The organism is Neisseria oralis, assembly GCF_045062685.1.
GTDB classification, from domain to species: Bacteria; Pseudomonadota; Gammaproteobacteria; order Burkholderiales; family Neisseriaceae; genus Neisseria; species Neisseria oralis.
Window position 1 is genome coordinate 1 of the sequence record NZ_JBJGEB010000001.1, and the last position, 56,817, is coordinate 56,817.

58 protein-coding genes, 1 tRNA gene, 3 pseudogenes and 1 riboswitch (1 of these 63 only partly in view) are annotated in these 56,817 nt (G+C 49.7%); of the genes and pseudogenes, 41 read left to right on the forward strand and 21 right to left on the reverse strand.

Annotated elements, in window-relative coordinates; genetic code table 11:
* Positions 1-249 precede the first annotated feature (249 nt).
* Entirely contained in the window at positions 250-1,167 is a 918-nt protein-coding gene (gene thrB / locus ACI43T_RS00005) for a homoserine kinase (RefSeq protein ID WP_405385191.1), read from the forward strand.
* A gap of 78 nt (positions 1,168-1,245) precedes the next feature.
* Here thrB and ACI43T_RS00010 read toward each other — a convergent pair whose 3' ends face one another.
* The 4 genes from ACI43T_RS00010 to ACI43T_RS00025 all read right to left on the reverse strand — a co-directional run bounded on the left by ACI43T_RS00010 (position 1,246) and on the right by ACI43T_RS00025 (position 6,409).
* The gene (locus tag ACI43T_RS00010; RefSeq protein WP_405385192.1) at positions 1,246-2,772 is read right to left on the reverse strand and encodes a DHA2 family efflux MFS transporter permease subunit; all 1,527 of its coding nucleotides are present in this window, start codon (positions 2,770-2,772) and stop codon (positions 1,246-1,248) included.
* Between the two features lie 151 nt (positions 2,773-2,923).
* Complete coding sequence (locus ACI43T_RS00015) at positions 2,924-4,114, reverse strand: HlyD family secretion protein (RefSeq protein WP_405385193.1); 1,191 nt, start codon at positions 4,112-4,114, stop codon at positions 2,924-2,926.
* A 358-nt stretch (positions 4,115-4,472) separates the two neighbouring features.
* Positions 4,473-5,867 carry an efflux transporter outer membrane subunit gene (locus ACI43T_RS00020; protein ID WP_405385194.1) on the reverse strand — a complete coding sequence of 465 codons (1,395 nt, stop codon included), beginning with the start codon at positions 5,865-5,867 and terminating at the stop codon, positions 4,473-4,475.
* A 47-nt stretch (positions 5,868-5,914) separates the two neighbouring features.
* Positions 5,915-6,409, reverse strand: a complete 495-nt coding sequence (locus tag ACI43T_RS00025; protein ID WP_009174146.1) for a MarR family transcriptional regulator — start codon at positions 6,407-6,409, stop codon at positions 5,915-5,917.
* Positions 6,410-6,922: 513 nt separating this feature from the next.
* Positions 6,923-6,967: riboswitch (PreQ1 riboswitch) on the forward strand.
* A gap of 5 nt (positions 6,968-6,972) precedes the next feature.
* Between ACI43T_RS00025 and queF the strand changes: the two genes are divergently transcribed.
* Positions 6,973-7,446, forward strand: a complete 474-nt coding sequence (queF, locus tag ACI43T_RS00030) for a preQ(1) synthase (protein ID WP_293278091.1) — start codon at positions 6,973-6,975, stop codon at positions 7,444-7,446.
* A gap of 92 nt (positions 7,447-7,538) precedes the next feature.
* On the forward strand, positions 7,539-8,225 hold the full coding sequence (locus ACI43T_RS00035) for a 7-cyano-7-deazaguanine/7-aminomethyl-7-deazaguanine transporter (RefSeq protein WP_308023399.1): 687 nt from the start codon (positions 7,539-7,541) through the stop codon (positions 8,223-8,225).
* A gap of 68 nt (positions 8,226-8,293) precedes the next feature.
* Here ACI43T_RS00035 and ubiM read toward each other — a convergent pair whose 3' ends face one another.
* From ubiM to rplU, 3 genes are all read right to left on the reverse strand, one after another.
* Positions 8,294-9,478, reverse strand: a complete 1,185-nt coding sequence (gene ubiM, locus ACI43T_RS00040) for a 5-demethoxyubiquinol-8 5-hydroxylase UbiM (protein WP_405385195.1) — start codon at positions 9,476-9,478, stop codon at positions 8,294-8,296.
* Positions 9,479-9,772: 294 nt separating this feature from the next.
* Positions 9,773-10,045, reverse strand: coding sequence for a 50S ribosomal protein L27 (gene rpmA / locus ACI43T_RS00045; protein WP_009174150.1), 273 nt, complete (start codon positions 10,043-10,045; stop codon positions 9,773-9,775).
* A 28-nt stretch (positions 10,046-10,073) separates the two neighbouring features.
* Positions 10,074-10,382, reverse strand: coding sequence for a 50S ribosomal protein L21 (gene rplU / locus ACI43T_RS00050; protein ID WP_003763980.1), 309 nt, complete (start codon positions 10,380-10,382; stop codon positions 10,074-10,076).
* A gap of 248 nt (positions 10,383-10,630) precedes the next feature.
* Between rplU and ACI43T_RS00055 the strand changes: the two genes are divergently transcribed.
* The 3 genes from ACI43T_RS00055 (at position 10,631) to ACI43T_RS00065 (ending at position 12,158) form a co-directional block, all read left to right on the forward strand.
* Positions 10,631-11,605, forward strand: coding sequence for a polyprenyl synthetase family protein (locus tag ACI43T_RS00055; RefSeq protein ID WP_314107312.1), 975 nt, complete (start codon positions 10,631-10,633; stop codon positions 11,603-11,605).
* A 24-nt stretch (positions 11,606-11,629) separates the two neighbouring features.
* A complete protein-coding gene (locus ACI43T_RS00060; protein WP_405385196.1) occupies positions 11,630-12,076 on the forward strand; it encodes a DUF441 domain-containing protein in 447 nt (148 codons plus the stop codon).
* A 7-nt stretch (positions 12,077-12,083) separates the two neighbouring features.
* Positions 12,084-12,158, forward strand: a tRNA-Arg gene (locus ACI43T_RS00065).
* A gap of 142 nt (positions 12,159-12,300) precedes the next feature.
* Here ACI43T_RS00065 and rpmG read toward each other — a convergent pair.
* From rpmG to ACI43T_RS00085, 4 genes are all read right to left on the reverse strand, one after another.
* Entirely contained in the window at positions 12,301-12,456 is a 156-nt protein-coding gene (gene rpmG / locus ACI43T_RS00070) for a 50S ribosomal protein L33 (protein WP_002212306.1), read from the reverse strand.
* Positions 12,457-12,483: 27 nt separating this feature from the next.
* Positions 12,484-12,717 (reverse strand): 50S ribosomal protein L28, encoded by a 234-nt coding sequence (gene rpmB, locus ACI43T_RS00075; protein ID WP_009174153.1) that lies wholly within the window; start codon positions 12,715-12,717, stop codon positions 12,484-12,486.
* A gap of 62 nt (positions 12,718-12,779) precedes the next feature.
* Positions 12,780-12,962: a hypothetical protein gene (locus ACI43T_RS00080; RefSeq protein WP_405385197.1), complete on the reverse strand. Its 183-nt coding sequence runs from the start codon at positions 12,960-12,962 to the stop codon at positions 12,780-12,782.
* Positions 12,962-14,284 (reverse strand): M23 family metallopeptidase, encoded by a 1,323-nt coding sequence (locus ACI43T_RS00085; protein WP_009174154.1) that lies wholly within the window; start codon positions 14,282-14,284, stop codon positions 12,962-12,964. Before ACI43T_RS00085 ends, ACI43T_RS00080 begins: the two co-directional genes overlap by 1 nt.
* Positions 14,285-14,710: 426 nt before the next feature.
* On the opposite strand from ACI43T_RS00085, the gene ACI43T_RS00090 reads away from it, so the two are divergent.
* Positions 14,711-15,694, forward strand: coding sequence for a hypothetical protein (locus ACI43T_RS00090; RefSeq protein WP_405385380.1), 984 nt, complete (start codon positions 14,711-14,713; stop codon positions 15,692-15,694).
* An 84-nt stretch (positions 15,695-15,778) separates the two neighbouring features.
* Here the strand turns inward: ACI43T_RS00090 and ACI43T_RS00095 are convergent, their stop codons facing one another.
* A complete protein-coding gene (locus tag ACI43T_RS00095; protein WP_405385198.1) occupies positions 15,779-16,453 on the reverse strand; it encodes an OmpA family protein in 675 nt (224 codons plus the stop codon).
* 285 nt (positions 16,454-16,738) lie between these two features.
* Here ACI43T_RS00095 and ACI43T_RS00100 point away from each other — a divergent pair, with 285 nt between their 5' ends.
* The 3 genes from ACI43T_RS00100 to ileS all read left to right on the forward strand — a co-directional run bounded on the left by ACI43T_RS00100 (position 16,739) and on the right by ileS (position 21,124).
* Positions 16,739-17,128 (forward strand): hypothetical protein, encoded by a 390-nt coding sequence (locus ACI43T_RS00100; RefSeq protein ID WP_293278085.1) that lies wholly within the window; start codon positions 16,739-16,741, stop codon positions 17,126-17,128.
* A gap of 127 nt (positions 17,129-17,255) precedes the next feature.
* Positions 17,256-18,182 (forward strand): bifunctional riboflavin kinase/FAD synthetase, encoded by a 927-nt coding sequence (ribF, locus tag ACI43T_RS00105; protein ID WP_405385199.1) that lies wholly within the window; start codon positions 17,256-17,258, stop codon positions 18,180-18,182.
* Between the two features lie 149 nt (positions 18,183-18,331).
* A complete protein-coding gene (ileS, locus tag ACI43T_RS00110; RefSeq protein ID WP_405385200.1) occupies positions 18,332-21,124 on the forward strand; it encodes an isoleucine--tRNA ligase in 2,793 nt (930 codons plus the stop codon).
* 68 nt (positions 21,125-21,192) lie between these two features.
* On the opposite strand, the gene lapB is transcribed toward ileS, so the two are convergent.
* The 4 genes from lapB to putP form a co-directional block, all read right to left on the reverse strand.
* Positions 21,193-22,362 (reverse strand): lipopolysaccharide assembly protein LapB, encoded by a 1,170-nt coding sequence (gene lapB / locus ACI43T_RS00115; protein WP_009174160.1) that lies wholly within the window; start codon positions 22,360-22,362, stop codon positions 21,193-21,195.
* Position 22,363: 1 nt separating this feature from the next.
* Entirely contained in the window at positions 22,364-22,690 is a 327-nt protein-coding gene (locus tag ACI43T_RS00120) for a LapA family protein (protein ID WP_405385201.1), read from the reverse strand.
* A gap of 274 nt (positions 22,691-22,964) precedes the next feature.
* Complete coding sequence (putA, locus tag ACI43T_RS00125) at positions 22,965-26,573, reverse strand: bifunctional proline dehydrogenase/L-glutamate gamma-semialdehyde dehydrogenase PutA (RefSeq protein WP_405385202.1); 3,609 nt, start codon at positions 26,571-26,573, stop codon at positions 22,965-22,967.
* Between the two features lie 136 nt (positions 26,574-26,709).
* Positions 26,710-28,236: a sodium/proline symporter PutP gene (gene putP / locus ACI43T_RS00130; RefSeq protein WP_377079575.1), complete on the reverse strand. Its 1,527-nt coding sequence runs from the start codon at positions 28,234-28,236 to the stop codon at positions 26,710-26,712.
* A 424-nt stretch (positions 28,237-28,660) separates the two neighbouring features.
* Here putP and ACI43T_RS00135 point away from each other — a divergent pair.
* The 18 genes and pseudogenes from ACI43T_RS00135 (at position 28,661) to ACI43T_RS00220 (ending at position 39,348) form a co-directional block, all read left to right on the forward strand.
* Positions 28,661-29,265: pseudogene (locus tag ACI43T_RS00135) on the forward strand (hypothetical protein).
* Between the two features lie 3 nt (positions 29,266-29,268).
* The gene (gene mafB / locus ACI43T_RS00140; RefSeq protein ID WP_405385203.1) at positions 29,269-30,945 is read left to right on the forward strand and encodes a polymorphic toxin MafB class 1; all 1,677 of its coding nucleotides are present in this window, start codon (positions 29,269-29,271) and stop codon (positions 30,943-30,945) included.
* Complete coding sequence (locus ACI43T_RS00145; protein ID WP_293278076.1) at positions 30,926-31,381, forward strand: hypothetical protein; 456 nt, start codon at positions 30,926-30,928, stop codon at positions 31,379-31,381. The genes mafB (ACI43T_RS00140) and ACI43T_RS00145 overlap by 20 nt, the downstream gene beginning before the upstream one ends.
* Positions 31,382-31,574: 193 nt before the next feature.
* On the forward strand, positions 31,575-31,964 hold the full coding sequence (locus ACI43T_RS00150; RefSeq protein ID WP_405385204.1) for a hypothetical protein: 390 nt from the start codon (positions 31,575-31,577) through the stop codon (positions 31,962-31,964).
* A 101-nt stretch (positions 31,965-32,065) separates the two neighbouring features.
* Positions 32,066-32,773, forward strand: a complete 708-nt coding sequence (locus ACI43T_RS00155) for an HINT domain-containing protein (RefSeq protein WP_405385205.1) — start codon at positions 32,066-32,068, stop codon at positions 32,771-32,773.
* Positions 32,774-32,775: 2 nt separating this feature from the next.
* Positions 32,776-33,099 (forward strand): ribonuclease E inhibitor RraB, encoded by a 324-nt coding sequence (locus tag ACI43T_RS00160; RefSeq protein WP_405385206.1) that lies wholly within the window; start codon positions 32,776-32,778, stop codon positions 33,097-33,099.
* Positions 33,100-33,216: 117 nt separating this feature from the next.
* Positions 33,217-33,666: pseudogene (gene mafB, locus ACI43T_RS00165) on the forward strand (polymorphic toxin MafB class 1); the annotation flags it as partial.
* A 196-nt stretch (positions 33,667-33,862) separates the two neighbouring features.
* Positions 33,863-33,952, forward strand: a complete 90-nt coding sequence (locus ACI43T_RS00170; protein ID WP_220270192.1) for a hypothetical protein — start codon at positions 33,863-33,865, stop codon at positions 33,950-33,952.
* 8 nt (positions 33,953-33,960) lie between these two features.
* Entirely contained in the window at positions 33,961-34,233 is a 273-nt protein-coding gene (locus ACI43T_RS00175) for a hypothetical protein (protein WP_002231818.1), read from the forward strand.
* Positions 34,234-34,405: 172 nt separating this feature from the next.
* Complete coding sequence (locus ACI43T_RS00180) at positions 34,406-34,942, forward strand: suppressor of fused domain protein (protein ID WP_405385207.1); 537 nt, start codon at positions 34,406-34,408, stop codon at positions 34,940-34,942.
* Positions 34,943-35,106: 164 nt separating this feature from the next.
* On the forward strand, positions 35,107-35,388 hold the full coding sequence (locus tag ACI43T_RS00185) for a hypothetical protein (protein WP_405385208.1): 282 nt from the start codon (positions 35,107-35,109) through the stop codon (positions 35,386-35,388).
* 133 nt (positions 35,389-35,521) lie between these two features.
* Positions 35,522-36,067, forward strand: a complete 546-nt coding sequence (locus ACI43T_RS00190) for a suppressor of fused domain protein (protein ID WP_405385209.1) — start codon at positions 35,522-35,524, stop codon at positions 36,065-36,067.
* A gap of 134 nt (positions 36,068-36,201) precedes the next feature.
* Positions 36,202-36,282: pseudogene (locus ACI43T_RS00195) on the forward strand (polymorphic toxin-type HINT domain-containing protein); the annotation flags it as partial.
* A 140-nt stretch (positions 36,283-36,422) separates the two neighbouring features.
* Positions 36,423-36,557, forward strand: coding sequence for an HNH endonuclease (locus ACI43T_RS00200; protein WP_405385381.1), 135 nt, complete (start codon positions 36,423-36,425; stop codon positions 36,555-36,557).
* Positions 36,554-36,973 carry a DUF4265 domain-containing protein gene (locus tag ACI43T_RS00205; RefSeq protein WP_405385210.1) on the forward strand — a complete coding sequence of 140 codons (420 nt, stop codon included), beginning with the start codon at positions 36,554-36,556 and terminating at the stop codon, positions 36,971-36,973. Before ACI43T_RS00200 ends, ACI43T_RS00205 begins: the two co-directional genes overlap by 4 nt.
* A 213-nt stretch (positions 36,974-37,186) precedes the next feature.
* Complete coding sequence (locus ACI43T_RS00210) at positions 37,187-37,414, forward strand: hypothetical protein (protein WP_045073857.1); 228 nt, start codon at positions 37,187-37,189, stop codon at positions 37,412-37,414.
* Positions 37,415-37,545: 131 nt separating this feature from the next.
* A complete protein-coding gene (locus tag ACI43T_RS00215; protein ID WP_405385211.1) occupies positions 37,546-38,088 on the forward strand; it encodes a suppressor of fused domain protein in 543 nt (180 codons plus the stop codon).
* 99 nt (positions 38,089-38,187) lie between these two features.
* Positions 38,188-39,348 (forward strand): hypothetical protein, encoded by a 1,161-nt coding sequence (locus ACI43T_RS00220; RefSeq protein ID WP_377081191.1) that lies wholly within the window; start codon positions 38,188-38,190, stop codon positions 39,346-39,348.
* Between the two features lie 83 nt (positions 39,349-39,431).
* On the opposite strand, the gene glgA is transcribed toward ACI43T_RS00220, so the two are convergent.
* The 5 genes from glgA to pnuC form a co-directional block, all read right to left on the reverse strand.
* Complete coding sequence (glgA, locus tag ACI43T_RS00225; protein WP_405385212.1) at positions 39,432-40,871, reverse strand: glycogen synthase GlgA; 1,440 nt, start codon at positions 40,869-40,871, stop codon at positions 39,432-39,434.
* A 138-nt stretch (positions 40,872-41,009) separates the two neighbouring features.
* Positions 41,010-42,320 (reverse strand): glucose-1-phosphate adenylyltransferase, encoded by a 1,311-nt coding sequence (gene glgC / locus ACI43T_RS00230; RefSeq protein ID WP_009174180.1) that lies wholly within the window; start codon positions 42,318-42,320, stop codon positions 41,010-41,012.
* A 403-nt stretch (positions 42,321-42,723) separates the two neighbouring features.
* Complete coding sequence (dacB, locus tag ACI43T_RS00235) at positions 42,724-44,136, reverse strand: D-alanyl-D-alanine carboxypeptidase/D-alanyl-D-alanine endopeptidase (protein ID WP_009174181.1); 1,413 nt, start codon at positions 44,134-44,136, stop codon at positions 42,724-42,726.
* Between the two features lie 99 nt (positions 44,137-44,235).
* Positions 44,236-45,657 (reverse strand): MFS transporter, encoded by a 1,422-nt coding sequence (locus ACI43T_RS00240; RefSeq protein WP_405385213.1) that lies wholly within the window; start codon positions 45,655-45,657, stop codon positions 44,236-44,238.
* 161 nt (positions 45,658-45,818) lie between these two features.
* The gene (pnuC, locus tag ACI43T_RS00245; RefSeq protein ID WP_405385214.1) at positions 45,819-46,541 is read right to left on the reverse strand and encodes a nicotinamide riboside transporter PnuC; all 723 of its coding nucleotides are present in this window, start codon (positions 46,539-46,541) and stop codon (positions 45,819-45,821) included.
* Between the two features lie 180 nt (positions 46,542-46,721).
* Between pnuC and ACI43T_RS00250 the strand changes: the two genes are divergently transcribed.
* The 13 genes from ACI43T_RS00250 to ACI43T_RS00310 all read left to right on the forward strand — a co-directional run.
* A complete protein-coding gene (locus ACI43T_RS00250) occupies positions 46,722-47,288 on the forward strand; it encodes an NADPH-dependent FMN reductase (RefSeq protein WP_293278061.1) in 567 nt (188 codons plus the stop codon).
* 164 nt (positions 47,289-47,452) lie between these two features.
* Positions 47,453-48,193 (forward strand): beta-ketoacyl synthase chain length factor, encoded by a 741-nt coding sequence (locus ACI43T_RS00255; RefSeq protein ID WP_405385215.1) that lies wholly within the window; start codon positions 47,453-47,455, stop codon positions 48,191-48,193.
* The gene (locus ACI43T_RS00260; RefSeq protein ID WP_405385216.1) at positions 48,190-48,948 is read left to right on the forward strand and encodes a lysophospholipid acyltransferase family protein; all 759 of its coding nucleotides are present in this window, start codon (positions 48,190-48,192) and stop codon (positions 48,946-48,948) included. Before ACI43T_RS00255 ends, ACI43T_RS00260 begins: the two co-directional genes overlap by 4 nt.
* The gene (locus tag ACI43T_RS00265) at positions 48,945-49,205 is read left to right on the forward strand and encodes a phosphopantetheine-binding protein (RefSeq protein ID WP_003779133.1); all 261 of its coding nucleotides are present in this window, start codon (positions 48,945-48,947) and stop codon (positions 49,203-49,205) included. The genes ACI43T_RS00260 and ACI43T_RS00265 overlap by 4 nt, the downstream gene beginning before the upstream one ends.
* A gap of 12 nt (positions 49,206-49,217) precedes the next feature.
* Positions 49,218-49,469, forward strand: coding sequence for an acyl carrier protein (locus tag ACI43T_RS00270; RefSeq protein WP_003685738.1), 252 nt, complete (start codon positions 49,218-49,220; stop codon positions 49,467-49,469).
* A 111-nt stretch (positions 49,470-49,580) separates the two neighbouring features.
* Positions 49,581-50,021: a hypothetical protein gene (locus ACI43T_RS00275; RefSeq protein ID WP_311152649.1), complete on the forward strand. Its 441-nt coding sequence runs from the start codon at positions 49,581-49,583 to the stop codon at positions 50,019-50,021.
* A 302-nt stretch (positions 50,022-50,323) separates the two neighbouring features.
* A complete protein-coding gene (locus tag ACI43T_RS00280; protein WP_242926008.1) occupies positions 50,324-51,076 on the forward strand; it encodes a lysine exporter LysO family protein in 753 nt (250 codons plus the stop codon).
* Between the two features lie 79 nt (positions 51,077-51,155).
* The gene (locus ACI43T_RS00285; protein ID WP_405385217.1) at positions 51,156-51,695 is read left to right on the forward strand and encodes a COG4648 family protein; all 540 of its coding nucleotides are present in this window, start codon (positions 51,156-51,158) and stop codon (positions 51,693-51,695) included.
* 155 nt (positions 51,696-51,850) lie between these two features.
* The gene (locus ACI43T_RS00290; protein WP_405385218.1) at positions 51,851-52,846 is read left to right on the forward strand and encodes a DUF4917 family protein; all 996 of its coding nucleotides are present in this window, start codon (positions 51,851-51,853) and stop codon (positions 52,844-52,846) included.
* The gene (locus tag ACI43T_RS00295; protein ID WP_405385219.1) at positions 52,843-54,597 is read left to right on the forward strand and encodes an AMP-binding protein; all 1,755 of its coding nucleotides are present in this window, start codon (positions 52,843-52,845) and stop codon (positions 54,595-54,597) included. The genes ACI43T_RS00290 and ACI43T_RS00295 overlap by 4 nt, the downstream gene beginning before the upstream one ends.
* Positions 54,598-54,750: 153 nt before the next feature.
* Entirely contained in the window at positions 54,751-55,839 is a 1,089-nt protein-coding gene (locus ACI43T_RS00300; RefSeq protein WP_003757529.1) for a class I SAM-dependent methyltransferase, read from the forward strand.
* Positions 55,840-55,853: 14 nt separating this feature from the next.
* Complete coding sequence (locus tag ACI43T_RS00305; RefSeq protein ID WP_405385220.1) at positions 55,854-56,579, forward strand: glycosyltransferase family 2 protein; 726 nt, start codon at positions 55,854-55,856, stop codon at positions 56,577-56,579.
* Between the two features lie 4 nt (positions 56,580-56,583).
* Positions 56,584-56,817, forward strand: partial view of an LpxL/LpxP family acyltransferase gene (locus tag ACI43T_RS00310; RefSeq protein WP_405385221.1) — the beginning only. The gene runs 696 nt beyond the window's last position; only the first 234 of its 930 coding nucleotides appear in the window; the start codon lies at positions 56,584-56,586; its stop codon lies off the right edge, out of view.

Sequence of the window (56,817 nt, forward strand, 5' to 3'; positions counted from 1 at the left end):
CACACCCCACCAGTCAAGTCAAACAACCGCAAAAATTTACCCCACCCCGCAAATAACTGTTATTCAAAGAAATATTTCGATAAAATTTTTATTTTATGTTATGGCAAATACCTCAGCCCAGAGATTTTCTTTAAAAAAGAATCGCTATACTTTAGTAAAATGAATTTTTGATATGATTAAGCGGTTGAGAACTTTTTACTTACCAAGATACTAAGAGAAATAGTATCTAAACTTTAGGCTTTGCAAACCATGTCTGTTTACACCAGCGTTTCTGAAGACGAAATTCACCAATTTCTCAGACAATACGATTTGGGAGAATTTATCTCACTCCAAGGTATTGCTCAAGGGATTACAAACAGTAATTATTTTCTAACCACATCTTCTGGACGTTATGTCCTTACAATATTTGAGACTCTAAAACAAGAAGAATTGCCTTTTTTTCTACGCTTGAACAGACACTTAAGCAACAATGGCGTTGCATGCCCTTCTCCTATTTCCCGCAAAGACGGCAAGTTGGATTCTTCATTATCCGGGAAGCCTGCCTGTTTAGTGACTTGCCTGAAAGGATCAGACACAAGCTGGCCAACTCCCACCCAATGTTTTCATACCGGAGCCATGCTGGCAAAAATGCATATTGCAGGACAGGATTTCCCTTGGAAAATGAAAAATCCTCGTTATGATATTTGGTGGCATGACTCATATAAACGATTATTACCGGTATTAAGCAAGGAAGATGCTGACTTGCTGCAAACTGAAATTTCCCATTTGGACAATAACCTTGGTAATCATTTGCCATCTGGCATTATTCATGCTGATCTATTTAAAGACAACGTCTTGCTTGACGGTAAAAATGTAGCTGGTTTTATTGATTTTTATTATGCATGTAACGGTAATTTTATGTATGATTTGGCAATTGCCGTCAACGACTGGGCACGTTCTTCGAACAACAAGTTGGATATATCCTTAAAGGACGCCTTCATCAGCGGTTACGAGAGTATCCGCCCTTTATCTATAGAAGAAAAAATCTACTTCCCCATTGCACAACGTGCCGGCTGTATCCGTTTCTGGGTATCACGACTTATTGATTTCCACTTCCCACAATCCGGAGAAATTACCTTTATCAAAGATCCAAATGTTTTTAGAGATTTACTATTGAACTTGGAATAAAAAAACATCTCTTTTAAAAAATGAAGAGGCCGTCTGAAAACTTTTTCAGACGGCCTCTTCTCTAACTCATAAAGACAATTAATGTCTTCCGTCACTGACTCCTCCAAATGGTGGTTTGGCACCCCAAATAATAACTATCATTACAATAAACAAAATACTACCTGCTAAGAAAATCTCATTTGAACCGATAATAAATCCTTGTTGTGTAATGATATTGTTAATAGATCTTAATGTTTGCTCCTCGCCTAATCCTAACTGTGCCATTCCATCGACAGTTTGACGGACTATTTCCGAATACGGTGTAATTTGTTCAGTTAACTGGGTATGATGCAAAGCTTCTCTACGTTCCCACATCGTACTAACGATTGAAACTCCGACGCCACCCATAAATACCCGCAAAAAATTCGATAAGCTACTGGCGGAAGCAATTTGTTCTCCCTTCATATGCGACAATGTAATGGTCGTTAGTGGCAAAAAGAACATGGCCACTCCCAGTCCCTGCCAAAATTGCGGCCAAACCACATTCTTCATATCCATACCCGCATAAAAATCGGTACGCCAATAAAAAGTGAAGGCAAACACAAGGAAACTAGTCATAACCAGTATCCGCATATCCACCCTATTGCCGAACCGGCCAATAACCGGAGACAGCAAGATTGGCAACAATCCCACCGGCGCAGCTGCTAACCCCGCCCATGTTGCGGTGTAACCCAAATTCGACTGCAATACTAAAGGCAATAGGGTTAGTGTACCCATGTACACCATAAAACCCAGCGAAGTCGTCAAAACTCCAATAGTAAAATTCCTATCTTTAAACAAAGACAAATCTACAACAGGATGCTTTTCCCCCAATTCCCATACGATAAAATAAATTAAGCAGACTGTTGCTGTAATTCCCCAAATAATAATTTCATTGGATTCAAACCAATCCAGTTCCTTGCCCCTGTCAAGCATCATCTGTAATGCACCCACACCAACTATCATCAATACCAAGCCGATGTAATCAATGGGTGTTTTGAAAATTTCTGTTTCCCGGTTTCCTAACTGTTTCCACGCAATAACAGCAGAAACGATACCGATGGGAACATTAATAAAGAAAATCCAGCCCCAATGCCAATTATTCGAAATCCAACCGCCCAAAATCGGTCCGAGCACAGGTGCGACCACGACTGTCATTGCCCAAAGTGCCAGTGCCAATGTTCTTTTTTCAAGCGGGTAAGAAGCCATCAACAGACTTTGAGATAAGGGAATTAACGGTCCGGCAATGAATCCCTGCAATATCCGGAACAAGACCAGTAATTGCAAATTAGGTGCAATTCCGCATAGCCATGACATAATGACAAACCCGATTACCGAACCGATAAACAGCCTCACCTCACCGAAACGTTTAGCCAAAAAGCCCGTCAGGGGGACTGAAATCGCATTAGCAACGGCAAACGAAGTAATCACCCATGTTCCTTGAGTAAGTGCCGCGCCCAAATCACCGGCAATTACAGGCACCGCCACATTTGCAATCGTCGTATCCAGCACTTCCATAAACACAGCAAGACTTAATGAAAACGTCACCCATACTAGCCTGAATCCCTGCAAAGGAGGATAAGCCATTTTTATACTACCATTTCCCGGACACGCCTTTAAAACATATCCGATTCTACTCAAATAATGTATGGTTTGCTGTCGGTGCAAACCATACATTATTCGACAACCACCTATAAAAATTCAGACGGCCTTTTTATTCCGAAGGCCGTCTGAAACGTTATTTTGAATATTTCTCAAATATTTTCTCAATTAAAGCATCAGCCACAGCCCAATCTACTTTGTCTGTTTCCGGAAGTACCGTGCCTTTTTCCGCCGTAGAAGCCATTCCTTTTCCCGTGCCAGATTCAGAAATATCAACTTTTACCGTCATTGACAGCCCCATCCGTAACGGATTAGCGCGCAACTCCCTTGGATCAAGACTGATACGAACTGGAACACGTTGTACCACTTTAATCCAATTACCCGTTGCATTTTGTGCCGGCAATAGTGAAAACGCACTGCCCGTTCCTGCCGACAGGCCCATCACTTTACCGTGATAAACTACTTTACTGCCATAAAGGTCGGACACCATTTCAACCGATTGACCAATGCGCATTTTACGCAATTGAGATTCTTTAAAATTGGCATCCACCCATAAATTATCGAGCGGGACCACTGCCATCAAGGGAACCCCTTGTGTAATGCGTTGTCCGACCTGAACATTACGCTTGGCAACCTGCCCCGCTATCGGAGCATGGATTTGTGTACGTTGCAAATTAAGCCACGCATCTTTTATGCGGCTGACGGCCGTCTGAACAGCAGGTTGCTGGCGCAACGGAATATTATTTCCAATAGCGGCCTGAGCAGAAGTTTCTGCCGCTTCAACGGCTTTCAACGCAGCCTGAGCCTGCACTACGGCGGCACGGGCATGACTCAATTCTTCTCCCGAAATCGCGTCTGTTCCCGAAAGTAACTCTCTACGCCTTAAATCAGCTTGCGCGCGCGCCAAATCAGCCTTTCTCAACAAGACTTGTGCCTTTGCTTGCGAATTGGTGGCCGTTTGCTGTTTATTCTGACGAATGGCCTGAATCAGCTCATTTTGAGCGCGGTCATAGGCCAACTGAAAATCACTGTCGTCCAACGTAATCAACACATCGCCTTTTTTGACCAGCTCGGTGTCGTCAAACATTACTTTGCGTACCGTTCCAGTAATTTGCGGCGTAATCTGCACCAAATGTCCCGCTACATAGGCATCTTCCGTTTCCTCTTCATGCTGCCAAAATAAAAAATAAGCTAGCGTGACACCTAACGCAATAATAATAAACAGCAAAGTAACTAACGTCAGGTTGCGTTTGCGGCGATATGGAAAATCGGTTCTCAATGCCTCCGTTCCACTCTTGACGGAAGCATTTTCCTGCTTGTTGCTCATGAGTTTACAATCCCGATTACAAGTTCAATTGATTATAATTTTCTATTATGAAACAATATATTACCTAAAAATATTTTAATCATACCGATTTACGGACAAAAATTTATGCCAAAAGAAATTTTATATAGTTAATTTAAACACTTAATAAAGAACGGCGCATTCTATAATTGCTTTACTATTTAATCAAGCAATAATATCAATATATATTTACAGTAACACAAGTAATTTTACCTAGACTACATCAGATTCCAGATAATTCTTTCAACATTCCCTTCAAGTAATCGTCCCTGTAAAAAATCAAAGTAGAAATTGAATTTTCGCGATACAACAATCTAGGCCGTCTGAAAATCGCTGACAGTTATTTGACACCACCACCCAACTGAGCATGTAAGTTACTCCATGCCGTCAGGTATTCCGCTTGATATTGGACTGCCTGCATTTGGAGTTGAAACCTTTCTTCCTGTTTTTGCAACACACCCAATCCGTTTTCCAAACCAACTTTTACACGGTTTTGAACCGCCTGTACTGATTTTCCGGAAGTATTCAACATTTTATCCCATACAAGTTTCTTGGCTTGCAAACTTTGGTAATCCACTACTGCATCCGCAGCCGAACGCATAGCGTTTAAGACCGTTCGATCATATATCGCAACTTGTTCGTTATATTCGGCACGCCTACCCCACAATTTAGACTGTAACGCTCCGGAGGTAAAAATTGGAAGATTTAATGCAGGAAGTATGCCAAGCATTGCCGAATTGCGCCCATGTATCACATTAAACGCATCAATATGCGCCATGCCGGCCAATACTTTCAATTCAATATTGGGATAAAACTCGGCCTCAGTTGATTTAATTGCATGATATTTTGATTCCAAAAGCGATTTTTGAACTGCAATATCAGGGCGTGCAGCAAGCAAATCAGCATAAATTCTGTCGACAGGTAAATTTGGTACGTTTGCCATCTCTTCGGGAAACCGAACGGGCAACGTATATGGCGCATTTCCAGTCAAAGCCGACAAGCTGTTACGGACTTTGGCAGTTTGCTGTTCTAATGACAGTCGCTCCAACTGTAAACGATGCTGTAACAATTCTATCTGATAAAGTGATTCAGGCGGCATCAGCTTTGCTTGGACACGCCGCTGTATCAATTGTAGAGTTCTATCAGCCGTTTCAGTACGACGGGCAAGCAATTTTTGCTGTTCCTCTAAAGATTGCCAAGCAAAATACTGTGCAGCCACAGCATTGGCCAACATAATTCTTGTCTGACGGGCCTCATAAAGAATTGCCTGCCGTTTACCTAAAACTGAAGCAATTTGATTCCGGTTTTTACCCCAAAAATCGAACTCCCAGCTTCCTTGCAAGGCAGCATTGGCCAGTAACAGCGTATTATCTGTTTCACCTTGCCGCGAAGTAGGCTTGGGTGAAACATACGCTCCAGCTCCACGCACCGAAAAACCTATTTGGGTTTTGGTTGCTGCCTCCGTAAGACCCAGTTGTGCCTGAGCCTGATCAAAACGAGCTTTCGCTACTCTTAAATCGGGAGATGTTTGAATCGCTTGGGCAATCAGCAAATTAAGTTTTTTATCGTGTAGTTGCAACCACCACGCATCTTTAGCCATTACTGCTGATTTGCCTTCGGATAATGAATACGCCGTTGGTTCTTCCAACGGCGCCTGTTTGCCGAATTGGGCACAGGCACTTAACGTACATACGGTTAAAACGCCTATGCTCCATTTGGCAATATTGAATTTCATGACAGACTCCGTGTTAATCCTACGCCTGCCATATTTATTGTCTGCAATCAGCCTTCCAAACGGTTCAGCAACTTGCTCAATAGATATTGCAACTGGGCGTAATCTTCATTGGTGAAATCCTGCCAAGCTTCACCGCTTTTACTGGATACCTGCGGCCACACTTTTTGGATAAACGCTTCACCTTCGGGAGTCAATTTTAACACAATCTGACGGCGGTCTTGCTGATTGATATGCCGTTCCACCCATCCTCGTTCCACCATTTCATCAGACAGACGCGTCGCACTGGTACGGGTCAAATCCATCATATCGCTCAGGCGCGAAGGCAGTATCTCGCTGTTCGGGCTGACATACACTGCCATCATAGCGAACCACAAATTCTCATTGATACCTAATACTTTCAGGTTTTCATTCAAATGGTCGCTCAGACGCTCGGTTACAATTCGCAGTAATCTGCCCACTTGGGTTTGTTGTTCCGAAAATTCAGGCAAGCGTCCAGATAACAAACGCAGCGCGTTGACTAATTCAGCTTGTGAAAAACTCATTGTATATTCTCTTCGTTAATAAAATTAGATTTGCCTTAGAGGCCGCGGAACAGACTAAGATACCGCCCGCCCGCTTAAATAATGTGTACTGAGTACTGACTGTGTAGCGGTATACTAATTCAGCTTATTATTTTTATAATAAAAATCTGACAATCGGTTTCTACAAACAACAAACGGGTGTTATTATGCATATAAGATATTATTATTTGAGGTTAAGTGACTGATATATCTTTTATAATACATGATTATTACATAATATACTTTTTGATTTGCGCCTTATCCATGATGAATTAGCATTAGAGATTACCTCTCTGAACTTAGTTCAACTCTTATCATGCCGATACTATTTCTCAGTACAAAATTACTGAAAATTTACCTCAAATTTCAATCAACTAAATGCCAGTTACTTACAGTCGGCTTCATTGTTCGGATATTCCAAGATAAAAAACACCAACCTCATTTTTCGTATCTGTATCATTTTCCACACTATTTTCCCCATTTATATTAAAATCCCGCATCGTGGTTCGAAATCCTCCCACATTAAAAAACTAAGGAAATCCAAAATGTCTCGTAATACCGAAGAACTGGGCGACATCTCGCTGCTGGGCAATCAGAAGACCCAATACCCGTCCGAATACAATCCATCTATATTGGAAGCATTCGACAATAAACATCCCAACAACGATTATTTCGTCAAATTCATTTGTCCCGAATTTACCAGCCTGTGTCCAATAACAGGACAGCCGGATTTCGCGACCATTCATATCCGCTACATTCCGTCGGTTAAAATGGTAGAAAGCAAATCACTCAAGCTTTATCTGTTCAGCTTTCGTAACCATGGTGATTTTCATGAAGACTGTGTCAATATCATCATGAACGACCTGATTAAACTGATGGATCCGAAATATATCGAAGTATGTGGTGAATTCACACCGCGCGGCGGCATCGCTATCCATCCTTTTGCTAATTACGGCAAACCCAAGACGGAATTTGAAACATTGGCACGTGAGCGTTTGTTTAAATACGACGCCTTGTAACCCGTACTCAACTACCTTTCTTCACTTTCAGACGGCCTCATTTATTCAAAAGGCCGTCTGAAACCATTTTTTTTAAAAGACTAAAACACACTATGTATCATTTCACTCAAGTCCAACAGCAAAAGGCCCTATTTTGGCTCGCGTTATTCCACATCCTGATTATCGCGGCCAGTAATTATCTGGTTCAATTTCCCTTTAGCATTTTCAACATACATACCACATGGGGGGCATTTACTTTTCCTTTTATCTTTTTAGCCACCGATTTAACCGTACGGATTTTCGGCTCGCGGCTGGCGCGTAGAATTATTTTTTGGGTAATGCTTCCCGCCCTATTACTGTCATACGTATTTTCCGTACTGTTCAGCAGCGGCAATTGGACCGGTTGGGCAGCCTTATCCCAATTTAATTCATTCGTCGGGCGCATCGCTCTTGCCAGCTTTTCGGCTTATGTATTCGGCCAGATTTTAGATATTTTTGTATTCACTAGATTGCGCCGTCTGAAAACATGGTGGATTGCACCAGCCGCTTCAACCATATTCGGCAATGCTCTTGATACGCTGATGTTTTTCAGTATCGCCTTTTATTCGGGCAGCGACGAATTTATGGCCGCACACTGGCCGGGTATTGCCTTGGTCGATTATTTGTTCAAATTAATTATCTGTACCTTATTTTTCCTTCCGGCCTATGGTGTGATTTTAAATATTCTGACGAAAAAGCTGACCGCACTGAAACAATCCAATTCAGAAAACAATACTTTAATATTGACCCAAGAATCTTAGCCTCATACTAAAAAAGGCCGTCTGAAACGATTAATCGTTTCAGACGGCCTTCGGTTATCCACACCAAATCAACCGGTCAACTGCTTGGTAATCAATTTTTTCAGTGGCGGGAAATTATTGCTGGCCCGCAAAACCAACCCGCGTAACAATTTAGCCGGAGCAGTCTCATTAGTAAAAAGTTTCAACAACATATTCGTCCCGTGGTAAATCGGCTGGGCATGCAGCATGTGTTTACTGCTGTATTTTTCCAACAAACTGGAAGCGCCAATATCCTGCCCGCGCTGCTCGGCTTCAAGAACCAGTTTGGCCAAAATATCGGCGCTGGACAATCCCAAGTTAAAACCATGAGCCGTAACAGGATGCATACCCACTGCGGCATCTCCTATCAAAGCACTGCGCGTACCGTAAAACCGTTGGGCAATCATACCTACCAATGGGTAATTATGGATGGTACTGACCAATTCCATATCCCCCAAGCGGCCTTTCAACTGTTCTTTCACTGTAGCCGCCAACTCTTCGGGACTAAGATTTCTAATCGTTTCCGCTTTATCGCTGTCTACGGTAATCACCGTATTGGTCAGATATTCTTCCAGCGGTAGCAATGCAATCGTACGGCCGTAGTGGAAACATTCGTATGCCGTGTGTTGGTTGGATAAAGTATGCCTCATACGGCAGACAAACATGGTACGGCTGTAGTCATGCATATCCGATGAAATACCCAACTGGCGACGCGTTTGCGAAAAACGGCTGTCTGCGGCCAAAAGTAATTTGCCTGCCAACACTTCACCGTTTTCCAAAATAACCTGCGCCTTATCAGACGAGGTTTTCACTTCTTTGACACCGGTTCCGGCCAAAATAGTCACATTATCCAATTTAGATACCACTTCGTATGCCGCCTTCCGAATATTGTGGTTTGAAATCAGATAACCTAAACAATCCGCAGGCTCTCCGCGAGCCTCTGTCGGCTGTGGAAAATGAAGCTGGTAATCGGATTGACCGTTTAACACTTTTGCATCGCGCAGCGGATAAATTTCGTTTTCAGGAATCAATCTCCATATTCCCAAGCGCTGCATAATCTCGCGCGTGAAATGGGTTAGTGCGATTTCCCTACCGTCGTAAGGCGGATTCTGCAACACTTCCAGCGGACTTCGCTCAACGAGAGTAACTTTCAGACCACTGCCCGCTAGTTCTGCGGCAAAACTCAAACCGGCCGGTCCCGCGCCGACAACGAGAATATCATTTTGTAAACTCATGAATATATCCTTGTATGAATGGATTAACCGCAGTCCGTTTCAGACGGCCTCGGAATCTGATTACAGCTTGTATAGGTATCCTGCCCTTCCATGCTACAGAGGTACGTTTTACTGAAAATAAATTATAACAAAACCAACAATAGGATAAACCAAAGATTCAAATAATGGGCAACTTTTTATCTCTTTCTTAATTATCAAAAATCAGGATGGGAAACAACCCATTTGAAAACAATAAATAAAAAACTGCACTCCATTAAAGATGAAGTGCAGCCTCTTTAAACTATTATTTTCCGATTACTCATCAGCACCAGTGTAAGGACGGATGCTGACAGTCTTACGGTTTAACGCGCCTTTAGTTTTGAATTCAACGTAACCGTCCACTTTAGCGAACAAAGTATGGTCTTTACCCATACCTACGTTATCACCGGCGTGGAATTTGGTGCCGCGTTGACGAACAATGATAGAGCCTGCAGGAATCAGTTCGTTGCCGTAGGCTTTGACACCTAGACGTTTTGCTTCTGAATCGCGACCGTTGCGGGTGCTACCGCCTGCTTTTTTACTTGCCATGTTTAATACTCCTAAACTTGATTAATAATCAGGCGATTGCCACGATTTCGATTTGGGTGAAATTTTGGCGGTGGCCTTGGCGCTTCTGGTAGTGTTTACGGCGGCGCATTTTGAAAATGCGGACTTTCTCGCCGCGACCATGTGCCACTACCTTAGCTGTTACTTTCGCACCCTCAATGAAGGGGGCGCCTACTTTTACAGATTCGCCGTCAGCAATCATCAAAACTTCGGTCAGTTCGATTTGGCTGTCGAGTTCGGCTGGTATCTGTTCTACTTTCAATTTTTCGCCAACGGCAACTTTATATTGTTTACCGCCGGTTTTTACGACCGCGTACATACTCAACTCCATGTAAGAGAATCAGGTTAATAATGTTCACACATCATTGCGTGAAACAATGCATTTTATCAACTGACCGCATGTTTTGTCAAAAGTCGATTTCCATTTCTTCGCTTTAAAGCCAGCTGAAAGGGTATTTTTGATGGCGGTTTTGCTGCTATAATCCCGCGCTGTGACAAACGTGTTATAAATCTTAAACTACATCAACAGAATCCGTTCTTACCGCAGCCCTTTGAAATTTAACCACCATGCTTGAAAATCTGCCTTATTTCAAACAACACCTCCATGAAGACCTCGACAAAGTCAACGTCGTCATCAATCAGGCCGTAAAATCTGATGTGGCCTTGATTTCCCAAATCGGCACCTACATCATCAGCGCCGGCGGTAAGCGTTTGCGTCCGATTATCACGATTTTAGCGGGTAAGGCGGTCGGATACGATGATGAAAAACTGTATTCGCTGGCAGCCATGGTGGAATTTATCCATACCTCCACCCTGCTACATGACGATGTGGTGGATGAAAGCGACTTACGGCGTGGCCGTGAGACAGCTAACAACCTTTTCGGCAATGCGGCGGCGGTGTTAGTCGGCGACTTTTTATATACCCGTGCATTTCAATTGATGGTTGCTTCGGGCAGCATGAAAATTTTGGAAGTAATGGCGGACGCAACCAACATCATTGCCGAAGGTGAGGTCATGCAGTTGATGAATATCGGCAATACCGACATTACCGAAAAACAATATATACAGGTAATCCAATATAAAACCGCCAAACTTTTTGAAGCCGCAGCCCAAGTAGGAGCTATTTTAGGCGGTGCAAATCCTACTCAAGAACAGGCATTGAAAGATTACGGCATGTATGTCGGCACTGCCTTCCAAATTATCGACGACGTATTGGATTATTCGGGTGAAACAGAGGAAATCGGTAAGAATGTCGGCGATGACTTGGCCGAAGGCAAACCCACCTTGCCGTTAATCTACTTGATGCACAACGGTTCGGAGCAGGCCGCAAAAGATGTCCGGCTCGCATTGGAAAATGCCGACCGCAGCTATTTTGAAAAAATTCACGATTATGTGGTTAATTCAAATGCCCTCCCCTATGCTATCAATGAAGCGCGCAAAGCAGTGGAAAAAGCCGTGGCCTGTCTTGATATTTTACCGGACAATGAAATCACCTTGGCAATGCGGCAGCTTGCGGAAGAGTCGCTGGCGCGTGTATCATAGCTGGCTTTGATTAAGGAATATCCGGTGCATCTGAACGTTATTCCGTTATTTCTGGTTTTGCTGATTTTGCTCGGCGTTTTGAGCAACAACGGTTCAATCACAATTTCGGCAACTGTGTTATTGCTGATGCAGCAGACCGCACTGTCCCAATATCTTCCTTTGGCCGAGAAATATGGCGTAGCCGTCGGCATTATTTTTTTGACCATAGGCGTATTAAGCCCGCTGGTCTCAGGCAAAATACAGATACCCGGCCTGACGGCCTTTATGAACCTCAAAATGTTCGCTGCCGTAGGCATTGGTATTTTGGTCGCATGGATTGCAGGACGCGGAATTCCGTTAATGAGTGCCCAACCGATTCTGGTTACAGGCCTACTTATCGGCACAATCATCGGCGTTGCCTTCTTGGGAGGGGTTCCTGTCGGCCCTCTGATTGCCGCTGGCTTATTGTCGTTTTTCGCAGAGAAAATTTAGTTTATGCCTCGCCGTAGTTCAACGGATAGAACGTATGCCTCCTAAGCGTAAAATACAGGTTCGATTCCTGTCGGCGAGGCCATTTTAAAAGAGACGAGGGCCGTCTGAAAATATTTTCAGACGGCCCTCGTCTCTTTTAAAACCACAGTCTATCGGAAATATTATACATAATAAAAGAAGCCCTGTTTAAATACAGGGCTTCTGTTTTCGATTTACCAAACAGGTTATTTCAATTTGGTTTCTTTGTAAACAACATGTTTGCGGGCTACCGGATCGAATTTTTTAATTTCCAACTTGCCAGGCATAGTACGTTTGTTTTTGGTTGTGGTGTAGAAATGACCTGTACCGGCACTAGATTCTAATTTGATTTTATCGCGCATTGCAGTAATCCTTACAATATCCGTAAATTAAGCTTCGCCGCGAGCACGCAAATCAGCCAATACGGCATCAATGCCTACTTTATCGATAGTGCGCAGTGCTGCGTTGGAAATACGCAGACGCACCCAGCGGTTTTCACTCTCTACCCAAAAACGACGTGATTGCAAGTTAGGCAAAAAACGACGTTTGGTTTTGTTGTTGGCGTGTGATACGTTGTTGCCAGACATCGGGCGTTTACCGGTCACTTTGCAAACTCGTGCCATGGTTAGTCTCCAAACTTCTAAAATAGTAAAACGTGGTTTATACCACAAAAAGCAGTTTTTGTTCAAGCTGATTTTGAATCACGCTTTTGATTTACAGAAAAATTTATCGGATTGTTGTTTAGTAAAAACACTTCTCCGACCGTCTTTTTCTTTCTTCGCCATGCTTTCAGACGGCCTTTATTCCGGCTTTCAGACAAAAAGAAACTTCCTGCTTTAATACAGGAAGCTTCTTGCTTTGAAAGCATTAATCGAGCTGCGCCACCGAAACCGGCAGGCCGCGGACTGCCGCCAAAGTGGCATTGGCTTCCTGTTGCTGCTTGCGGAATGCCGCCATATTGGTCGGCGTCAGTTTCGGCGTCGGCAAGGCCACGGTCGTCGGGTTTACCGGCTGGCCGTTCACCCTGGCTTCGTAGTGCAGATGCGGGCCTGTGGAACGCCCCGTGGTACCGACATAGCCGATAATCTCACCCGCGCTGACCTTACCCTGAGACGGAGAAAACGCGCTCATATGGCCGTATAGGGTTTCTACGCCGTTGGCGTGCTGTATCATCACCGTATTGCCGTAGCCGCCCTTCCAGCCTTTGAAAACCACCACGCCGTCTGCCGCTGCTTTAATCGGCGTACCTTCCGGCGCGGCATAATCGATACCGGTGTGCATACGCACGGTGTGCAAAACAGGATGGACGCGGTAACCGTACGGCGAGGAAATACGCGTGTAGACGACCGGCTGGATATTGAACCCTTCTTTCTGTTGCAGTGATTTGCCGTTTTGGTCGTAGTAGCTGCCGCTTTCTTCGTCGCCTTTACCTTGGCTGTAATAATAAGCCTGATAGGTTTTGCCGCCTTTCACAATTTCGGCGGCCAAAATGTCGCCCGTACCCATTTGCTGGCCGCGGAAGTACATGCTGTTGTAGAGCAGACGTACGGTGTCGCCTTCTTTCAAATCTTCCAAACTGAGCACGTCGGCAAAAATCTCGCTCAGCGATTCGCGGATTTCCACCGGAATCTCGGCCTGAGCCATTGCACCGCGCGCCGAAGTGCGCACGATAACGGAACGCAATGTCGGCATGGTTTTCATGTCGACTTCGGAAGTAGACGCCTGCCATTTGCCGTTTACCTTTTCCAGTGCGACGAGGTTGCGTTCAAGCTCTTCATCGGTAAAAAACTGCACGTCTGTTACCTGTCCGGAAGCGTTGACCCTGATGCTGACCGACTGGCCGGCGCGCAGTTGGTTCATATTCCGTTCGGGGTTGTTTTTCGCCATAATCTGCTTGATTTCCGCTTCCGCCACGCCCATGCGCGTGAGCACATCGGCCAGCGAATCGCCCGTCTGCACGGCTTCCTGAGCCCAGTAGCTCGACTGGAAACTACCCGTTTCGACATACACGGAGGGCAGCTCTTCCAATACTCTTTCGACTTTGAGGCCGGAATCCCTCGGCATCGGCTCGGTAACGGCGTAGGCCGTCATCACGCCGGAAACCGGCAGCAAAATACCCAGCAGCGACCACCGCACCGGTTTGTTGTCCCAGAAACGGTCGAAAAAAGAGGTGTTATTTTTATTGGTCACGCGATCATCCTTTTTGCGGCGCGCGCAAGAACGCGGCACGCCGTTTTGTGTCGTGGTTGGTAACAACCTGAAATCCTGTTCGGTCCGCCGTTTTCAGACGGCCTTTTTATCCATAGATTATACCGCGGCCGCATAAACCGGACGCAGTTACAGCCGTTATTATCGGGGCACTTTCCCCGATTAACAGCATCGTTTTCCGAACTTTACTTCGTAGTATTTTACCACAACGGACCCGACCGGACCAATGATGCCGTCTGAAAAATCAACGGTATAGGCCGCATCCGCAACCATACGGCGGCTAGCTGCCTTTAGGGGTTCCGTTAAAAATACATATCTTGTTTTTAACTTTGGCGGCATATTCGTCAATTTGCATTCGGCGGCCGCGGCTTCTCGCGTAAAATGACCGTTTTAACCGATGCCTATGCCATGAATCTGACCCTCGCCATCCCTTCGCTCAACCGCTGCGGCGACGAAAATCCGCCGCCGCTCGACCTGCCTTCGTTCGACGAAATTTTGCGTTTCGGCATACTGACCCGTGCTGCCGCCGCACCTTCCGAACTCTACCGCCGTTTTCTCTGGCAGGGCAGCCTGTTGGACGCGGCAAAGCAAAAATCCGGTATCGCCACAGAACAGGCGGCCGTTTTCGCCAGTCCGGTCTGGCAACAGATGGGGATGCACCAAGTCAGCGTCATCGACGGAGCATATATCCAGATTCAGACCGATGAAGCCGAACGCCTGTGCGGCGGCCTGACCGAGTTTTACCGGCACGAAGGCTGGCAGTTCCATCCGCTGCGGCCCGATTTGTGGCTGGTAACGCTGCCGCGCCGTCCCGCTTGGCACACTGCCCCCGTTTTCGATATCTGCGGCCCGAACGGCGACGTTTCCCAAGCCGGCGGCGAAGACGCCCTGCAATGGCTCGGCAGGCAGACTGAAATCCAGATGTACCTGCACAACCATCCCGTCAATGCGGAGCGCACGGCGCAAAAAATTCCTGCCGTTAACGGCCTGTGGCTGTGGCAGGATTTGGAAGGAACGCAGTCCGCACGCCCGCTGCTCTCGTCCGACTGCGCATGGGCGGATTTTTATCCGGGCGAACGCACCGGCGCGCCTTACGATTTTGGGGCCTGGCAGGCGATGCTGAACGAAGCAGGCGCAACGTTTTCAGACGGCCTGATTTTTCTGGACGACTTGGTTGTAACCGGCCAAACGGGCGACACATGGGCATACCGCGATATTCTGGAAAGCTGGGAGACACGCTGGTTCGCCCCGTTACGGCAGGCATTGGACTCAGGCCGTCTGAAAAGCCTGACCATCGTTACCGACGGCGAAAACGGCGGCAGACTGCGGATAAGACCGTACTCGAAACGGGCGTTTTGGAAACGGAAACGCAAATTCAACGGTATTTGGTGAGGCCGTCTGAAAACCAAGTGCCAGGCAGACCCAAAGGCCGTCTGAAACGTTTTCAGACAGCCTTTTCTTTCCATCACATCCCGCTTACTGTTGCGCCGCTTTGATGGCGTTTTGGTCGGGGTTAATCAGGATTTCTACGCGACGGTTTTGCGCGCGGCCTTCCGGTGTGGCGTTAGACGCGACCGGCTGGCGCGAGCCGTGGCCGGCGGTGGTCAGGCGCGAACCGGCCACGCCCTGCGATTGCAGGAAAGAAGCGACCGACTGGGCGCGGTTGCGCGACAGAGGGTCGTTTATGGCATCGGAACCGGTGTTGTCGGTATGGCCGTTGATGGTCAGCGTCGTATCCGGATACTGAACCAGCGTTTTCGATGCGGCGGTCAGCGCGTCGCGCGCGTTGGCGCTCAACGTGGCGCTGTTGGTGGCGAAGGTTACGTTTTCAGGCATCACCAGTTTGATTTGGTTGCCCTGCTGCTCGACCTTCACATCGGTATTGGCCAGACTTTCGCGCAGTTTTTTCGCCTGATAATCCATATAGCCGCCTACCCCCGCGCCGATGGCGCCGCAGGCCAGCGCGGAATTGCGCGCGCCCTTGCCGCCGTGGGTCAGCGCGCCGACAATGCCGCACACTGCCGCACCGCCCAAGCCGTAAACGGCGGTTTTGCTGGCACTTTGTTGCCCGGTAACAGGGTCGGTAACGCAGCCGGCCAGTGCCAAGGGGGCGGCCAATACTGCAACGGTCAACTGTTTCAAAATGTTCATGGGAAATCCTTTCGGTAAATGGGAACAAATCCTTGAGGCCGTCTGAAAAACGTCCGGAGAGCTTTGTAATCATAATCAACATTCCGAGGCCCCATCAGCCGTTTAACACTATATTACACGGCACATCGGAAAAATAACCCAATCGAAACAGCAATATCCGTCCGCTCCGAATGCCAATCGCGACGCTACTTGCAAGCCGTTATCAATTTGGCGTACATTAAGCACAGGAGCCGCACAGGCAGCCCCGTTTGCCCGCCAGGCCGTCTGAAACCGAGGAGACGCAACATGAACGTTTTACACACCGTCCTTATCCTTTCCGCCGCAGCCGCACTCACCGCCTGCGCGACCACGCCCGAACAGAAAGCCGCCCGTGCCGCCGCGCAGAAACGTTACGAGCAAAACCTGCAAATTTCCCTGGCTGCACAATGCGACAAGGGCACCGCCGAACTGATGCGCCAGCAGTTCGAGCAGACCGACAATCCCGCCCCGCCAACCGCCAAACAAAAAGAGTTCCGTCTGAAATACGTCGACAAAGTCGCCGACCCGATGTTCCAAGCCTGCTACAAGATGGCGTGGCAGAACTACATCGCCCAGCAGCAGTTGCGCGAGGCACGCTACTATTATGACGACTGGGGCTTCTACCATCCGTTTTACCGGCCGCCGTTTTGGTGGTAAACCCCGGGCCTTTTTCAGAAAGGCCGTCTGAAACCCTTTCAGACGGCCTCATCCCTCCATACGCTTATTTATCCCGCTGCCGAATCCGTTTACAATAGCCGCCGTTTATCACACAAACAGACTACCCATGAAAATCTGTCTCGGTCAGGCCAACGCGCCCGACTTTCCGCAAGGCGCCGCCGTTACCATCGGCAACTTCGACGGCGTACACCTCGGACACAAACACATCCTGCAGAAACTCAAATACGAAGCCGACTTGCGCGGCCTGCCCGTCGCCGTCGTCATTTTCGAGCCGCAACCCAAAGAATTTTTCGCCCGTAAGGCCGGTAAAAAACTGCCCTACCGCATTAGCCCGCTGCGCACCAAACTGCGCCTGTTGCGCGAAACCGGCTGCGTCGACGCCGTCTGGGTTTTGCGTTTCGACCAAAGCTTTGCCGACATGGCCGCCCAAACGTTTATCGACCGGCTGTTGCGCCGAACGCTCAACACCCGCTACCTGCTCATCGGCGACGATTTCCGCTTCGGCGCGGGCCGCGAAGGCTGCTTCGAGCTTTTGTCGCAACAGCCCGACATGCAGACCGAACGCACCCCCTCCGTTATCGTCGAAGACATCCGCACCAGCAGTACCGCCGTGCGTCAGGCACTTTCAGACGGCCTGTTGGAATACGCCAAAAAACTCTTGGGACATGATTACGTTTTGAGCGGCAAAGTCAAACACGGCCAAAAACTCGGCCGCACCATCAACGCCCCCACCGCCAACATCCAGCTTCCGCCCTACCACTACGCCCTCAGCGGCGTGTTCGTCGTCGAAGCGGACGGCGCGTTCGGCACGCGGCGCGGCGTCGCCAGCTTCGGCTTCAACCCCACCGTCAGCAACAACCGTTCGCAAAAACTCGAAGTCCACCTGTTCGATTTCGACGGCGACCTCTACGGCCAACGCATCTTCGTCCGCTTCCTGCACAAACTGCGCGACGAACAAAAATTCAACAGCATCGAAGAGCTGAAAACGCAAATTTTGCAGGATATGGACGATGCAAGACGCTGGCGCCAATAGAAACCCTGCGGCAAACCCTTATAAAATCAACGCAATTGGGCTACAATGATTTCTTTAATTTTTTCAGACGGCCTCGGCCCCGCCTGATTTAATAAAGCCGAAGATAAGGCCGTCTGAAACCGAAATACCGCAACAATAGAGACCAAAACATGACCGATTACAGCAAAACCGTAAACCTGCTCGAAAGCCCGTTTCCGATGCGCGGCAACCTCGCCAAGCGCGAGCCTGCGTGGCTGAAAAGCTGGTACGAGCACAAACGCTATCAAAAACTGCGCGAAATCGCCAAAGGCCGTCCGAAATTCATCCTGCACGACGGCCCGCCATATGCCAACGGCGACATCCACATCGGTCATGCCGTCAACAAAATCCTCAAAGACATCATTATCCGCAGCAAAACCCAAGCCGGTTTCGACGCGCCTTATGTGCCGGGTTGGGACTGCCACGGCCTGCCCATCGAAGTGATGGTGGAAAAGCTGCACGGCAAAGACATGCCCAAAGCGCGCTTCCGCGAATTGTGCCGCGAATACGCCGCCGAACAGATCGCGCGTCAGAAAAAAGACTTCATCCGTCTGGGCGTGTTGGGCGACTGGGACAATCCTTACCTGACCATGGATTTCAAAACCGAAGCGGATACCGTGCGTATGCTCGGCGAAATCTACAAATCGGGCTATCTCTATCGAGGCGCGAAACCGGTTCAATTCTGCTTGGACTGCGGCTCTTCGCTGGCAGAAGCGGAAGTGGAATACAAAGACAAAGTATCGCCTGCGATTGACGTTGCCTATCCGTTTAAAGACACCGCCGCGCTTGCCGCCGCATTCGGTTTGGCAGGCATCGAAGGCAAAGCGTTTGCCGTCATCTGGACGACCACGCCTTGGACGCTGCCCGCGAGCCAAGCCGTGTCTGCGGGTGCGGACGTGGTGTATCAATTAATCGATACGCCCAAAGGCAAATTGGTGCTGGCGAAAGATTTGGCGGAAGACACGCTCAAACGCTACGGCTTTGTTTCAGACGACCTCAGCGTCCTCGCCGAAACCACCGGCGACAAGCTGGAAAACCTGCACATGAATCATCCGTTCCTCGAACGCGATATTCTCATGCTCAACGGCGAACACGTTACCACCGACGCCGGTACGGGCTTGGTGCACACCGCCCCCGCGCACGGTTTGGAAGACTACGCCGTCTGCAACAAATACGGCATCGAGCTTTACAACCCCGTCAATGCCGAAGGCAAATACATCAGCGAAACGCCGCGCGTCGCAGGCATGAGCGTTTGGGAAGCGAATCCCGTCATCCTGCAATGGCTGGAAGAAACCGGCAACCTCTTGGCAAGCAGCAAAATCGAACACAGCTACGCCCACTGCTGGCGCCACAAAACCCCGCTGATTTACCGCGCGACAGGTCAGTGGTTTGTCGGCATGGACAAAGCCGGCAGCGACGGTAAGACCCTGCGCGACAAAGCCATCAAAGCCGTGGACGACACCGAATTCTTCCCGTCATGGGGTCGCGCGCGCCTCGAAGCCATGATCGAAGGCCGCCCCGACTGGGTCGTTTCGCGCCAACGCTACTGGGGCACGCCGATGACCTTCTTCGTCCACAAAGAAACGGGCGAGCTGCATCCGAACTCCGCCGAGCTTTTGGAAAAAATCGCCCTGAAAATCGAAGAAAAAGGCATTGAAGCATGGTTCTCCCTCGATAAAAGCGAATTGTTGAGCGCGGAAGATTGCGAAAACTACGACAAACTTTCCGACACGATGGACGTATGGTTCGACTCCGGCTCGACCCATTATTCCGTCTTGAAACAGCGCGAAGAATTGGACTGGCCTGCCGACCTCTACCTCGAAGGCAGCGACCAACACCGCGGCTGGTTCCAGTCCTCCATGCTGACCGGTTGCGCCTCATCCATGGGCCGCGCTCCGTACAAACAGCTTCTGACCCACGGTTTCGTGGTGGACCAAAACGGCCGCAAAATGTCGAAATCCATCGGCAACGTCGTCGCGCCGCAAGAAGTCTATAACGAGTTCGGCGCCGACATCCTGCGCCTGTGGGCGGCATCCACCGATTACAGCGGCGAATTGGCGATTTCCAAAGAAATCCTCAAACGCGTCACCGAAAGCTACCGCCGCATCCGCAACACCTTGAGCTTCCTGTTTGCCAACCTGAGCGATTTCGACCCGTTCGAACACACCGTACCGCAGGCAGACATGGTCGAAATCGACCGCTACGCCTTAGTGTTGGCGCGTCAGCTGCAAGAGCGTCTGGCGGGCGACTTCTATCCGCGCTATGCCTTCCACTTCGCCGTGAAAGACATCGTCGCCTTCTGCTCGGAAGACTTGGGCGCGTTCTACCTCGACATCCTGAAAGACCGCCTCTACACCACCAAAGCCGACAGCCACGCCCGCCGCAGCGCGCAAACCGCCCTGTACCACATCACGCGCAGCCTGGTTCTCTTGATTGCACCGATTTTGTGCTTCACCGGCGAAGAAGCGTGGGACATCATCGGCGGCGGCGAAGAAGACAGCGTCCTCTTCCACACCTGGCACGAGTTCCCGCCCATCAACGAAAAAGCCGAAGCCGAACTGGTGAAAAAATGGACGGCAGTCCGCGAAGCCCGCGAAGCCGTAACCGCCGCCATCGAGCCTTTGCGCGCCGATAAAACCGTCGGTTCGTCATTGCAGGCAGAAGCCGAAATCACCGCGCCGGAAGCCACCGCCGACTACCTGAACGCCTTGGGCGAAGAATTGCGCTTTGCCCTCTTAGTGTCCAAAGTCAAAGTCAAAACCGGCAGCGAACTCGCCGTAACCGCCAAAGCCAGTGACGGCGAAAAATGCGAACGCTGCTGGCACTACACCCACGACATCGGCTCAGTCGCAGGTCATGAAACCATCTGCAAACGCTGCGCCGAGAATGTGGACGGCAAAGGCGAAGAGCGGCATTACGCTTAAGGCGGATTAACAATAAAGGCCGTCTGAAACCCCAGTTTCAGACGGCCTTGCCTGTTTTTAATACCTGTTCACACCTCAATACGGTTCGGCGTGAAAGTTTCCCACTTATTGCAGGCGGGGCAATGCCAGAAAAATACCTGCGATTTGAAATGGCAGTTGCGGCAGCGGTACATCACGCTTTTTTGCAGTTGGCGGCCGACGACGGCGCGCATCATGTCGGCATCGGCTTTCCACGCCGGATTCATATCGCTCAGTTTCAGGCCGAGCAGCCGGTACACGCCGTTCAAATCCGGTTTGCGCCGTACAAGCTCGACCGCTGTTTCGGCGGCCGGCCCTTCCCCCTTGAGCAACAGCGATTTTTCGTAAATCACGTTAATCAAATCCAAATCGGGAAAGGTCTCCATATAGCCGATAAGCACGTTTAAGCCTTCTTCCTGCTTTTCCTGCGCGGCATAGGCGTCGTAAAGTTTTTCGCCGACCATGCTCAGATAGGCGTGGTTTTGCTGCTCGATGGCGCCGTATGCCGCCACCGCCGCAGGAAAATCGCCCTGTTTGGATTCGATGTCACCCAGAATCATATTGGCACGGGTACATTTCTTATTGGCATCCAGAGCTTTGCGCACATTACCGCGGGCGGTTTCCAAATCGGACTTGAACAGGGCCGCCTGCGCCAGTTCGCAATAAAACTGTGCGATTTCAAACTGGTATGTCTGTTCGTCATGGCTCAGAAGCTGCGCCATTTCGATGGCTTTCACCCAGTCGCGGTCCTGCTGGTAGATGCTCATCAGGTGCTGGCGCGCCTCACGCGCCATATTGCCGCCCAACAGTTCCAGAAAAATCTGCTCCGCCCTGTCGACCAGGCCTGCGCTCTGATAATTCTGCGCCAGTTCGAACAATACCCGCTCCCGTTTGTCGTCCACCGTATCCGGCGAATCAAGCAGCGCGCGGTGCATATTGATGGCTTTGTCGTTTTCCCCGCGCTGGCGGTAGAGTTTGCCCAGCGTCAGGTTCAAATCGTAAGACTGCGGCTGCTGGTCGATCACTTCGGCCAATTCGCGCGCCGCGCGGCCGCTGTTGCGGTCGACCAGCGCGTCAAGGCTTTTATAGAACCCCGTCGGCACGCTTTTGGCCTGTTTCAACACCGTTTTCATATCGATGCGGGCGGCGAACCAGCCCATCGCAAAAAACACGGGCAGCAGGATAATCGGCAGCAGGATGACCCAGATTTCGTTCTCCATATCATTCCTTAGCGGCAGTTCCTGCGGGGGCGGATGCTGCGTTATCAGGCAGTTTGGCCTGCGGCGCGGCGGTAACCATACGGGCGTTTTTCTTCAGTTCGTTGCGCAGGCGGTTGTTTTCGCCGCGCAGTGAAAGCAGCCGTCCGAACAGGGCGAACATGCCGAGCAGCACGCCGATGACGAACGCGCCGAACAGCACGGCCACCAAAGGCATCTGCATTCCTTGTCCGGGCAGGTAGTTAAACTCGACCGTCTGGATATTGCTGACTGCCAAAAGAAGGAACACCAAGAAAATCAAAACTTTGATAATCAGAAAAAAAATCTTCATAAATACTCCGTGTTTGTTTTTGCGCAATATGCCGCCACGCCCGCGCCCGCCGACGGCCGCAGCCCGCACGTTTCATTCCATTGCCGTTTTATTGTCAGTATCGCCGCCATGCCGATAACCGCACGGTATGCCTGCGACGAACGGAGGACAGTTTAAACCATTTGACCTGTTTAGGATACGGCAAACGGTTAAGGGCGGCATCATAACCGCTTTACTTAACCGAAAAGGCCGTCTGAAACTTTTTCAGACGGCCTTTCAGCCTGCCGGCGGCCAATCAGTCGGCCATGGCCATCAGGCTGGCGTTGCCGCCCGCGGCGGTGGTGTTGATGCTGCACGAGATTTCTTCAAACACCTGCAAAATGTCCAAACCGTTTTCAGACGGCAGGATGCGGACAAGCGCGCCGTCGCGGTTTGCCAGCACCTGTTTGCGCGCACTCGGCAGCGGTTCCAGCGCGGCGACATGGCTGATGCCTGCGGCTTCGGGCTTGTCGGTTACGGCCAGCAGTCCGTCCAGTCTGTCGGCATAAGCGGCCAGCGGGTGATCGGGCAGTACGACGGCCTGCACGCCTGCGGAAGCCAGCGACACCAGCGCGGTGAAGGACGCGGCAAGGCTGCCGCCGTAGAGCCAGACGCGTGCGGGGGCGTGCCAACTCAATACGTTACGTTCGCCGGTCGGGCCGGCGAGGACGGATTCGGCTTTACGCAGAGTGCGGACGCGGGACTGACCCAGCGAAGCGGCGGCGGCCATTTTCTCACTCTGCGGCAGCGGCAGGCCGTGCAACAGGGTTTCGAGGCGCTTGAGCGCGGCTTCGTCCACTTGGCCGATTTTGCTCAGGGTCGGCGCAGTCCATTCTTTCAGACGGCTCAGGCGTTGCAGATAGAAGGAACCGCCCGCTTTGGGGCCTGTTCCCGACAAGCCGTGGCCGCCGAAGGGTTGGACGCCGACGACTGCGCCGACGATGTTGCGGTTGACGTAAACATTGCCGGACTCGATGCGGCTGCGGATATGCTCGACCGTGCCGTCTATGCGGCTGTGTACGCCGTGGGTGAGCGCGTAGCCTTTGCCGTTAATCTGGTCGATGAGTTTGTCCAGCCCGTCGGCGGGATAGCGGACGACGTGCAGCACCGGACCGAAAACTTCGCGCTGCAATTCGCCGAGGCCGTTTAATTCAAACATTATCGGGGCAACGAAGGTGGCGTTGTCGGGATTCACGTTTTCAGACGGCCTGATTTCGTGATACGACTTGGCGATGCCCTTCATCCTGTTGATATGGGCGAGCAGGTTTTGCTGCGCTTCGGTGTCAATGACCGGGCCGATGTCGGTATCGAGCGCAATCGGATTGCCGACGACCAGCTCGTCCATCGCGCCTTTAATCATTTTGACCATGTGGTCGGCAACGTCTTCCTGAACGCACAAAATACGCAGGGCGGAGCAGCGTTGGCCGGCGCTGTCGAAGGCGGAATTGAGCACGTCGGCGCAGACTTGTTCCGCCAGCGCGGTGGAATCGACAATCATGGCATTCTGCCCGCCGGTTTCGGCAATCAGTACGGGGCTGTCGTCGCGTTTGGCCAGCGTTTGGTTAATCAGGCGCGCAACTTCGGTCGAACCGGTGAAAATCACGCCGCCGATACGCGGGTCCTGCGTCAGCGCCGCGCCTACGTCGCCTGCGCCGAGAACGAGTTGCAGCGCGGAAGTCGGGATACCGGCTTCGTGCATCAGGGATACGGCATAACCGGCTATCAGGCTGGTCTGTTCGGCGGGTTTGGCGACGACGGTATTGCCCGCAGCCAGCGCGGCGACCACTTCGCCGGTGAAAATCGCCAGCGGGAAGTTCCACGGGCTGATAGCAACAATGGTGCCTACGCCCTGAGAACCCTGCGGCAGGGTGTGTTCGGCTTCGTCGGCATAGTAGCGGCAGAAATCGACGGCTTCGCGCACTTCCGCGATGGCGTTGTTCAGCGTTTTACCGGCTTCGCGCACGGCCAGCATCATGAGTACCGGAGCGTGCCGCTCGAGCAGATCGGCGAAACGGCGCAGGCAGGCGGCGCGTTCGGCGGCGGGCGTACCGTTCCATGCGGCCTGGGCAGCCACGGCGGCGGCTACGGCTTCCTGCGCCAGCGCGGCATCGGCGAAGCTGACCGAACCGACAATGTCGCTGTGATCGGCGGGATTGCGCACCTGCTGTCCGGCTCCGACCGGACGGCTCTTACCGTTGACGACGGAGGCCGTCTGAAACTGCCGCGCGGCGGCTCGGTTCAATTCCTGCTGAAGCTGCTGCAACACGTTTTCGTTGCTCAAATCAAAGCCTTGGGAATTCAGACGGCCTTTGCCGTATAAATCGCGCGGCAGCGGCAGCGCGGCGTGCAGGTGAATGCCCTGTTCGGCAATAGTGTCGAACGGACTGCGGATCAGTTGGTCGATGCTGATTTTTTCGTCGACAATCTGGCTGACGAACGACGAATTCGCACCGTTTTCCAACAGGCGGCGCACCAAATAGGCCAGCAGGGTTTCGTGCGTGCCGACCGGCGCGTAAATGCGCACGCGGCGGCCCAAGTTCTGCGGCCCGACCACTTGGTCGTACAGCGTTTCGCCCATGCCGTGCAGACACTGGTGTTCGAAATCCTTGCCTTTGCCCATCTGGTAAATCGCCGCCAGCGTGTAGGCGTTGTGGGTGGCGAATTGCGGGAACACGGCGTCCTGCGCGGAAAGCAGTTTGCGCGCGCAGGCAAGGTAGGAAATGTCGGTGTGCACTTTGCGGGTGTAGACCGGATAGCCGTTCAAGCCGTCCACCTGCGCCCATTTGATTTCGCTGTCCCAATACGCGCCTTTGACCAAGCGTATCATCAGTTTTTGATTGTTGCGGCGGGCAAGGTCAATCAGGTAGTCGATGACGAACGGGCAACGTTTCTGGTATGCCTGCACCACGAAACCGATGCCGTTGTAACCGGCCAGATCGGGGTCGGACACCAGCGCCTCCATCAAATCCAGCGACAGCTCCAGGCGGTTGGCTTCTTCGGCGTCGATATTGATGCCGATATTGTATTTTTTGCCCAACAGATACAGCTCTTTCAGGCGCGGCAGCAGTTCGCCCATGACGCGTCCGTGTTGGGCGCGGGAATAGCGCGGGTGGATGGCGGAAAGTTTGACGGAAATGCCGTTGCCTTCGTACACGCCCTGCCCCGCGGCGTCTTTGCCGATGGCGTGGATGGCCTGCACATAATCGTTGTAGTAGCGGTCGGCATCGGCTTGGGTGTAGGCGGCTTCGCCCAGCATATCGAACGAATAACGGTAGCCCATTTTTTCGCGTTCCTTGCCGTTTTGCAGGGCTTCTTCGATGGTTTGTCCGGTTACGAACTGCTTGCCCAAGAGGCGCATGGCGTAGTCCACGCCTTTGCGTATCAGCGGCTCGCCGCCTTTACCCAGCAGCCGGTTCAGCGCCGCACCCAGACTCTGCTCGCTGGTTTGGGTGGTCAGTTTGCCGGTAATCAGCAGCCCCCACGCGGCGGCGTTGACAAACAGCGACGGGCTGTTGTTAAGGTGTTTTTTCCAGTTGCCGTCTGAAAGTTTGTCCGCAATCAGTTTGTTGCGCGTGGCTTTGTCGGGAATGCGCAGCAGGGCTTCGGCCAGACACATCAGTGCCACGCCCTCTTCGCTCGACAGGGAAAATTCGTGCATCAGGGCATCGACGCCGCTGGCCTTGGTGCGGCTGGCGCGTACCTGAGTAACCAAGCGGCGCGCCAGCGTATCGGCGGCCTGCCGCTCTTCGTCGCTCATCTGCGCGCGTTGCAGCATGTCCTGCACGGCCTCGGTCTCGTCGCGGCGGTAGGCATCGGTAACGGCTTGGCGTAAGGAGGTTTGTGTCGGTAATGCAAAATCAAACATGATGTTTCTCCGTTTATCTTAGGTTCGTTGTTTGCAAAACAGGAAGACGGTTGCAATCCGCCCGGACTTCATTCATATGATAACATCTACAACTCAGGCCGTCTGAAAACAATAAGTTTTCAGACGGCCTTCCGGTTTATTTCGCCGCTTTGTACTCGGCATCCGCTTTTTCGAAACGCTCGGTAATAACGCTTGAAGGTACTTTGTCTATCAGCGATACCAACACCGTCACCAGCGCACAGGCAATAAATCCGGGAACGATTTCATACAAAGTCAGCAGGCCGGTATCGTGTGCGGCCAAGGCAGGTTTCTTCACCCATTCTGCCCATGCCACCACGGTCAGCGCGCCGGCAATCATGCCCGAAAGCGCGCCGTAGGCGGTAATGCGTTTCCACAAGACCGAAAAAATCACCACTGGTCCGAAAGCCGCGCCGAAACCGGCCCATGCGTAAGACACCAAACCCAGCACTTTGCTTTCGGGGTCGGCCGCAATCAGAATCGCGATGACCGCCACCGCCAGAACCATCACGCGCCCCACCCATACCAATTCTTTCTGTTCCGCATGTTTACGCAAAAAGCCTTTGTAGAAGTCTTCGGTAATCGCGCTGGAACAAACCAGCAACTGGCAGGACAAAGTGGACATCACCGCCGCCAGAATCGCGCTCAAAATAATGCCCGCAATCCAAGGGTTGAACAGCAAGGTGGAAAGCGCGATAAAAATACGCTCGTGGTTGCCGTTCATGGAAGAGACTTGTTCCGGATTCGCACCGAAATACGCAATACCGAAATAGCCGACCGCTACCGCACCCGCCAGACACAACACCATCCAAGTCATACCGATGCGGCGGGCGGATACCAGCGATTTCGCACTTTCGGCCGCCATAAAACGCGCCAAAATGTGCGGCTGCCCGAAATAACCCAGCCCCCATGCGGCGGTGGAAACAATGCCGATAACGGTCGTACCCGCAAACAGGCTGCCGTATTCCTTACCCGTACCCGCGGCGACATGCTGGATGGCCGCGCTCATCTGGTCGGCGCCGCCCAAGCTCAGATACACCATCACTGGCGCCAGAATCAGCGCAAAAATCATCAGCGAAGCCTGCAACGTATCCGTCCAGCTCACCGCCAAGAAGCCGCCTAGGAAAGTATAGGCGATGGTCGCCCCCGCACCGAGCCACATCGCTTGGTTGTAAGACATGCCGTGAAACAGGCTTTGGAACAGGGTCGCACCGGCAACAATACCCGACGCACAATAAATCGTGAAGAAAAACAAAATAATAATAGCGGAAATCACCTTCATCAGATGCCCGCCTGCACCGAAACGGTGGAAGAAATAATCCGGCAGCGTCAGCGCATTATTGGCATATTCGGTATGCACGCGCAGACGGCCCGCCACCAAAAGCCAGTTGAAATACGCACCGACCACCAGGCCGATGGCAATCCAAGCCTCGTTCAAGCCGCTCAGATAAATCGCCCCGGGCAACCCCATCAGCAGCCAGCCAGACATATCCGAAGCCCCCGCCGACATCGCCGTTACAAACGGGCCGAGACTGCGGCCGCCGAGAATATAGTCGCCGAAATCGCGCGTAGAAAAATAAGCGGCCAAACCGATAAGCAGGACCGCTATGAGATAAAGGCCAAACGTAATGTACATCGGATTCATGCAGATACTCCTCAAATTGAACTTACATGACATAAGCAGGCTTCAGCCTGATTTTTTGTTCTGATAAACGGTTTCCGTTTCGCTCGCAACATCCAAACCGCAAAACGAGTTTTTTATTGTTTAACAAAAGGATATGCAAATACGGACGTATCAAATTGTAAACATGTTCATGAGCATACCCGAAAAGCCGGAAATTGCAAAGTGCCATGTAGCATTATGTAGTCGAACTCCCTTGCCTTTTAAAAAAGGCCGTCTGAAAACTAGTAAAGCAGGTTTTTCAGACGGCCTTTACCTTGCAAAACTCCGATTATCAAGAATATACGCCTTTGGTATTTTCATTTACGCAAAATAGATTAATTTATATTAAATTACGGCAAATTTTGTTTTGTTTTATTTTTTAACCCTTGTTTTTAAAGGAACACTTATGAAAATCACTCTGACCACACTCACACTCTCCGCCCTCCTGCTCACCGGCTGCGGCACACTGACCGGTATTCCCTCGCACGGCGGCGGCAAACGCTTTGCCGTCGAACAAGAACTCGTCGCCGCATCGTCCCGCGCCGCCGTCAAAGAAATGGATTTGTCCGCCCTGAAAGGCCGCAAAGTCGCCCTTTACGTCTCCACTATGGGCGACCAAGGTTCGGGCAGCATTACCGGCGGACGCTACTCCATACCGTTGACGTATTCGGCACCATCCGCAGCCGTACCGAACTACACATCTACAACGCCGAAACCCTTAAAGCCCAGACCAAGCTCGAATATTTCGCCGTTGACCGCAACAGCCGAAAACTGCTGATCAAACCCACTTCCGCCGCCTACGAATCCCAATACAAAGAAAAATACGCCCTTTGGACCGGCCCCTACAAAGTCAGCAAAACCGTCAAAGCTTCAGACGGCCTGATGGTCGATTTCTCCGACATCACCCCCTACGGCGACACGACCGCCAAAAACCGTCCCGACTTTAAACAAAACAACGGTAAAAACCTCGACGTCAGCGACGAAGTTATCCGCCGCCGCGAAGGAGAATAAACCGTGAAACCGCTGCGCAGACTGACAAACCTCCTTGCCGCCTGCGCCGTAGCGGCGGCTGCCTTCGGGCAGCCCGCCCTCGCGGCGGAATTGGCGAAAGACCCTTTCATTACCGATAACGCCCAACGGCAGCACTTCGAACCCGGCGGCAAATACCACCTTTTCGGCAACCCGCGCGGCAGCGTCGCCAACCGCACGGGCAAAATCGATGTAACCCAAGCCTATACCCACCAAATGGGCAACCTGCTCATCCAGCAGGCAAATATCAACGGAACAATCGGCTACCACACCCGCTTTTCCGGACACGGACACGAAGTCCACGCCCCCTTTGACAACCATGCCAGCCGCAGCGCAAGCGAAGAAAAAGGCAGCGTCAACGAAGGCTTTACCGTATACCGCCTCAACTGGGAAGGACACGAACATCATCCCGCCGACGGCTATGACGGCCCGCAGGGCGGCAATTACCCCAAACCTACGGGCGCACGCGACGAATACACCTATAACGTTAACGGCGTAGCCCGCAGTATCAAACTCAATCCGACCGACACCCGCGACGTCAGACAACGTATATCCGACAATTACAGCAACCTCGGCAGCAATTTCTCCGACCGCGCCTATGAAGCCAACAGAAAAATGTTCGAGCACAATTCCAAGCTCGACCGCTGGGGCAACAGCATGGAGTTTATCAACGGCGTCGCTGCCGGAGCACTCAACCCCTTTCTCAGCGCAAGCGAAGCCTTGGGCATAGGCGACATACTGTACGGAACGGGCTATGCCATAGATAAAGCAACGATGTACGGCATCTCGCCCCTGTCGGCGGACGGCAAACTGGCCGCCATCGGCGGCTTGGGCGGTGTGGCGGGCTTTGAAAAAAATACGCGCGAAGCTGTTGACCGGTGGATACAGGAAAACCCCAATGCCGCCGAAACCGTCGAAGCCGCCTTCAACGTTGCTGCCGCCGCCAAAGCTGCAAAGTTGGCAAAACCGGGGAAAGCTTTGGTTAGTGGGGATTTCTCAAAATCCTACACCTGCTCCTTCCACGGCAGCACCTTGGTTAAAACGGCAGACGGTTACAAAGCCATCGCCCATATTCGAGTCGGCGACCGCGTCTTTGCCAAGGACGAAGCAAGCGGAGAAACGGGATACAAACCCGTTACCGCTCAATACGGTAATCCGTACCAAGAAACCGTTTACATTGAAGTTTCAGACGGCCTCGGTAAAATACAAACCCTCGTTTCCAACCGCATCCACCCGTTTTATTCGGGCGGCAAATGGATTAAAGCGGAAGATTTGAAAGCGGGAAGCAGGCTGTTTGCCGAAAACGGTGCAGAGCAGACCGTTCAAAGCGTTACCGTCAAACAAGAACCACTGCAAGCCTACAATCTGACCGTTGCCGACTGGCATACTTACTTCGTCAAGGGTGATAAGGCGGAAACGGAAGGAGTTTGGGTTCATAATGCGTGTCCGCCTAAAAGAACAGGAAGCTCCAAGAATGAAAAACATGGAGATGGCGGTCGAAGTCAAATATCAGCGGAATCACAAATTGCTGAATTAAAAAATAAAATTATTCCTGGAATGCCCAAAAATGAACGATTAAAGATTGAGCAAACAATCAAAAATATTACAAAAAATGCCAATCGAAAAGCAAAAGGAGAAGAGCATGGTCGACGTGGTCGTTAAAACTCCCGAATTTTTACCTTTTGCTTCTGTAGGAATATTCCGTTTTGGTACAGATATAACACAGTACAAAAACACACTGGAAACTTTTATGTATGAACCTCCTGATGAGTTTGGAACAGAATATTATGAATCTCCCGACTCAAATTTACTAATTTCCGTCAAAAAAAACAAAATCATTTCTATATTTTGTTATCAGGAGCTATATTTTATGGGCGTTAATATAATAGGTCTAAATTTGGAAAATTTTAAACAACTTTTCCATCACCCTAAATCAAACCGTGTTGATAAATATTATTTATCAAATGAATCTTATCCAACATATGTCTATGATTTTGATGAAATAGGAGTACAAGCATGGGAAGCAAAAGGGAAAGTTGTTACTATCATTGCTGGAGGCAAAGACAATTATTCAACAGAACCTTACTACGATGAATAACATTAATGGCAAGCATAGGTTGGGTTGAAAACTCAACAACAAAAGGTCGTCTGAAACTGTAATCGATTTTTCAGACGACCTTTCTGTCAATCCAAACGTATTGTTGGGTCTTGACCCAATCTACGCTTGCTGAAAAATTGCACCATGATACTGGTCATATTGGTTGGGAAGCAATGAATAAAGGAAGATAATTATGTGGAAAATTATAAAAGATGATAGTGATGATTTAGGATTCGCAATTATATGCTTATTCTCTCAGTCTATTGATTTAAATGAATTCAAGTTATGGATTGAACAAGTAATACGAGATATGCCCATTGAGGACACCCCTTTTTATATTTTTGATTTGGCGGATTTTGATGAAGAAATTGCCAATATTGACAATATTGTAGGTTTTGTTTCGAGTTACAGCCTATCAAAATCGAAAAAAGATGCCTTGACAGGCATTGCCTTCTTAAGAGGTATAGATGTCTATGATCCGCCTATCTCAAAAGAAAAAGCATTAAAAGCCTTAAAAAAACATCCTGAAATTTATCAGAGGTTTCAGCATTTTTTTCCATTTGTAGAACTGCCTCCGCTTTAGAGGGCAATGAGGTCGTCTGAAAAACATCAGACGACCTTGCCTTCATTTGAAACAGGATATTTTTTCAAAAATCCTACACCTGCCCCTTCCACGGCAGCACCTTGGTCAAAACGGCAGACGGCTACAAAGCCATTGCCCGTATCCGAGTCGGCGACCGCGTCTTTGCCAAGGATGAGGTAAGCGGAAAAACGGGATACAAACCCGTTACCGCTCAATACGGTAATCCGTACCAAGAAACCGTTTACATTGAAGTTTCAGACGGCCTCGGTAAAATACAAACCCTCGTTTCCAACCGCATCCACCCGTTTTATTCGGGCGGCAAATGGATTAAAGCGGAAGATTTGAAAGCGGGAAGCAGGCTGTTTGCCGAAAACGGCGCAGGGCAGACCGTTCAAAGCGTTACCGTCAAACCAGAACCGCTGCAAGCCTACAATCTGACCGTTGCCGACTGGCATACCTACTTCGTCAAGGGTGATAAGGCGGAAACGGAAGGAGTTTGGGTTCATAATGAGTGTCCGTATGGAGAAAAATATAGGACAGAAGTTGGTTCTTATACTAATACTCATGAAAGTGGTCGAACTTATTCTGGAAAGGGCACAAGACAACGTTCCCAAATCTCTGGAGCAAGAGAAGCTAGGGTTAATAATGACCCTCATATAGCTACAGATTTTACTCCTGCCAAAAATAATCGAGAGGCATTCAAAGATGAATCTAGAAGAATTGACGCTCACGGTGGTTCCAAAAGTACCAATAATTACAATCGAATTGAAAACCCGGGGAAAAAATATCGAAAACAAGATGGAGATTAAAAATGATTGTTGACGAAAAATCTACTTCAGATGTACTGAAACAATATCAAGAACTAGGGTTTGATTTGACAAAATCAATGATAATAGAGTTTTTTATAGAGGGTTCTCAAAAGAATCTGCAATCAATAGAAAGTCAAATCATTTCTTATCGGCAAGATTTTCAAATCAGTATTGAGCAAAATGAATTCGGAGAAATGTGGACTTGCTATTGTTCCGTCAATATTATCCCTTCTCTTGAAAACATTTTAGCTATTGAAACTACGTTATTTGATATTGCACAAAAAAATGATTGTAGTTACGAAGGTTTTGGTTCGTATGGGAACTAACAGAAAGTGTAGGTTGGGTTGAAAAAACCAACAATCAAAAGGTCGTCTGAAACCGTGTTTAACTTTCAGACGACTTTCCTTCATTTGAAACGGAATATTGAGAACTAAGTTCTTCAAAAATCCTACCCCTGCTCTTTCCACGGCAGCACCTTGGTCAAAACGGCAGACGGCTACAAAGCTATTGCCCGTATCCGAGTCGGCGACCGCGTCTTCGCCAAGGACGAGGCAAGCGGAGAAATGGGATACAAACCCGTTACCGCCCGATACGGCAATCCATACCAAGAAACCGTTTACATTGAAGTTTCAGACGGCCTCGGTAAAATACAAACCCTCGTTTCCAACCGCATCCACCCGTTTTATTCGGACGGCAAATGGATTAAAGCGGAAGATTTGAAAGCGGGAAGCAGGCTGTTTGCCGAAAACGGTGCGGAGCAGACCGTTCAAAGCGTTACCGTCAAACCAGAACCGCTGCAAGCCTACAATCTGACCGTTGCCGACTGGCATACTTACTTCGTCAAGGGTGATAAGGCGGAAACGGAAGGAGTTTGGGTTCATAATGAGTGTCCGTATGGAAATTTATCGGATAATAAATCTGTTGGCGAAGGAAAAAAATTTACACCAGCTCAAAAGAAAGCAATCATCCAAGAAAACATGAATAGAAACGGAGGGGTAGTGAAGTCTGACCAATCTGGAGAAGTTTTGGTTCGTCCTAAAAAGAGCCAAAAAGGTATCCCCCCCATCAAATGAATGGCAGATTGACCATGTGCAAGCAAAAAGTAAAGGAGGTTCAAATAGTTATAAAAATGCACAGGTTTTATCCAGAAGAGAAAATATTAAGAAATCAAATAAATAGGCATCAATATGCAATGGAAATTTGAAGATCCTCAAAATACTGCTGTTATTACCACCAGAAGAATTTTGTCTAAAAAAAACGGAATCTTAGAAGTATGGCATGATGCTGATGATGGAATGTGGCAATTCTTAGATGGCAATGAAATTCATGAAGGAGATGCTGTGATAGTTAGTTTAAAAGAAATTGTCACTATTGATTCCTCAGTCAATCTCTTAAGTAATTTACCTCTTGGTGGTTACGCTTGGAGAAATACTATATCGGAAAAATGGAATTTTGATTAGCAAGCGTAGGTTAGGTTAAAAAAAACCAACAATCAAAAGGTTGTCTGAAACCGTATTTGTTTCAGACAACCTTTCTATCAATGGAAATAGGATGTCGAGTACGCTTGCTTAACATGTCAAAGAAAAGAAGGGGCAAGTATGTCAAAATATTCTCAAGAGCAGGCTAAAAAACATGAGTTATAATCAAAAAGTTTTATCCCACTTGCAAAATTTTTGGATAAATCATGAAATTAAACGGTTTTCTTGGACATTGGGAAGAATTATAGAAGAACTTCCCGATTTCCAAGTTTTCCAAGTGATTCCTAATCATGAAGATGAGCCTTGGGTTTATGTCAGCTCTGGGATAGGTCAATTTTTAGGGCAGGAGTTTTTTATCGTCAGCCCGTTTGAAACACCTGAACATATTGAGACCTTGGCAATGCTGGCATCTGCAAGTATGCATTACCCTGATCAATTTCAATTGGGAAAAACGATAAATATCGGCAGACCGTGGGTCGAGCAATCATCCTTCCAGCATTTTCTGATTTCTCTGCCTTATCCTTATGGGCAAGAGTTGGAATATATGGATAATGTCCGATTTTTTTGGTTATTGCCGATTACCCAGCCAGAAAGACTTTTCTTGAATACTCATTCAGTAGAAGACTTGGAAACGAGATTTGATGAGAGGGGTATTGATTATTTAGATATAAATCGGCCAAGCGTTATTTGATGTTTATGTTGTTTGAAATCTTTCAGCAAGTGTAGGTTGGATTGGAAATCCAACAATTAAAAGGTCGTCTGAAACTGTGTTTGGCTTTTCGGACGACTTACTTGACGGAAGACAGGTAATTCAATTTTAAGAACTCGGAAACCAATACGGCGAAAATTTAAACGATGAAAAACGGACACCCAAATAATCGATTTCTCTTAGAAAAAAGAATTTTTTATCTGGAGCATTCGGGGCAGTATCTGATGATTTGCGCTCTATCAGATTACTTCCAAAATAAACATGCTGTCGTTATGGCAAATTTTCTCTATCCAAATGAAAAAATGGATTGGAGAAATTTAGATGATTTATTCAATGAGTTAGTTTTAGAGGAATTACAGACTTCATTTATGGATTGGCATCCAACTATTGAAGAGGCAATTAACCATCATTTAGAAGACTTTTCGTAACAAGCATAAATTAAAAAGGTCGTCTGAAACTGCTTTTAATTTTCAGACAACCTTTCCGTCAATAAAAATGGCGATATTGGAGCTCAAACCAGCCTACGGCTTGCTGGAATAGGGATGAAAGGTTTAAGAAAAAATGATTGTAGTTGAACATTTAGAGCGTTATTTGAGTGAAATTAAAAGCGGCATAAAATGCTTAGATCGACGTTACCATCTCAGCGTTTCCGTATTTCCATCGCAACCATATGAAGGATTAACTACTTTTTCTACTTTAGGCTTGAATCGATATGACTTGAACTATAAGAGTAGGTTTGAATTAATTTTTACCTGTTCTGAAGAATGGAATAAAGAAAATATTGCAGCTTTTCTATCAGGAGTAGCTGAATATTTGATTGACAATAGAAAACCTATTTTAAGAGGTGAAATTATTCAATTACCCAGGGTAATTATCGAAGGTAGCAAAATGGATGCTCTGTATGTTTCAGCACCATTTTATTTCGATGATGATTTTCAGGTCTGTCATGGCGAACACTACAATATCGTTTTCCCTTTGCTTGTCCCGTTGTATAAACAAGAAGCAAAATTGGTGGAAAAGAAAGGTTGGAATGCTTTTGAGCAGTTCTTGCTCGATAATGAAGTTGACAACCTTTCGGATATGAATCGGAAACCGTTTGCTTGGTAAGGGCTTTCTTAAATTTGATCAAAGGCCGTCTGAAATCAAGTTTGTTTTTCAGACGACCTTTCCTTCATTTGAAACAGAATATTGAGAACTAAGTTCTTCAAAAATCCTACACCTGCTCCTTCCACGGCAGCACCTTGGTCAAAACGGTAGACGGCTACAAAGCCATTGCCCGTATCCGAGTCGGTGACCGCGTCTTTGCCAAGGACGAAGCAAGCTGAAAAACAGGATACAAACCCGTCACCACCCAATACGGCAATCCGTATCAAGAAGCCGTTATTGATTTGAATAGGATTCAAAATAATGCCAAGTTAAGTGCGCCAATTGCGGTATTGAAACAACTCCAGCCAAACAATCTATAAAAAATACCACTCCTACTTCAAATGAAAGACAAGTGGATCATGTCATCCCGAAATCTAAGGGTGGTAAAGGTACTCCTAAAAACGGGCAGGTCTTATGCAGAGGCTGCAACATTAAGAAGAGTAACAAATGAAATCGAAACTTACCGTCGTCTATTACGATTTGGAAAGCAATATTGCGGAAGAAAGACTGTCTGGAAACATAATGCCTGATGGAAATTTCCTTATTCAAGAGATTCCTCTTTTCGCACCGAATTTGGCTTTAAACGACATTGTTGCCATAGAACGTGAGGATAAAATGCTGTTTTTCGACCACTTGATAAAAGCTTCAGGAAATACCACGATAAACATCGTTGTTTTAGACCATTTCCCAAAGAATTTATTGGCAGTCATAGAAGAACACAGTGGTAAAATCAGAAAAAATGGAGAGAACTATTTATCGGTTAATTTCCCGCCTAAAAAGTATGATTTTGATTTAAAAGAAATTTTGAATAGATACGAGAAAGCAAATATCCTCAGCTACAGGGAAGCTTGTTTGGGCTCCTCTTAATTGATCCACAAGTAAGAGTAGATTATGTTTGATTGGAAACCCAACGATCAAAAGGTCATCTGAAGCCGCGTTTGGTCTTTCAGACGACCTTTCCTTAATTGAAAAGGGATGTTGGGTTTTGACCCAATCTACGCTTGCTTGGAAAGGATAGACCCGAATAAGAAAAAAACACTAACAAATAACCATATTCCTATTAAAGATTAGGAGGTGTCTATGGAAATAAAATTCAATATCCTAGGAATTATTCTGAATGGAGCCAATCCTGAAGAAAAATTCATAAAAATTATTGATGATCAGGAAAATACTGGTGGATTTCTTATACTATTATCTTCAAATGACAAATTCTTACCGTTTAATAGTTATGACGATTGGGTTGAAAACTTAGAAATATTAAAAGAATATCTACAAGAATCTAATTGGATTATCAAGTGGTCCCAATAATTGGCAAACATAGGTCGTCTGAAACCGTGTTTGATTTTTCAGACGACCTTTCTCAGTAAAAATGGGATGTTGGGGCTCAATCCAACCTATACTTGCTCAGATCAAGACAATGATAGTAGATTAAGAAAAATATGATTAATCATGTTGAAAAATATATAGGCACTATTTCTCATGGCTCGAAAAGCGATTCGGGAAGTCAGTACAAATTAAATATCGCAGCTATTCCCTCTTCCCCTAACAGGGATTTAAAAACTTATATTACTTTAGGGTTAAGCAAACATGATCTGAATTATAAAAGTAGATTTGAAATACTTTTCATATGTTCTTTAAAATATGATGAAAATCAGATTTTTCCATTCTTAAGATGGTTGGCAGAAACCATCATTGAGAACAAAAAAATTCTTCTTCGAGGGCAGGTTATTTATTTGCCTAGAAGCATTGTTGATTCAACAAAAATGGATGCACTGTATGTTTCCGCCCCATTTTATTTCGACGATGATTTTCAGGTCTGTTATGGTGAACACTACAATATCGTTTTCCCTTTGCTTGTCCCGTTGTATAAACAGGAAGCGGAATTCGTGGAAAAGAAAGGTTGGAATGCTTTTGAGCAGTTCTTGCTGGATAATGAAGTTGACAACCTTTCGGATATGAATAGGAAACCGTTCGTTTGGTAAACATTTTCTTTGGTGTAATCAATAAGCCGCCCGAAAAGGCCGTCTGAAAATATTTTTCAGACGGCCTCACATTCCTAACTCTTTTTATTCAATCTAATCATGCGCATTATTAAAAATATCCTGCTTACTTCTTTCCTCGGACTGTTTGTTTTTTGGCTCGGTTCAGGTATTTTATTTGAAATCAACCCCAAATGGTTTATGAGTGAAACGGCAGTAGAAATTCCGGAAAACCCCAACCGTTTTGTCGGCTCCATCGCTGCTTTTCTGCGAGGAGAAAACAAAAATCCGTCGCTTCAAGCCGCTGCGGCTCTGATGGAATCGTCTATCGGCCATACTGTCGATACGACGGAATTTAAAAGGAAGGGAACGTTATCCATCGAAGACAAACCTTTTACTTCGATCGCCGATTTCCTCTCCGTGTCACGAAAACTTGATTTTCTGAAGGGAAAATCCGATTGGTATACCGATGAAGAAACCGACGGTAGCTACCGTTCCAACACCAACTATTACCTTTTCCAAAACGTACTGATAGAGGCTAAGGATTCGTTTACCAGGATTGGCGACGAAAGAGACAGGTTGGATGTTGTTTTTACTTATCTGAACAACCGCCCGTTGTCAGCAGAAATCGTCCGCTTCCGAGGCGGGCCGGGACGGGCGGAATCTAAAGCCGTATGGAGCATCCGAACTATTTGGCAGCCCGACGGTTCTGTTTTTACGCAGAAAACCGACGGAACAGTCGACATTTCCGGATATAAGGAATGCAGCCGCTGTTATCAAGATGCCCTAGCCTACGCCGATAAGGCCGAATTTGCCGCTTTTAAAACGCAGTATGTGAAACAGGCCAGAGAAAAAAGCAATCGGATTGCGGCAAACAGGACTTCGTCCGTCAATTACCAGAACATGCCCGAAATCATGCCGAAAGGAATGTCTGCAAACAGTTTGGTGGTAGGTTACGACAAACAACACCGGCCGGAAAAAATTTACTGGAGCTACGATAATGGAAAAAGGCGGCAGAGTTTTGAATATTATTTGGAAAACGGCCGCCCCTTTATGGCGCAGTCTTCCTCCGTTCCTTTGACCGAAGACGGCGAAACTGCCGATTTCAATGCCGAACCACGCATTCAAACTTGGTTTATCCATGATGGGAAAATATTAAAAGAAGAACTCAGCAATACGCCGCCGGATCATCCTTTGAAAATAACTTCGTTGAACAGCGATATTCAACGTTATGCCGATGCGGCGGCCAAGCGGCAGAAGTAACACGCAAAAAAGCAGGGACGACAGCCCTGCTTTTTTCAGACGGCCTAAAACCTCCGTCATTCGAACGGAAACAAACTTTCCAGCTACTCAGACAAAATTTTCCGGTATAGCTGCCCGTAGCGGGTTGCCGAAAGCGTCCAACTGAAATCCTGCCTCATCGCGGTAGCGCGGACGTTTGTCCATATATGTTGCTGCTTCCACAAATCAAAGGCCGCCTGCAAGGCTTGGCGCAAGTCGGCTGCCGTTGGCTGGGTAAAGACGAAACCTGTCGCCGTGCCGTTTTGGATATTTTCCGCACAAGCATCGACCACCGTATCCGCCAAGCCGCCTGTTGCGCGTACCAACGGCAGAGTACCGTATTTCAAACCGTATAACTGCGTCAAACCGCAAGGTTCGAACCGGCTGGGGACCAAAATGACGTCGCCGCCGGCAATCATCAGGTGGGATAATGCCTCGTCGTATCCGATTTTAACGGCGATATGCTGCGGGTTGTCTTCCGCCAATTTGCAGATTCCGTCCTCCAGATGCGGCGCACCCGAACCGAGAATCGCGAGTTGCCCGCCCTGTTTGACGATTTCGTCGGCGCTTTCCAACAATAAATCCACGCCTTTTTGTTCCGTCAAACGGGTAATCATGACAAACAGCAAAGCGTCGGCTTGCTGCGGCAGGTTGAAATAGGCTTGTAACTCCGCTTTATTTTTTTCTTTGCCGCCCATGTCTTCCGCTCTATATGCGTGCCGGATGTATTGATCGCCGTCCGGATGCCAGATTTTTTCATCGACGCCGTTCAAAATACCGACCAAACGGCCTTCCCGATACTGTGCCGACAACAATCCTTGCAAGCCGTAGGCAAATTCCGGCGTGGTAATCTCTCCGGCATAGGTCGGGCTGACTGCCGTAACCGCGTCGGAATAATAAACACCGGCTTTCAAATAGGAAATTTGTCCGAACAATTCCAAACCGTGCATACGGAACATGCTTTCAGGCAACCCGATTTCGGTTAAATGGCGGCTATTGAACTGGCCTTGATAGGCCAAGTTGTGGATGGTGAAAACCGATTTCGCCGGCCGGCCTTCATTAAACAGATAGGCCGCCGCCAAACCGGCGTGCCAATCATGTGAATGTACGACTTCCGCGCGCCAAAATCCGTCCAATCCGGCAGCCAACTCCGCACCAACCTTACCGAGCAGGGCAAAACGTTTATAGTTGTCGGCATAATCGGCATAACCGGCATCGTGATAAGGATTTCCTTCGCGGGCATATAGGTGCGGCGCATCTATCAGATAAATGCCGATGCCTTCATATTCGCCGTAGCGCAAAACGATATGTCCGGCAAAGTTATCAAATTCAGCCACGACATCGGTTTGCGGAACCCCCGCCGAAATGGCGGGATAGGTCGGTAATAAGATACGGGCGTCAATACCGATTTCTTTCTGGGCAAAGGGCAACGAACCCATCACGTCGGCCAAGCCGCCGGTTTTCAGCAACGGATATAATTCCGAACAAACATGCAATACTTTCATTTATTTTCCCAACCGTTAAATAATCTATTAATTCATCCGATGCGCCGACGCGCATCCTGAAACCGGCGCATATTTTCCGCAACACGCCCGGCTAATATGCGCCGCCGGCAATTAAAGGTTTCAAAGCTGATTGTGCTTTTAGTCCAAATGTCCTTCTTCGGGTACGTTTCCGCCTTCCAGCCGTTTCAGCATAGCGGGGGTAACGAGGACAACTTTGCCACTTGAGCTTACGCGGAAGCGTTTGCGGTCCGATTCCTTATCGACGCCGATGCGCATACCGTCGGGAATGACGCAATGCCGGTCGATAATGCAATGCCGCAAAATACAGTTTTTGCCGATGACCACTTCAGGCAACACGACGGAATGGTCAATGCTCGAACCTTCGTTGATTCTAATCCGGTCAAACAATACGGAATAACTGATGGACGCATCGGTAATCACGCAACCTCCGCCGATAAGGGAATTGTCGACCGGCTTGATGTTGGCGTTTTTATAGAAGAATTTCGACGGGTAAGACTGCACCGGATTGCCCCGAATCGGCCAGCTCTGATCGTAAATATCCAGTTGCGGATGCTCGGAAACGAGGTCGATGTTGGATTGCCAGAAACTGTCCAACGTGCCGACATCGCGCCAGTAAATATCGCCTTCGGTATTGCGCCCCATACAGGAGCGGCTGAACGGATGGGCATACAGGGTGCCTTCTTCCAAGCATCTGGGCAGCACGTCTTTACCGAAATCATGAGATGTGTAAGGCGTGTTCACTTCCTTATTCAACATTTCATAAAGATAATCCGCGTCAAACACATAAATGCCCATCGATGCCAAGGAAACATCCGGCTTGCCCACCATGGGCGGCGGATCTTTCGGTTTCTCCACGAAATCTTTTACTTTCAGGTTTTCATTTACCGCCATCACCCCGAATTCGCTGGCCTCGGAACGCGGCACTTCGATACAGCCGACGGTACATCTTGCGCCGCTGTTGACGTGGTCCAACAGCATCTGGCCGTAATCCTGTTTATATATATGGTCGCCGGCCAGAATCAGAATATATTTCGGCTTATAGTGATCGCGGATAATCGCCATATTCTGATACACCGCGTCCGCCGTGCCGCGATACCAAGTGGAATCGTCGATTTGCTGGCGGGCCGGCAGCATATCGATAAACTCCCCGCGCTCCTGCGGCAGAAACGACCAGCCTTTTTGCAGATGGCGCAATAAAGAATGGGCGGCATATTGGGTAATGACACCGATATGGTTCAATCCGGAATTGATACAGTTGGACAGTGCAAAGTCGATGATACGGCGGTTACCGCCGAAATAAAGTGCGGGTTTGGCACGTTTATCCGTCAACTCGTGAAGGCGCGAACCCCGGCCTCCCGCCAGGATGAGGACAAGCGTGTCTTTGGCAAGAGTGTATTTGCTGGAAACTTGGGAAAGATTATTATTCATAGCGAACTCCATTCTTTGTTATCACGACTGAGGGCAAATTTGATACCGCGGATACATGCCGAATCTGAAACGTCTTTTGCAGTATCCGCAGCAGCGGTTTGTGTATCATGATGTCTGTGATTGAAGCAGAACCGTTGCTTTCCAAAGGAGGCGCGGAACGGCAAGGCTTGCGGTTCGAAAAATTTACCGAACCCGCCTTTTATTTTTAATCGCTATCATTGGATAGGTTACATTATATTTTGACGGTTTTCCCGCCTGACTCCATTAATTAATATCAAATCACGCTAAATCTTATTTTAATTTGTTTAGTTCCCGCCGAACCAGACAAGCGCACCGACAGCCGCCATACAAAAAAGCGGGGTTCCGCACGAACCCCGCCCTCTTTTTTCCAGACGGCCTGATTTCAGACGGCCTGCCTTTTTTCACAAAGCAATCCGGCCTCCACCCAATCGTCTCCGCCGGGCAAAACGATGCGCGAGACCATTTTGTCCATATCCTTCAGATAACCGTTGGAGCGGCTGCTGTTGATGAGTACGACGACAATTTTCGGGTTTTCACCCAACCAATAGCCCGCGAGGGCGCGCACGTCTTTGAGCGTGCCCGTCTTCAGGCGCAGAGGCAGCCCCGCTTGGCGGAAGCGTTTTTTCAGCGTGCCGTCGGTGCCCGCAATCGGCAAAGTGTTGACGAAGTCTTGTTTGAACGGGCTGAAATAGGCTTTTTCCAGCACCTGCCCCAGCATTCTGGCGGTGGCCCGCTCTTTGCGCGAAAGGCCGGAACCGTTTTCGAGGACAAGCTGCCCTACGTTGTCCACGCCTGCCGCGGCCAATTCGTTTCGGACGGTATTTTTGGCAGCCTGCACGGTAAGGCCGTCTGAACTGTGTTCGCCGAGTTTTAAAAAGACGGTACGGGCAATCAGGTTGTTGGAATGCTTGTTCATTTCGGTCAGCACTTCAGCCAGCGGTTTGGACTGCGAACCGGCGAGGACGGCGGCGCCGGCAGGTGCCGCAGCGGTCTTGAGGCCGTCTGAAATCGTACCGCCCGCCTTACGCCATTGATTGACGAAGCTTTTTTCGGCATAAACCTGCATGGACAGCATATTGACGAACATTTCCTGACCGAGGCAGCTTTCAGGAATTTTGCCGCTGGCGTGCAACACGCCGCCCGTATATCTGGCGCGCATGTAGTTTTGCAGGGCGTTGCAGCCGGCAGCCGAACCGGTAATGCTGACTTGGTTTTTCAAGGCAATCTCCGGCAGCGGCGGATTGGTGGTGATGTCTACGCCGCCGGCAGTGCCGCGTTCGGGTTTGACCCACACGACTTTGTACGCCAGCATATTCGGGTCGGGCGCAGTCATAAACGCCTCGCCCGCGTCGCTGCCGAAATCGTCCGCGCTGCCGGTTTCACCCCACACGCTGCGGTCGAGCACCAGCCGGCCGTTGATATGGACGATTCCTTTGTCGCGCAACTGTTGCTGAAGGGCGACCAGTCCGTCTTGGTCGAGCATGGGGTCGCCGCTGCCTACCCAGTAGATGTCGCCCTCCAGCGTATCGCCGTTCACACGGCCGTCGCTTTTCAATTCGGTCGTCCAGCGGTAATCCCTGCCCAATGCGCGGAACGCGGCAAAGGCGGTTACGAGCTTCATGGTCGAGGCGGGGTTCATAGATTCGTCTGCGCGGTGTTCTTCTATGATCCGGCCGCTTTGCAGGTCTTTGACGTAAACGGATATTTCTTCCGGCGGAATACCGCCGAAATCCAAAGCGCGGGCATTCAGCGATAACGCGCAAAGCAAAAGTGCGGCGGTTGTTCGGAGCTTCATGTTTGGTTTTCCCTGTGTTACGGTGGAACTGATTATTCAAATATTAATTATAAGCCAAGGCCGTCTGAAACAGAAATGTCCGGCCGTTTTCAGACGGCCTTACGGCGCCTTCAGGCGGGTTGCGAAAAACACCATCACCGCACCCAACACCAGCGCGCTGCCCATCGCCAGATGGATGCCGTCGAGCATGGCTTGTTGCGGCGAGGCGGCGGAGGACAGTTTCTCGCCGATATTGGTCGCGCCGACGAAAAATGCCGCGCCGATCGCGCCGGCAATCGGGTTGATGGTGGTCAGAATCGCCGCGCCGTGGGGGTTGAGTTTTTTCGGCAGCGCGTTCAAGCCGTGGGTTTCGCCCGTTACGCAGGCGGAGACGGAAACCGCCATCAGCGTGAACATGGCAGTCAGCATCATGACTTGCGTGTCAATCCGCAAAAACAGCCACAACACCGCCAGCGACACCATCAGCATCACCGTGGCGGGCAACACGACAAACCGTCCGCCCTTTTTGTCCAGCAGTTTGCCGAACAAAGGCGCGGCAACCGCCTGAGCGATGCTCGCGGGCATCAGAATCAGCCCCGTCGCCGTGCCTGTCAGCATCAGCACCTGCTGCGTGTACATCGGCATCATCAGTTCCAAACCCAAAAACAGGAACACAGCGCCCGCCAGAATCACGACGCAGTGGCGGAACTGCCTATACTCAAATGCCCGAAGGTTCAGCAGCGGCGTCGCCAAGCGGGACTGACGGTATGCAAACCAGCCCACCAGCGCGACGGAAGCGGCAAACAGCAGGATAAATTCCGCCAGCGGCAGACGGGCGAAATTACTGCTCGCATACACCAGCCCGCCGAAGCCCGCAATCGACAGCACGGCCGACAAAATATCAATCTTTGGACGGCTGATGTTGCTCAAATTGACCGTCAGATACTTGCCCACCAACCCCATCGCCGCCAGCATAAACGGCGCGGTAAAGCCGAACAGCACGCGCCAATGCGTGTGGTCGATGATGATGCCCGACAGCGTCGGCCCTATCGCGGGCGCGGCGGTAAACATCATGGTAATCACGCCCATCGCCGTCCCGCGTTTGTTCGGCGGGTAAATCGATAAAATGCCGTTAAACAGAAGCGGCACAAAAAACGCGGCGGACACCGCCTGCACCATCCGCCCCGCGACCAAAATCCCGAAAGTCGGTGCAAACGCGCAAATCAGCGAACCCGCCAGAAACGTCGCCTGCGTGAACAACACCATCTTGCGCGTTTCAAACCATTGAATTATGCCTGCCGTAATCGGCGTGAACGCGCCCATCACCAGCAAAAAGCCCGTCGTCAGCCATTGGACGGTGGTCTTATCGACCCCAAAATCCTTCATAATCGGCGTGAGCGCAACATTTAAAAGCGTGTCGTTGAGATAGCCGAAAAACGCGCCGATAAACAGCGTCGCCACAACGGTTTTGGCAGGAAAATCGGGATTGTCGGCGTGGTATTCGTGAACCGTATCGTCTTCTGAAAGATTAGAAGCGTGCATAATTTATTGAAATATTTAAAAAACAAGAATTTTAGCATAATTTAGGAACAGCAAAGGCCGTCTGAAAATACAGTTCCGACCAGGTCAAAACAGTTTTTCAGACGGCCTCTTGTCCGTTTCACGGCAGCACGGCACGCCTGCAAGGCAATACGGCCGCCGTTTTACGCCGCCTGCCCCGCATGATGCCGCACCAGCCGCGTCCAGTTGATATACCCGTAAGTCGAATTACACAGGTACATGCAATACATCAGCAACAGCGGCAGGCTGGTTTCCCCTTGCTTCAGCCACATCACCGCCCACAGCGAAATCGTCAGGATATTGACCAAAATCCACAACACCCACTGCTCGCGGTACCGCAGCAGCATCAGAATCTGCGCCACCAGCGAAATCACTACCGTTACCCCGTCCAATGCCGGCAGCGCGCTGCCGATATAGTGCAGAAATTCGATATACGCCAGCGTACCGGCCACCGTCAATGCGACCACCCACAGCCACTGCCGCACCGTCAGCGCCTTCGCCTTCACCTCTTCCGCATTGCCCAAGCTGACCGTATTTTGGTCGGTCATGTGCCTGCGCCACATCGCAAAACCGATAAACTGCACCGGCACATACACAAACAAATTCAACATCATCTCGCCGTAGAGCTTAAACGTATAAGAAATATAAGCATACAGCGACACCGAAATCAGTCCGAAAAAATAATTGCTGATTTTGCCCTTGCCGACAAACACCACGCACAAAATACCCGTTACCGCGGCAATACTCGCGGCAAGCGAATCGGGCTTGACTGCGAACACCGCAATCTGAATCCCCAAAAACAGCAGCAGCCAAAACGCTTCGAATTTCGTCCAGCCGCCGAAAAGCTCCCGTTTCAACCATTCCATAATGATTTCCCTCTATCCTCGGTTTTTAAAGTAACGGCTCGGATTATGCGCGCATTCTGAAATTTTAAAAAGAGTAACTTTCCGCCCCTTCACATTTGTTGGCCCGCCGCCTTGACTGGCAGGCAGGCTTGGCATATAGTCGGAAGCCGTTTATCCGCACACCACTCATGGAGAAATCATATGGCAAAAAAAGTCAGCATTTTAGTAGGCAGCCTGCGCAAAGGCTCGTTCGCACGCAAAGTGGCGCAAAACGTCATCCCGATGTTCCCCGCCGGTTATGAAGCCCAAATCGTCGAAATCGGCCACCTGCCGCTCTACAACTTCGACTACGACGACCCCAACGAAACCGACTTCCCCACTCCGGAAAGCTATACCCTGTTCCGCGAAACCATCAAGGCTTCGGACGGCATCCTGTTCGTTACGCCCGAAAACAACCGCACCGTGCCCGCCTGCCTGAAAAACGCGGTGGACATCGGTTCCAAACCCAACGCCGACGTCGCATGGAAGAAAACCCCCGCCGGCATCATCAGTCATTCCGTCGGCAAAATGGGCGGCTACAGCTCGCAGAAAAACCTGCGTCTGGCACTGTCTTACTTCGACATGCCGCTGACCGGCCAGCCCGAAGTCTTCCTCGGCAACTCCCCCACCCTGTTTGACGACAGCGGCAAACTCGTCGAGTCCGCCCGCGGCTTTGTACAAGGCTACATCGACCAACTGGTCGCACTGATTGAAAAAAATCCGAAATAACCGTCGGCTGCCAATCGTCAGGCCGTCTGAAAACATATTTTCAGACGGCCTTTTCCATCGGAAACCGCCGCCGCGTCCGCCTGCTTCGAGTAGTGTTTATCAATTCAATCGGTTAAAATGTCGGCGTAATCAACTTTGCAAAATATCACGGAGTGCCGATAACCATGCAGACGGCCTGTTCGTTCTCATTCAATATCGCCGCCTGGAACGCCGTCAGCAGCCGCGTGGCTTCGGCGGAACAATGGCAACAGTGGGCTGCGGGGCGGCTTGACGCCGAGGGCCTGCCCGAATACAAGCCCGCATTGTCCTTCCTGCCCGCCATGCAGCGCCGCCGCCTGGGTGCGTCCGCGCGGCTGGTATGCGAAGCGGCGTGGGAATTGGCAAACGCGTATCCAAACTGCCTGCCGGTATACGTTTCTCACGACGGCGAAATCAACCGCAGCTTCGAGCTTTGGCCGGAATTGCTGCGTTCGGGCACAGTCTCGCCCACCTCGTTCGGCCTGTCGGTGCACAACGCGCAGGCGGGGCAATGGTCTATCCTGCGCGGCGACATGCAGGAAAGTACGGCGCTGGCCACACTTTCAGACGGCATCGAAACCGCACTGGCCGAAGCCTATGCCGTGTTGTGCGACGGCGCGGAACGCATACTGCTGGTCATGGCGGATGACCCGCTGAAAACCGATTATGCCGTTGCCGCCGAACGCGCGCCGTTTCCCTACGCGCTGGCGATGGTGTTGGAAAAAGGAAACGCCTACCGCCTGACGCTCGAACCGACGGACAGGCCGTCTGAAAACACCGAACCCTATTGGGGCGCGCTCGACTGGATACGCTTTATGCTTTCAGACGGCCTCAAACAATCCCGCAACTACACCGACAGAATCTGGCATTGGCAAAAAACCGCATGAAAACCCTAGACTACTGCCGCCGTTTCTTCGCCACCCTGTTCGGCTTCATCCTCTTCGGCGTTGCGGGCGTATTGTTCAAAATCGCGCTTTTGCCCTACACGCTCAAATCCACCAAAGGCGACATCAAACGCCAGCTTGAAGCGCGGCGCATGATAGGGAAAGTCTGGCGCTTTTTCGTCGGCTATCTGCAATGGTCGGGCGTATTGAGCGTCCGTTTCAACGGTTTGGAAAAACTCGGCAGGCCGGGGCAGCTCGTCCTTGCCAACCATCCCTCGTTGCTAGATGTCGTCTTAATGGTCAGCCACTTTCCCGACCCGAACGTGCTGGTCAAAAAAGACCTGTTGAACAACCCCAGCATGAAAAGCCAGATTATCGCTTCCGGCTACATCCCCAACGACGAAAGCATGGAAATGTTGGAAGAAATCGACGCCGTGTTCAAAAGCGGGCAAAGTATGCTGATTTTCCCCGAAGGCACGCGCACAGGCTGGGACGGACAGGTTAAAATGCACCGTGGCGCGGTATCGCTCGGTTTGCGCAGCGCATCGGTCATCACCCCCGTGTGCATCAAAATGACGCCGCCCAATTTCAAAAAAGGCCAGCCTTGGTACAAAATACCGCCGCACAAAATCCATTATGAAATCACCGTCGGCGACGACATCCTGCCCGAAGAATGGCTGGCGGAAAAACCCCTACCCATCGCCGCAAGGCGTTTAAACGAATACCTTCAAAACTATTTCACAAGGAAAACCACATGAATAACTTAGAAAACCAAATCAAAGAATTGATCATCGACAGCTTGGGGCTGGAAGACATCACCGCCGCCGACATCGGCAGCGAAGACCCGCTCTTCGGCGACGAAGGCTTGGGTCTGGATTCAGTCGACGCGCTGGAACTCGGTTTGGCAGTGCAAAAAACCTTCGGCTTCCAGCTCGACGGCGAAAACGACAACCTGCGCGAAAACTTCGCCAACGTCAAAACACTGGCAGAATTCGTCAAAAGCCGTCAGGCATAAAGGAGAAGCGATATGACCGAACAAGAAGTACGCACCCTTCTGACCGATGCACTGGTCAACCTGTTTGAAATCGAACCCGAGCGCATCAAACCTGAGACCAACCTCTACGAAGATTTGGAAATCGACAGCATCGACGCCATCGACCTCATCGACCACATCAAACGCGAAACCGGCCGCAAACTGCAAGCCGAAGACTTCCGCAACGTACGCACCGTAGAAGACGTGGTTCAGGCGGTTTTGAAAGTACAGGCGCAAGATTCCTGATTCTGATCCAAACCGGCATATTTTCAGACGGCCTTGTCAATCGGCAAGGTCGTCTGAACATCAATAACAACATCAACCTTTCTCACTTATCCATAATATACAACTAACACCATGAAAAAATTCATTTCCCTACTGCTCTTACTCCCCGCCTTGTCTGCGCACGCTGAAATTTCCCTCATCAAAAAAATGACACATGCCGAATGTATGCAAGTCATTCGTGATTCATTGGATATGTATAACGATATGGAATTTTGTGAAAAAAACACGAACGAGGAAACTCAACGTAACGGGATGCTGGCATGGCTTATGGTTGGAACGGTCAACAGCAAGTCAGAAATGTCCCCTATCTGCCCAACGGTCAAAAAAATGACCGAACAAGAGCAAACTCAATTCTTTTCCCGCTATCCGAAATCTCATGAACCCAAAGAAGTGGCAAAATTCTGCACCCCGAAAAACCGTAAACGCATTGCCAAGCTTTATCCAACATATTTTAAACTGTTCAAAGAATATGACGACTTTAAAAAAAGCAAAGATGAGGAAGAAAACGAATAATCCAAGACACCATCGACCTTATTGACCACATCAAACGCGAAACCTGCCGCAAACTGCAACCTGCAAACCTGCTCAAAGAACAATGATATTAATTGACTTCTCTCTTACGAAACAAAATATTTAATATCAAATCAATAATTTTCAACTGGAGAGTTATAAATATGGAATCATCTTTATCATCGATCTTTATTATTCTTGCATTGTTATCTACTGGTTTCCTATCTGGTAAATTTCTTGCACCACCCCTTCGACAAGTCCTACTCAAACCCTTGTCCTTTATTGTCCTGCTTCTGCTCTTTTTCATGGGCTACGAGTTTGGCAGCGTCTTTACCGACCCGAATCTGGGCGCGGACATCGTCAAATATGCCCTGCTGTTCGCACTGATTATCAGCGCGTTTACCTTGATTGCGCTTTATCGCAAACCCGAAGCCTCGACTGCTTCCACGCCGTCGGGCAGCTTTATCAAACCCTTTTACGGCTGTTTCAAAGCCTTTGCTTTTTTCGGTTTGGGTGTGGCAGCATTTGCCTTTTTCGGGCGACAGATTGGCAATCTGCCCATCGACAGCACCCATATCCTCTATCTGCTGATTTTCATGGTTGGCATGGACTTGGTTGATTTCCAGCTTGGCGGATTCGGACGTAGGATTTTCCTGCTGCCGCTTCTGACCGTTGCTGCAACCTCCGCCGCGTGTTTCGTTTTTTCGCTATGTTCGCCCTATTCGTTTGCCCAAAGCCTAGTATTGTCGGGCGGTTTCGGCTGGTTCTCCCTTTCGGGTCCTATGGTTGGAAAAGCGGTATCGCCCGAAATGGGTGCGGCAGCGTTTATGACCGATTTTTTCCGCGAAATGATCAGCATCGTCTTCCTGTATTTCTACGGACGAAAGCAGCCTATGGCGGCAATCGGCATTTCCGGCGCAGCGGCAATGGACTCCGCCCTGCCCTTTGTCAAAGAAAACTGCCGCGCCGAATACATCAAATACGCCGTCGTCAGCGGCTTTATCCTGACCCTTGTCGCACCGTTTTTTCTGTCCGCCGCCATTGCCATGCTGAACTGACCCTACTATTTTTCCAAACAACTTTCAGACGACCTTCCTCCCCCTAAAACCCAAAAGTCGTCTGAAACCGAACACCATTATGAAAACACTGGGAAAACTCCTACTGACCCTCGCCAGCCTCGCCTATCCGCTCCTATGGTATTACGGCAGAGAAAACGGCGCATTTTTCTGGCTTGCCGCCGCCATGTGCATCCTGTGGCTGATACGTGCCGCCATGCCGCAAACCACAGCCCAACGCATTACGGCGATTATCCTTGCCGCCTTTTTTGCCGCCGTAATGGTTTTCAGGCGACCCGACTCGATGTATTGGTATCCCGTCGCCGTCAACGCGCTGATGCTTGCCGTTTTCGGCGGCAGCCTGTTTGCCAAACAAACCGTCATCGAACGCCTCGCCCGACTGCAACACCCCGACCTTCCCCCCGAAGGCGTGCGCCACACCCGCCGCGTTACGCAAATCTGGTGCGGCTTCTTCATCCTCAACGGCGCAACCGCCACCATTCTGGCAGGCTTGCAATATTACGACTGGTGGGCTGCTTACACCGGCATCGTGTCGTATGTGTTAATGGGGCTTTTGTTCGCCGGAGAGTGGGTGTATCGGAAAGCCGTATTGAAGGTGTAGGTCGTCTGAAAAGATGTTGTCCACACTGACAAAATAATGCTCTCCATTCACATGCTAACTCCATTCACTCACAAATGGAGAAATGGTTATGATAGGTTTTAAATAAAAGTTTAACTAGTCTTATTTGCTTACAATCAATTGAAGAAAGGGATCATATGTATCAAATAAATGATTGGAACAATATTCGCGCACAGTATAATCGATCAACCTTAATTCTAGGGAATGGGGCAAGTATTGCAGTAAGCCGACAATTTAATTATCAGTCTTTACTAGACCATGCTTTTAACAATAATTTATTAAATAATGAACGTATAAATGAATTATTTAATTTTTTTGAAACCAATGATTTTGAATTAATTCTACGTAGAATTTGGCAAGCCCACAATGTAAATCAAATTTTGCGAATAAATAATACCGATCTCAATCAAGTATATGAAGAAATAAGAAATGGCTTAATAGCAACCGTAAGAAGCATACATCCAAATTATCAGGAAATAGAACCTTTCTTAAAAAACATTTATAACTTTATCAAACAATTTAATACCATTATTTCCCTAAATTACGATTTAATTGTATATTGGGCATTAATGCATGGTTTAAACACTGATGATGGATATTCCTTAAAAGATTGTTTTATAAATAGAAATTTTGATGAAAATTGGAAAAGATTTAGAGAGCCTATCAATAGAAATAGATTTACTTCACTTGTATTCTATCTTCATGGCAATTTAGCTTTGGGAAAAAAATTCTATGGCTCTGAATATAAGATAGAAAATAATGGAATTGGTTTGCTTGATTTAATACTTGACAGCTGGAATCGTGGGGAAACTGTTCCATTATTCATCAGTGAAGGAACAGCAAATCAAAAAATAAATTCTATTCATAATAGCTTTTATTTTTCGACTATTTACAGAGAAGTATTACCAGAACCCAAAGATAGTTTAGTAATCTATGGATGGGGCATAGGTTCACAAGACCTACATTTATTGGAAAAATTAAGAAATTGCGGAATAAGAAATATTGCTGTTTCTGTTTATAAAAATAACCAAGATTATTGTCAGTATATTAATAATATTCTTCAGAGACACTTTAGAAATATTAACATTCAATTTTTTGATAGTAATAGCAGCAACTGCTGGATTCATCCATGAACCTAACCCAAATCCTATCCCCCGACCTGCCCCAACAAGACCTTATCGCCACCCATCCGAATTGGACGCGTGCTGATTTCAACCGTGCGGTTTTCCTGCTGTCAGGTCGTCTGAAAACGGCAAACGTGCAAACTGCCGCGTTGTGGTTTGACGATGCCGCGCTGTTTGCCTGCGCCGTGCTGGCGGTGTGGCATTCGGGCGGGCGGGTGTTGCTGCTGCCGAATCTGGCGCGGGACAATTTGGACTGGGGGCGGACGGCGGATGTATTTTTGACGGATTCCGAAGATTTGCAAAGCAAGTTAGGCAGTCAAACCGAACAACGCGATGAATCCGGACAGCCGTTGGCTGTGCAATCCAACCCACCCGTATGGCACCTGCCCGATTTGCTGACACACACATCACCTGAAAACTCGCCCCCCGCCCCTGAAAACCATCTGATTCCCGACCATGCCGAAGCATGGCTGAAAACGTCGGGTTCCAGCGGCGAGGCGCAGGTTATTGTGAAAACCGCCGCGCAGATGCAGGCGGAAGCCTTGATGTTGGCGGACGCGCTGCCGTTCGGGCGCGGCAGGGAAACGGTTATCGGCAGCGTTATTCCGCAACATCTTTATGGCTTCACTTTCCGTTTCGCGCTTGCGCTGACAATGGGCTGGCCTATGGAGCGGCGGCAGGCGGTTTATCCTGAAAACCTGCTCGCAAGCACGGCGGCGCATGAAAAAGTGGTGTGGATTGCCAGTCCGGCGGTGCTCAACCGCTTGGGCGAAAACCGCAACTGGCAGAGCATCGGCCATAAAATCGCGGGTATCGTGTCGGCGGGCGGCGCGCTGCCCGAGGCTACGGCGGATTTGCTGCAACAGGCTGCCGTCCGCCCGTTTGAAGTGTACGGCAGCACCGAAACCGGCGTGATTGCGTCGCGTCGGGAAAGCCGCGAATGGCGGCCGTTTGCCGGCGTGGAAATCGGGCAGAACGAAGAAGGCGCATTGTGGGCATCTTCGCCGTGGTCGCCCGAACGCCGCCAGACCGCCGACTTAATCGAGCCGCAGCCCGACGGTTTCCTGCTGCTCGGCCGCCAAGACCGCATCATCAAATTCGAGGACAAACGCGTGTCGCTGACCCAAATCGAACACGAACTTTTACGGCATCCGTGGATTGCCGACGCCCATTGCGGTCGCCATCCGCAACATCAGCGCATCGCCATATGGGCGGCGTTGAACGCGGACGGTATCGCCGCCCTGCGCGACCAAGGCCGAGCCGCCGTCGCCGACGCGCTCAAACGCCACCTTGCCGCCACGCAGGATACCATCGCCCTGCCCCGTTACTGGCGTTTCGCCGACAGCCTGCCGCGCAACGCTCAGGCGAAAATCGCCGCCGCCGATTTTCAGACGGCCTTTACCGTCGCCCAAACATCGCCCGTTTGGTTAAAAACATCATCTGAAGAAGAAACCGCCGCCGAAACCTTCATCGGCCGCGTGCCGCTTGATTTGGTCTATTTCGGCGGCCATTTCGCCACCTTCCCGCTCGTACCCGGCGTAGTCGAGCTGCAATGGGTGCGCGATCTGGCGGCGCGGCATCCGTGGGGCAGGCAGCGCGTCGTCCGCGTGGAAAACCTGAAATACCAGCAGTTCGTCCGTCCGCATGACGAAGTGTCGGTGGAACTGAAATACGATGAAGCCAAAAACAAATTGAGCTTTAAAGTCAGCAATGGCGACAATCCCTGTGCATCGGGACGGATTGTGTTCGAGGTCGTCTGAAAACGCTTTTAGGTTCCGCCCTCTCCTGCGGGAAGAGGAAAACCTGCAAATCGGGGATAATCCCGCTCAGAAATACGCGGCCTCGGCATGACCCGTTTTTTAAACGGCCGCAAACCTAATAACAACCCATAATCAAATGAAAAGATAGAAAATATGCAACTTTTTCCAGCACTAGCACAACGTTATTCCGAAGAACACCAGTCCGCGGGCGAAGCGCAGCGTTTGGCACAGGAAATCGCCTTTGCGCCGATTGTGTTCCAAGTATCCCGCCTGATGGTGAAATTCGGCATTTTGGATTTGCTGAACGACCATTCAGACGGCCTTACTCAAGCCGAAATCGCCGAGAAAGCGCAAATCAGCGGTTACGCCGCGCAAGTGCTGCTTGAAGCCTCGCTCTCCATCGGCACGGTGCATACCCGCGACAACCGCTATTTCATCAGCAAAGCCGGCTGGTTCTTACTGAAAGACAAAATGGCGCGCGTGAACATGGATTTCACGCAGGAAATCTGTTACCAAGGCATGTTTGACTTGGAAAAAACCCTGCAAACGGGCAAACCCGAAGGGCTGAAAGTTTTCGGCAGCTGGCCGACGATTTACGAAGGCCTATCCTCGCTGCCGAGCGTCGCGCAGGAAAAATGGTTCGCCTTCGACCACTATTATTCCGACAATTCCTTTGCCGAAGCCTTGAAAACCGTGTTCGCCAAACCGGTTAAAAAGCTGCTCGACGTCGGCGGCAACACCGGCCGCTGGGCGGAACAATGCGTCGGCTACAACGCCGAAGTCGAAGTTACCATCATGGATTTGCCGCAACAAATCGCCCTGATGCGCGAAGCGACCAAAGGCAAAACCGGCGCGGAACGCATCCATGCCCACCCCGCCAACCTGCTCGACCCCGAAGTCCCCTTCCCGACAGGCTTCGACGCGATTTGGATGAGCCAGTTTTTAGACTGTTTCAGCGAGGAACAAGTCACCGGCATCCTGCGCCGCGCCGCCGCTTCCATGAGTGCGCACACCAGCCTCTACATCATGGAACCCTGCTGGGACAGGCAGCAATACGAAACCGCCGCCTACTGCCTGACCATGACCAGCCTGTATTTCACCGCCATGGCCAACGGCAACAGCAAAATCTTCCATTCCGAAGACCTGATACGCTGCGTTGAAAACGCCGGATTGAAAGTGGCGGAAATTTCAGACGGCATCGGACGCGGACACAGCATCTTGCGCTGCGAAAAGGTCGTCTGAAAAACGGTATCCCCATGAAAACCCTAGTGTTAATCCCCCACTACAACCACCCCGCCGCCATCGCCCGCGTCGTACAGACCATGCACGGCTTCGGTTTGGACGTATTGATTGTGGACGACGGTTCGCGCGAAGAATGCAAACCCGTATTGCAGGCATTGGTTTCAGACGGCATCCACGTCCTTTACCGCCCCATCAACGGCGGCAAAGGCGCGGCGGTCAAAACCGGTTTGAAATACGCCGAAGAAAACGGCTACAGCCATGTTTTACAGGTTGATGCCGACGGGCAGCACCATCTGGACGACACGCCCAAACTCTTGGCGGCGGCGGAACAAAACCCCGAAGCCGTCGTCTGCGGCTGGCCGCAATACGGCGGCGACGCGCCCAAAGCGCGGCTGTACGGACGCAAAATTACCGACTTCTGGAACATGCTGCACACTTGGTCTTGCGACATCAAAGACGGCATGTGCGGCTTCCGCCTGTACCCGCTCGCCCCCGCGCTTTCGGTCGTCCGCGAAGAAACCGTGGGCGACCGCATGGATTTCGACACGGAAATCCTCATCCGCCTGTACTGGCGCGGCGTCAAGCCGGTTTGGATTAAAACGCCCGTGCAATACACCGCCGACGGCGTGTCCCACTTCAACGCCTTCGCCGACAACGTGCGCATCAGCAAAATGCACACGCGGCTGTTTTTAGGAATGTTGCGGCGTCGTTTGGGCGCTTTATTCGGAAAGGCCGTCTGAAAACATGACCGACAACACGCAAAACCATTGGGCGGCGCAGCCCGAACGCGGCAACCGCCTGTTTCTCGCCCTGACCACGCTGATGGTGCGCTATCTGCCCGCCTTCCTGATGAGGCCGTGCATCTGGTTTGTGGTGCTGTATTTCTACGCCACCGCGCCCAAACCGCGCCGCCATATCCTGCGGTATCAAACCCGTCTTCAGACGGCCTTTCCCGATACCGTTTTGCCGAAACACGGC

What these genes read in the sequence shown, in the direction of transcription:
- thrB (WP_405385191.1), top strand. Translation starts at nt 250, where the DNA reads ATGTCTGTTTACACCAGCGTTTCTGAAGACGAAATTCACCAATTTCTC.
- ACI43T_RS00010 (WP_405385192.1), bottom strand. Translation starts at nt 2,772, where the DNA reads ATGGCTTATCCTCCTTTGCAGGGATTCAGGCTAGTATGGGTGACGTTT.
- ACI43T_RS00015 (WP_405385193.1), bottom strand. Translation starts at nt 4,114, where the DNA reads ATGAGCAACAAGCAGGAAAATGCTTCCGTCAAGAGTGGAACGGAGGCA.
- ACI43T_RS00020 (WP_405385194.1), bottom strand. Translation starts at nt 5,867, where the DNA reads ATGAAATTCAATATTGCCAAATGGAGCATAGGCGTTTTAACCGTATGT.
- ACI43T_RS00025 (WP_009174146.1), bottom strand. Translation starts at nt 6,409, where the DNA reads ATGAGTTTTTCACAAGCTGAATTAGTCAACGCGCTGCGTTTGTTATCT.
- queF (WP_293278091.1), top strand. Translation starts at nt 6,973, where the DNA reads ATGTCTCGTAATACCGAAGAACTGGGCGACATCTCGCTGCTGGGCAAT.
- ACI43T_RS00035 (WP_308023399.1), top strand. Translation starts at nt 7,539, where the DNA reads ATGTATCATTTCACTCAAGTCCAACAGCAAAAGGCCCTATTTTGGCTC.
- ubiM (WP_405385195.1), bottom strand. Translation starts at nt 9,478, where the DNA reads ATGAGTTTACAAAATGATATTCTCGTTGTCGGCGCGGGACCGGCCGGT.
- rpmA (WP_009174150.1), bottom strand. Translation starts at nt 10,045, where the DNA reads ATGGCAAGTAAAAAAGCAGGCGGTAGCACCCGCAACGGTCGCGATTCA.
- rplU (WP_003763980.1), bottom strand. Translation starts at nt 10,382, where the DNA reads ATGTACGCGGTCGTAAAAACCGGCGGTAAACAATATAAAGTTGCCGTT.
- ACI43T_RS00055 (WP_314107312.1), top strand. Translation starts at nt 10,631, where the DNA reads ATGCTTGAAAATCTGCCTTATTTCAAACAACACCTCCATGAAGACCTC.
- rpmG (WP_002212306.1), bottom strand. Translation starts at nt 12,456, where the DNA reads ATGCGCGATAAAATCAAATTAGAATCTAGTGCCGGTACAGGTCATTTC.
- rpmB (WP_009174153.1), bottom strand. Translation starts at nt 12,717, where the DNA reads ATGGCACGAGTTTGCAAAGTGACCGGTAAACGCCCGATGTCTGGCAAC.
- ACI43T_RS00080 (WP_405385197.1), bottom strand. Translation starts at nt 12,962, where the DNA reads ATGCTTTCAAAGCAAGAAGCTTCCTGTATTAAAGCAGGAAGTTTCTTT.
- ACI43T_RS00090 (WP_405385380.1), top strand. Translation starts at nt 14,711, where the DNA reads ATGAATCTGACCCTCGCCATCCCTTCGCTCAACCGCTGCGGCGACGAA.
- ACI43T_RS00095 (WP_405385198.1), bottom strand. Translation starts at nt 16,453, where the DNA reads ATGAACATTTTGAAACAGTTGACCGTTGCAGTATTGGCCGCCCCCTTG.
- ACI43T_RS00100 (WP_293278085.1), top strand. Translation starts at nt 16,739, where the DNA reads ATGAACGTTTTACACACCGTCCTTATCCTTTCCGCCGCAGCCGCACTC.
- ribF (WP_405385199.1), top strand. Translation starts at nt 17,256, where the DNA reads ATGAAAATCTGTCTCGGTCAGGCCAACGCGCCCGACTTTCCGCAAGGC.
- ileS (WP_405385200.1), top strand. Translation starts at nt 18,332, where the DNA reads ATGACCGATTACAGCAAAACCGTAAACCTGCTCGAAAGCCCGTTTCCG.
- lapB (WP_009174160.1), bottom strand. Translation starts at nt 22,362, where the DNA reads ATGGAGAACGAAATCTGGGTCATCCTGCTGCCGATTATCCTGCTGCCC.
- ACI43T_RS00120 (WP_405385201.1), bottom strand. Translation starts at nt 22,690, where the DNA reads ATGAAGATTTTTTTTCTGATTATCAAAGTTTTGATTTTCTTGGTGTTC.
- putA (WP_405385202.1), bottom strand. Translation starts at nt 26,573, where the DNA reads ATGTTTGATTTTGCATTACCGACACAAACCTCCTTACGCCAAGCCGTT.
- putP (WP_377079575.1), bottom strand. Translation starts at nt 28,236, where the DNA reads ATGAATCCGATGTACATTACGTTTGGCCTTTATCTCATAGCGGTCCTG.
- ACI43T_RS00145 (WP_293278076.1), top strand. Translation starts at nt 30,926, where the DNA reads ATGGTCGACGTGGTCGTTAAAACTCCCGAATTTTTACCTTTTGCTTCT.
- ACI43T_RS00150 (WP_405385204.1), top strand. Translation starts at nt 31,575, where the DNA reads ATGTGGAAAATTATAAAAGATGATAGTGATGATTTAGGATTCGCAATT.
- ACI43T_RS00160 (WP_405385206.1), top strand. Translation starts at nt 32,776, where the DNA reads ATGATTGTTGACGAAAAATCTACTTCAGATGTACTGAAACAATATCAA.
- ACI43T_RS00175 (WP_002231818.1), top strand. Translation starts at nt 33,961, where the DNA reads ATGCAATGGAAATTTGAAGATCCTCAAAATACTGCTGTTATTACCACC.
- ACI43T_RS00180 (WP_405385207.1), top strand. Translation starts at nt 34,406, where the DNA reads ATGAGTTATAATCAAAAAGTTTTATCCCACTTGCAAAATTTTTGGATA.
- ACI43T_RS00185 (WP_405385208.1), top strand. Translation starts at nt 35,107, where the DNA reads ATGAAAAACGGACACCCAAATAATCGATTTCTCTTAGAAAAAAGAATT.
- ACI43T_RS00190 (WP_405385209.1), top strand. Translation starts at nt 35,522, where the DNA reads ATGATTGTAGTTGAACATTTAGAGCGTTATTTGAGTGAAATTAAAAGC.
- ACI43T_RS00205 (WP_405385210.1), top strand. Translation starts at nt 36,554, where the DNA reads ATGAAATCGAAACTTACCGTCGTCTATTACGATTTGGAAAGCAATATT.
- ACI43T_RS00210 (WP_045073857.1), top strand. Translation starts at nt 37,187, where the DNA reads ATGGAAATAAAATTCAATATCCTAGGAATTATTCTGAATGGAGCCAAT.
- ACI43T_RS00215 (WP_405385211.1), top strand. Translation starts at nt 37,546, where the DNA reads ATGATTAATCATGTTGAAAAATATATAGGCACTATTTCTCATGGCTCG.
- ACI43T_RS00220 (WP_377081191.1), top strand. Translation starts at nt 38,188, where the DNA reads ATGCGCATTATTAAAAATATCCTGCTTACTTCTTTCCTCGGACTGTTT.
- glgA (WP_405385212.1), bottom strand. Translation starts at nt 40,871, where the DNA reads ATGAAAGTATTGCATGTTTGTTCGGAATTATATCCGTTGCTGAAAACC.
- glgC (WP_009174180.1), bottom strand. Translation starts at nt 42,320, where the DNA reads ATGAATAATAATCTTTCCCAAGTTTCCAGCAAATACACTCTTGCCAAA.
- dacB (WP_009174181.1), bottom strand. Translation starts at nt 44,136, where the DNA reads ATGAAGCTCCGAACAACCGCCGCACTTTTGCTTTGCGCGTTATCGCTG.
- ACI43T_RS00240 (WP_405385213.1), bottom strand. Translation starts at nt 45,657, where the DNA reads ATGCACGCTTCTAATCTTTCAGAAGACGATACGGTTCACGAATACCAC.
- pnuC (WP_405385214.1), bottom strand. Translation starts at nt 46,541, where the DNA reads ATGGAATGGTTGAAACGGGAGCTTTTCGGCGGCTGGACGAAATTCGAA.
- ACI43T_RS00250 (WP_293278061.1), top strand. Translation starts at nt 46,722, where the DNA reads ATGGCAAAAAAAGTCAGCATTTTAGTAGGCAGCCTGCGCAAAGGCTCG.
- ACI43T_RS00255 (WP_405385215.1), top strand. Translation starts at nt 47,453, where the DNA reads ATGCAGACGGCCTGTTCGTTCTCATTCAATATCGCCGCCTGGAACGCC.
- ACI43T_RS00260 (WP_405385216.1), top strand. Translation starts at nt 48,190, where the DNA reads ATGAAAACCCTAGACTACTGCCGCCGTTTCTTCGCCACCCTGTTCGGC.
- ACI43T_RS00265 (WP_003779133.1), top strand. Translation starts at nt 48,945, where the DNA reads ATGAATAACTTAGAAAACCAAATCAAAGAATTGATCATCGACAGCTTG.
- ACI43T_RS00270 (WP_003685738.1), top strand. Translation starts at nt 49,218, where the DNA reads ATGACCGAACAAGAAGTACGCACCCTTCTGACCGATGCACTGGTCAAC.
- ACI43T_RS00275 (WP_311152649.1), top strand. Translation starts at nt 49,581, where the DNA reads ATGAAAAAATTCATTTCCCTACTGCTCTTACTCCCCGCCTTGTCTGCG.
- ACI43T_RS00280 (WP_242926008.1), top strand. Translation starts at nt 50,324, where the DNA reads ATGGGCTACGAGTTTGGCAGCGTCTTTACCGACCCGAATCTGGGCGCG.
- ACI43T_RS00285 (WP_405385217.1), top strand. Translation starts at nt 51,156, where the DNA reads ATGAAAACACTGGGAAAACTCCTACTGACCCTCGCCAGCCTCGCCTAT.
- ACI43T_RS00290 (WP_405385218.1), top strand. Translation starts at nt 51,851, where the DNA reads ATGTATCAAATAAATGATTGGAACAATATTCGCGCACAGTATAATCGA.
- ACI43T_RS00295 (WP_405385219.1), top strand. Translation starts at nt 52,843, where the DNA reads ATGAACCTAACCCAAATCCTATCCCCCGACCTGCCCCAACAAGACCTT.
- ACI43T_RS00300 (WP_003757529.1), top strand. Translation starts at nt 54,751, where the DNA reads ATGCAACTTTTTCCAGCACTAGCACAACGTTATTCCGAAGAACACCAG.
- ACI43T_RS00305 (WP_405385220.1), top strand. Translation starts at nt 55,854, where the DNA reads ATGAAAACCCTAGTGTTAATCCCCCACTACAACCACCCCGCCGCCATC.